Origin of the sequence: Cyanobium gracile PCC 6307 (genome assembly GCF_000316515.1) — a bacterium.
Lineage (GTDB): Bacteria > Cyanobacteriota > Cyanobacteriia > PCC-6307 > Cyanobiaceae > Cyanobium > Cyanobium gracile.
The window spans coordinates 3,235,966-3,290,062 of record NC_019675.1 but is presented as its reverse complement, the minus strand read 5'-3'; the positions used below and the strand labels follow the sequence as shown (position 1 = coordinate 3,290,062).

Here is a 54,097-nt window from a genome sequence, read left to right as displayed (position 1 = left end):
TTCCCATGCCAGCACCCATCCCCCCCATGCCCATGGCTCCACCACCCGTCATGGCGGGAACGTCGCCGCCGAACCACTGCCTGTACCAGGTCCGCATCTGTGTGTTTTCACTCGTCTGACTGGATTTGATGCTCTTGGCCAGCTCTTTGATCTCGGGACGTTTTGCGCGGGTGAGGGCAAGATCGGCCATGGCGATCGCCCCATCGTGGTGAGGAATCATCATCACGATGAAGTGCTGATCCATCGACTGGGTGCCCATCCGCCCCGGACCCATTTGCCCCGCTCCCATCCCGCCTGCAGGGGCCGCCACCTGGGGAGCCTGAGACAGAGCAGGAGCTCCCAGCCATAGGAGGAGCGCCCCAAGCCCTGCTGTCGTCGCGAGTCGGTGCTGGATCATCAGCGTTGCTCCATGCCGTCTGCCTGTCATTAGCATGGGGAGGCAGCAGGACGCTGGACGCCTCTCCGGGTCATTGCTTCACCTGGCGGCCGTCACACATGCAGGTTGGGGCAGATCACGTTGCTGTCCTTGGTGGGATTGCTCTGCCAGCCGGCCAGCAGGTCCTTCAGTTCCTTTCTGAGTTGCCGCAGTTCCTTGATCTGGCCATCGATCCGCTCGATCTGGCGTCCCAGCTGGATCTCGATGTCACCGCAGGGCAGATCACCGGCATCGTGAACCGCCAGGCAGGCCTGGATTTCCTCCAGGCTGAGCCCAAGGGTCTTGAGGCGGCGGATGAACTCCAGACGGCGCAGGCTCTCCTCAGCAAAGAGGCGGTAGCCACCTTCGCTGCGGCCGATCGCCGGCAACAGACCCAGGTCCTCGTAGTAGCGCAGGGTCTTGACCGGCAGGCCACTGCGGCCGGCCAGCGCACCGATCTTCAGCCCAGTCGTGAGGCCGATGGCTGCCATGGGCTTGACTCTCCACTTATGAGGAGACTCTAAACTGACCTCGGCACCTTCCCCCTGGTATTCCGTGAACCGCCTCACTCTGGTTCTTGTGCTCCTGGCAGCTGGCTGCTTGGCCTCTGGCACCGCCCGAGCCCAGGACTACGACATGTTCCCGAGCAAGGCCGCTGCAGAACAGCGTGCCAAGGAGCTGAAGTGCAGCGGTGTCTTTGCGATGGGCAAAGACTGGATGCCCTGTCAGAACTTTGAGGCCTATCAAAAGGCGGTCTCCAAGGAGAAGTGACTCCATCACTCCGCTCTACTTCTTTGACCTTCGACCCACGCCGCCACCACCCGATGAACCAGCCCCACACCACCCGCCTGCTGCCCTACCAACGCTGGGCCCTGCTGGCTGCCCTGGCAGCGGCAGCCATCTCCCCACTTCTCACCACGGCACCGGCTGAGGCCCATATGAAGGGCATGTTCAAGACCAAGCAGGAAGCCGAAAAGCGTGCTGACGAGCTCAAGTGCAAGGGTGTTTTCCCTATGGGCTCCCTGTGGATGCCCTGCGCCAATGAACAGCAGTTGCACAAGGCGCTACAGAACGAATGAACCGACCACACCAGTTGCGACGGCTCCACCGCACCCTGGTGCCGATGGCCGCCTTACCACTCCTGGTGACGGCCCTGTCCGGTTCGCTCTATGGCGCTCTTTCGGCCCGGGACATTGAAGCCTTCTGGTTAATCAAGCTGCATACGGGCAACTTCGGGGTCATCAACCTTCAGCCCTATTACTCCACTGTCCTCGGCGTGCTCACCCTGTTCATTGCCGGCTCAGGGATTGGTTTGTTGTTGGGCAGTCGAAGTGGACGGAAGCCGGCACCACCGTCATCTTGATCAAGCGGCCCGGAAGCGACGCAGCAAGGAGGAATTCACGATCACCGAGAGCGAACTCAGGGCCATGGCCGCCCCGGCGATCATCGGATTGAGCCAACCAAAGGCGGCAATCGGGATGCCGATCATGTTGTAGAAGAACGCCCAGAACAGGTTCTGGCGGATTTTGCGCATGGTGGCCCGCGACAGGCCGATGGCGGTCACAACCAGCCGGACGTCGTTGCCCATCAAGATGATGTCGCCGGCCTCCTTGGCCACATCCGAACCGGAGCCGATGGCGATGCCGATGTTGGCGGTGGCCAGGGCCGGGGCGTCATTGACGCCATCACCCACCATGGCCACGTTCTGCCCATCCAACTGCAGGGACTTGATCGTTCCGGCCTTGTCAGCTGGCCGCACCTCGGCGATCACCTCGGTGATCCCCACCTGGGCGGCAATCGCTTCTGCGGTGGTGCGGTTGTCGCCGCTGAGCATGATCACCCGCACGCCACGGCGCAGCAGCAGGGCCACGGCCTGCTCGGCCTCGGGTCTGACCGTATCGGCAACGCCGATCACCCCAAGGATCTGATCGGCGCGCCCCAGCAGCATGGCCGTTTTACCCTGGGCCTCAAGCTGAGCAAGCAGCCCCTCCACAGGCTCGGGAAGCCGAGGCAGGAAGCGGCTCGCCAGGGAACGGTTGCCGAACCAGACGACGTCCCCGCCCACTTTGGCGGTGATGCCCTCACCCACCTGGGCCGCAAACTGCTCCTCCGGCAACAGCTCCAGATGGCGCTCTGCAACGGCCTCGGCAATCGCCGCCGCCAGGGGATGTTCTGAGCCATGCTCCAGGGAACCTGCGAGCTGAAGCACTTCCTGCTCCGAATGGCTTGCCAGGGGCTCCAGATCGGTGAGCACCGGCTTGCCCAAGGTGAGCGTGCCGGTCTTGTCGAAGACCACGGTGGTGAGCTTCTCGGCCCGCTCCAGCACCTCGCCGCTGCGGATCAGGATGCCCTGCTCGGCGCCCTTGCCCACCCCCACCATCAGGGCCGCGGGGGTGGCGATGCCCAAGGCACAGGGGCAGGAGATCACCAGCACGGCAATGAAGGCCAGCAGACCACTGCTGAACTGGCCCGCCAGGGTCCAGAGGGCGAAGGCCGCGAAGGCGATCAACACCACGGCCGGCACGAACCAGCCGGTTACCTGATCGGCCAGGCGTTGCACGCTGGCGGTGCTGGCCTGGGCCTCTTCCACGATCCGCACGATCTGGGCCAGCGCCGTGTCGGATCCCACCCGGCTGGCCTGGAAGCGCAACAGGCCCATTCCATTCAGAGTGCCGCCGATCAGTTCGGCGCCGGCCTGTTTGGCCACCGGGAGAGATTCACCGGTGAGCAAGGATTCGTCCACCGAGGAGATGCCATCCAGCACCACCCCATCGGCGGGGATCTTCTCGCCCGGCCGCACCAGCACCGTCTCGCCTGTGTCGATGGCATCGGCGGGCACGGTCATCTCCACCCCTTCGCGGATCACCGTGGCCGTGGCGGGCTGGAGGTCGAGCAGCTTCCTCACGGCGGCTGAGGAGCGTTTCTTGATGATCTCCTCCATGTACTTGCCCATCAGCACGAAGGCGATCACCACCGCCGAGACTTCGAAGTACACGTCCCGTTCACTGACGCCGACCGGCAGCCAGGTCGGCGCGAACACCACCACCACGCTGTAGAAGTAGGCGACGGAGGTGCCCAGGGCGATCAGCACGTCCATGTTGAGGGCGCGGCGCTTCAGGGCAGCCCAGGCGCCGGTATAGAACGACCAGCCACCGATGAACTGCACGGGGGTGGCAAGCACGAACAGCCACTTCCCCCAGCTCATCCAGGGCAGGAAGGACACAGGAGCCCAGGACACCAGACTCACCCCAGCGGCCAGGGCGATGAAGGCCCCGGCCCGCAACAGCGCCAGAGCCAGCACCCCGCCGATCACGAAGCCCACCCGCCGGAGCATCACGCGCAATTCGCGGTCCGGATTCTGGAAGGTCTGCAGGCAGGTCTGGCTGCAGAAGTAGTAGTCGCGGCCGCCGCGCTGGGTGGTGAGGGCTGTGGCCCTGGGAACCACCATGCCGCAGATGGGATCCTTGGCCATGCCTTTGCCGCCGCCAGTGGGCGGCGGGCCGTGGCTTCCGGGCTTCCCGTAGGAATGGGTAGGGTTCTGGGTGACTGTCGTCGTGTTCATCCTGGCTGCTCCTGATCGGTGGGGCTACTTAGAAAGGATCTACCCAGGTTTTCGCTCAAAGACGAAAAAGAGCGTCGTATTTGCTGTACTCAGGCTTGCGCAGGCCCTCCACCGCCAGCATCCGGCGCAGTTCGATGATTTCGGCGCGCTGGGCCACGATCACCCCCCTGGCGAAGCGGCGGATCGTGGGGTTGGTGCTCTTGGCCAGGGCGTCGTGGGCCATCATCAGCGCCCCGCCGTGGTGGTTGATCATCCCTTCGAGGAACCACACCACACGGTTGTCCCGGGTGGGAAGTGGGCCCATCATGCGCATGCCATCGATTTGGGCCTGGCTCATGCGGGTGAGGCCGCTGAGGCTGTTCGGATCACCGCCTTTCGCCAAGGCCACGGGATAGACGGGCGCCTGGGGATACCAGGCCTTGCGCCAGAGGCCCATGGCCCGGATCTCGTTGGCTTGATCGCGCCAGATCGTCTTGCCGAGGGCGCCCACACCAGGTTGGCCGATGTTGAAGACGAATTCACTCATCCGCAGGGCGCCGGTGTGGTGCTGCACCATCCCATCGATGAAGCGCAGGTCGTAGGTGGCACCGGCCGGGCCCACGTCGTGGGCGTGGGCGGCATGTGCTGGGGCGGATCCGGCCGGAGCAGACATCCCAGGCATGTTCATCATCCCTGGCATGCCGTGGTGCCCTTCGTGATTCATTCCACCGGGCATCTGGGCCAGGGCAGGCGCCGCAACGGTGAGGGCAGAGGCCAGACCGATCAAGGTGGCGGTGAAGCGGGATGGGCGCATGGAGACAGGGTCAGACCCACTCACCGTATGGTCTCCCCTTGACAGGAGAGTCAAGGGTTGGGTGCAACGCCATGACGGCAGGTAGCGCCGCGAACGCAGCGACTTGACTCTCCACTCAAGTGGAGTCTCTACGGTTGAGGCATCCCCGCATCAGAGGCCATGAACTTGTCACCCTTCCGCAGTCGTTCGCGGATCCTGAACCTGCTGCTTACAAGTTTACTTTTCACGCCTGGCTGGCAACCAATGGAAGCTTCGGTGCTCTCTCTAGGAAGAGCCAATACCACCTTGTCTGGACAAGAAGTTGAGAGCATAGTTAACGAAAGCCTGAGGCAAGGAATGCTTCAGGAGGAAGGTAGAGTTCGCGACAGCGTAGAGGAGGAGGTTGCGCGTTCATTTGGATCTACAATGAAATTGATTCAGTTCTTGTTGGGAGTTCTAGCCATTCTCCCGGTTCTCCTTGGTGTAGCAGTTTTCGTGCTTCGAAGCAGCATTATACGGCAGATAGTTGACGAAGCAACGCGCATTGCTAATGCTGAAGTCTCAAGCAGAATATCTGAAGTACTAGCAGACTTTCAAGATAGTCTGCAGCAAAAGGCTGATGCTGCACTAGCTGGTTTTCATGGTGACTTAGAGCAGAAGGCTGAATCCTATGACGCAGATCATAAGTCTTTAATTGAAAAGTATGATATTGGACTCAACTCCTTAATGGAGAAGGTGCGTGGTCAATTGCAGCCGACTATTAATTCGCAACTGCAAGCGGAAGATTCTTCATCTGTGCTTTGTGCTGATTCATCCTCCTCGGAGAGCATGCCTTACAACAGCGAGCATAAAAAAGCTTGGCTGTGCTCAAGACAGGGTGTTTGCGCCATGCGTGATATGAACTATGGAAGCGCAATAGCCGACTTCGATAATGCAATTAGATTAAATGCTAGCGAGTATGCATTCTACCTAATGAAAGCCAGCGCACTGTACGAAATGAGGCGCCATGAGGAGGCCCTTGCAGTTGCGGAAGATGCCCTGTGCGTGAACAGTCAGGCTGCTGTCATCTGGCAAATGAAGGCAATCTTGCTGATGCGGTTAGGAAGGTTCAAGGAAGCTCTTGTTGCATGTGAAAAGGCAACCGCGATTGATGATATGGATTTCAGGTCTTGGGATATGAAGGCATGGATCTACAATAATCTGGACATGCGAGTTGAAGCACGAAAAGCTGCAGAGAAGTCGAAAGAAATTGAGAATCTGTAAGTAGCTTTCTGCCTCTCATTCCCCTCTGTCAGGGCAGGAAAGCTGAAGTCCATCCATTTCGGATGGTTAAACCACAGTGTGACTGTTTGGCTGAGCAGGCTGATGCCACTGGTTCTTCAGTGTAGCCGGCACCCCATCGCCCGATGTTGGGGTGACCCCCGGCGATAATGTTCCGATCAATGATGGCACTTGTGGGAGCTGGCAGTGCCGAGCATGAAATGACCCGCTCATATTTCAGCACGATGAGCGACTCTCAGGCCTTTGCCGATCGCTGGCGCTAGCCGTACAACTCTCTAAAGCCGCATTCGGCCCTCCAGGGGTGTACCCACCTGGAGGGCGCTCAAGCAGCTGGCGCATGACCCCACTCTTATTCGGTCTGGACCAAAGAAGAGCAACTTGACAAAGACCCTGATCGGATGACGGCAGCGCACCGGACTCAGTTTCCGCTCAGCATCAGCAGACCCATCGCCACCATGGCCACGTTCTCCAGAACGCTGACAAGACCGAGCGGTGTTCGACTGTTGCCACCCACGCAGGCGCAGTTCAGATCGAGCTTGTCGATGTAGACCGCCTGGATCACCGATATCGCGCCTTCCAACCCCATCAACGTTGCCATCACTCCGATCGGAGGGATGGCCTGGCCAGCCAGGACGGCGAGCCCCACCAGCAGTTCCAGATAGGGATAAAGGCCGGCATAGGGTCGCCACCTCTGGCTGAGCCTGGCGTATTTCCGGAACGACGTTGCGAAGGCGGATGGATCCATCAGCTTGAGGCAGGCGAGCAGGGCCAGTGCCACGCCCATGAAGCCCTGAAGCCCGATGCCGAGCGCCAGGGCGATCAGGCCTGCGGTGGTGAACACAGCGATCACAGGCCGGTAGGTGCGTCCGCCAGGCTTGCGGGGTCTTACCCCCAGCCGCCGGGCCAGATCGGTGTAGCCACCGACCCGCTCGCCGGCAGCGAACAGCTGCGGCGTGGTGACCACGCCATGGGTCGCCTTGAAGCGCTCCACCTCGTCCTGGCTGGTGAGGAGATGGTCTTCAAAGGGAATCCCTTGCTGCTTCAGCAGGTCCTCGGCGAGTTGGCCGTAGGGGCAGAGATGATCCGGCGTGGCGATGCGATGCAGGCTGACGGGCTGCTTGAGCAAGGTCCTGGACATGGTCGATTTGGCAACAGACCTCACCGTATGGTCTCCAGTTCACTGGAGAGTCAAGGCCTGGATGATCCGGCTTGAAGGCCCGTCTGCAGACTGGTTTCGTCCGGTGGGCCGTGGCGGATGGCCCCGGTTGGGGAGCCTCAGATGTCCTCCCAGCAAACGCTCCACTTCATCTGAGCTGATCACTGCTTGAGGGTTGCCAGGTCCTGGTCGAGTCATGCTCAGAGTCTGAAAAGTGAGTCATAACGGCTGTACTCAGGCTTGCTCAGGCCCTCAAGCGCCAGCATCCGCCGCAGTTCGATGATTTCGGCGCGCTGGGCCACGATCACCCCCCTGGCGAAGCGGCGGATCGTGGGGTTGGTGCTCTTGGCCAGGCCGTCATGGGCCATCATCAGCGCCACGCCGTGGTGATCGAGCATCCCTTCGAGGATCCAGATAACGCGGTTGTTCCTGGTGGGGCCGGAGCGTCGTCCATCATGCGAATACCTCCGATCTGGGCCTGGCTCATGTGGGTGAGGCCGTTGAGCCTGTTGGGATCCCCATAGCTCGCCAGCGCCACCGGGTAGACGGGCGCCTGGGGATACCAGGCCTTGCGCCAGAGGCCCATGGCCCGGATCTCGTTGGCTTGATCGCGCCAGATCGTCTTGCCGAGGGCTCCCACACCAGGCTGGCCGATGCCGAAGACGAATTCGCTTATTCGCGGGGCGCCGTTGTGGTGCTGCACCTTGCCGGCGATGAAGCACAGGTCGTAGGTGGCGGCGGGGCCCACGTCATGGGCATCCCGTGGTAACTGCCGTGATCCATGCCGCCGGGCATCTGAGCCAGGGCAGGAGTCGCCACCCTGAGGGCAGAGGCGAGCCCGATCAAGGCGGTGGTGAAGCGGCATGGGCTCATGGCGGCAGGGTCAACCCACCGCCCCGCATGGACCCCTTGGCAGGAGAGTCATGGTCCAAGGCCGCAGCAAATCTGCGCCTACCGCAACCGGTCATCCCAGGCTTGACTCTCCACTTAAGTGGAGGCTCTACGGTTGAGACATCCACGCATCAGAGGCCATGAACTCGACACCCTTTCGCGAACATGCGCGGTTCCTGGGCCTGCTGGCGGGAGTCGGCGCTGTTGCTGCCGTTGTCTCAGCGGGCGGGTCGCTCCCGGCACGCGCCAACGCTCCAGCCCTGATGCCGGTCACCTCCTACCGATCTGCGAGCTGCGGCTGCTGCAAGGGCTGGGTGCAGCACATGCGCGCCAATGGCTTTGCCGTTCGCGATGTCGTGGTGGCGGATGTCGCCGTGATCAAGCGACGCCTGGGGGTCCCCGCCCGCCTGGCCTCCTGCCACACCGCCGAAGTCGCTGGTTTTGCCCTTGAGGGTCACGTCCCTGCTGTCGATGTGAAACGGCTGCTGCAGAAACGGCCTCCCGTGGCGGGCCTCGCCCTTCCGGGGATGCCCCTGGGTTCCCCAGGAATGGAATCGGCCTACGGCAAAGAGGCGTTCACGGTGATGGCCTTCACGCGGACCGGAGCCATCAGCAGCTTCTCCCAGCACGCCAAGTAAGGACCCAACCATGACCACTCCCCTTCGGCGACGGCAGGTGCTCGGCCTGGGGCTCGCCGGCCTCGGCACGGCCGTGGTCGGGCCGGTTCTTTGGGACCGGGTGCAGCGCTCCGCCGTCCGGGCCCAGCCGGCCGGTGCGGCGCGGCTGGCCTCCCGTGGCGGCGTCGCTGATCTGGAGCTAGTGGCCCAGGCCACGCGGGGGACCCTTCCCGGTAGCCCCCCCGAGCTGCTCACCTACAACGGCCGCTCCCCCGGTCCGCTGCTGGAGGTGAACGCCGGCGATCGGGTGCGCCTGCGCCTGCGCAATGAACTCAAGCAACCCACCAATCTCCACTTCCACGGGCTCCATATCCCCCCCACCGGCACGGCCGACAACGTCTTCCTGAGCGTGCCGCCCGGTGGCTCCTTCTCCTATGCGTTCACGCTCGCCAAGGACCACCCGGCCGGCCTCTTCTACGTCCACCCCCACCAGCACGGACTCTCGGCCGATGAGGTGTTCGGCGGCCTCAGAAGCGCCCTGGTGGTGCGCGGTGATCTCGACCGAATTCCTGAAGTGGCGGCCGCCAGCGAAACCGTGCTGGTGCTCAAGGATTTCGCCAGCGCTTCCGGCCAGGGCGAGGCTGGCCAGGGCATGGGGCGCATGCTCGGCCGGGAGGGCCCCCTGCTGACGGTGAATGGCGAGCTCAACCCTGACCTGTCGATCCCCAGCGGCGGCCTGCTGCGGCTGCGCCTGCTCAATGCCTCCAATGCCCGCATCTACCGCCTGGCCCTGGAGGGGCACTCACTGGTGCTGATAGCCACCGATGGCGGTGCCATCGCGACCCCGCAGGCCCTGGACGAACTGCTGCTGGCCCCCGGCGAGCGGGCCGATGTGCTGGTGCAGGGCAACCAGGCACCCGGCAGCTACCGGTTGCTCAACCTGCCCTATCAGCGCAGTGGTCACATGGGGATGGGCCAGGTGGCGGACGCTCCTCAAACCCTGGCCACCCTCAACTACGCCGGATCAGTGGCGACGCTGCCACTCCCCAAAACCCTGATTCCCGTGGCGGCCCTGCCGCAGCCGGAGCTCACGCGCCGCTTCTCCCTGGCCCATGCCATGGGGATGGGGATGGGGATGGGGATGGGCGGGATGCAACACGGCATGGGGGGCATGGGCGCCGGTGGCATGGGCGGGGGCGGCATGGGCTTCGTGATCAATGCCCAGCCCTTCGACCCCGACCGCATCGACACCCGTGTCGCCCTTGGAAGCACGGAAGACTGGCTGATCGTCAACGACGACGTGATGGATCACCCCTTCCACTTGCACGTCAATCCCTTCCAGGTGATCAGCCGCGCCGGCCGCCCCGAAGCCCAGCGCCGCTGGAAGGACACCGTGCTGGTGAAGGCGGGCGAGGAGGTGCGGATCCGGGTGACGTTCCGGGATTTTCCAGGGCGCACGGTGTATCACTGCCACAACCTTGACCACGAGGATCTGGGGATGATGGGGGTACTGCAGATTAAGTAGTTGATGGTCTGTCTCTGCTCAGGATGATCACGCCCAAGCCGCCAAAGACACATGACTCGAATTGATCCGTCAATGCCCCACGTCCTGACCCTTTTGCTGAGCTGTTGGTGGCTGGCAGCCCCAGTGATGGCGGCTGAATTGGAGGCGTGTCGTAACCTGCTGGATCAACGCAACGCTCTGGCCGAGCAGGCCATGAAGGCCGAAATCGCCCTGGTCCGAACCATCCGCGAACGAATCTGCCCGCTCCTCAGCAAGCAGGCCGATGGGGCCAATGCCAACGACCGCAACGAGCTGACCATCGACTACCAGGCCCTGATCGACTGCCGCCACAAAGCGGAAGAACACCTGCTGCGCAGCCAGCGGGTTCTCTACGTCAACCGCCAGCAGTTCAGGTTCTACACGGCAGCTGGAGCCAAGCTGGCCCGGCAAGCCGATGGGCTGGATCAGGAGTTGCCGGATCGGGAGTGTTCCCAGCTGCGTTGATCAACAGCCCGCAGCCCCACGGTGCCGCCCAGATCCTTGACCCTGAAGTGACTACAGGCTGTTTGCTGGGGTCTGGATGACAGGACCATGGCGGAACATTGCTGCAGCAGCGGAACCAGCGGGCAGACGGCCGGAGGCACCCCGGAGCTCCAGCCGCAGCCGGCAAGTGCCAGAGAAGCACTGTTTCGGATCAGCGCGATGGATTGCGCCACGGAGGAAGGCGAGATCCGCCATGCCCTCGCAGGTGTCGACGGCATCCGTGGCCTGAGGTTCCTGCTGGCCGAGCGCGTTCTGGCGATCGATGCCGAAGCGGCCGCGCTAAGCTCCGCCCTTGCTGCGATTCGCCGGCTGGGGTTCAACCCGGAGACGATCAGCCCCGATCACCGGCCGTCCGCCGCCCAGACCCGGGCCGAACGGCTCCGTGAACGGCTTCGCCTGGCGGGCTCCCTGGCGTTGGCGGTCACGGCGGAGCTGCTGCATCTGGTCGTTCCCCCCTTCCCTGGCCACGAGCTGCTGGAGATCGGAATCGCCATCGCCGCGATCGCCCTGGCGGGCTTCTCCGTGTTTCGCAAGGGCCTGGCCGCGTTGCGCCAGGGCCGTCTCAACATCAATGCGCTGATGAGCGTGGCGGTCACGGGCTCCTTCCTGATCGGCCGCTTCCCGGAAGCCGCCATGGTGATGGCGCTCTATGCCGTGGCCGAGGCGATTGAGGCGCGGGCGGTGGAGCGGGCCCGCCAGGCGATCACCAGCCTGATGGCCCTGGCCCCTGACGAGGCGGAGATCCGTCAGAGCGATGGCCGCTGGCAGCGCGTGTCCGCCAGCGCTGTGGCCATCGGCGATGTGGCGCGTGTCCGCCCGGGCGAGCGGCTGCCGCTCGATGGCACGGTGCTTTCTGGCGTGAGCGCGATCGATCAGGCCCCGATCACCGGCGAAAGCCTGCCGGTGGACAAAGGCCCGGGGGACGCGGTGTTCGCCGGCACGATCAACCAGGGCGGCGCCCTGGAAATCCAGGTGACGGCGCCCGCCTCACTCAGCACCCTGGCGCGGATCATCCAGGCCGTGGAGGAGGCCCAGGCTTCCCGCGCCCCGATCCAGCGCTTCGTCGATCGCTTCGCGGCCCATTACACCCCGGCGGTGTTCGTGGTCGCCCTGGCCGTTGCCCTGCTGGCGCCACCTCTTCTGGGATTCACTCCGCCCCAGGCGATCTACAAGGCCCTGGTGCTGCTGGTGATCGCCTGCCCCTGCGCCCTGGTGATCGCCACCCCGGTCACGGTGGTGAGCGGCCTGGCCACCGCCGCCCGTCGCGGCATCATCATCAAGGGCGGCCTCTACATCGAAGAGGCCCGCAAGATCAAGGTTCTGGCGCTCGACAAGACCGGCACGATCACCCTGGGCAAGCCCAAGCTGGTGGCGTTCTCTCCACAGCAAGAAGGCTCAGACGCTGACGCGCTCAAGCAGTGGGCCAGCAGCTTGGCGGGGCGCTCCGACCATCCGGTCTCGCAGGCGGTGGCCACAGGCCTTGATGGCGAGCGGCTGGCCGTGGAGGCCTTCGAGGCCCTGCCGGGGCGCGGTGTGCGCGGCGTGATCGCGGGACGGCGGCTGATGCTGGCCAACCACCGCTGGATCGATGAGCTGGGGCTCTGCTCCAGCACACTGGAGGCGTCGATGCAGGTCCATGAGCGCCAGGGCCGCTCCCTGAGCCTGCTCGCGGATGTCAGCGGCGTGCTCGCCCTGATCGCCGTCGCCGACACCGTGCGGCCCAGCTCCGCGGCCGCCATGGAGGCTCTGCGGGCCCTCGGCGTCACCCCGGTGATGCTCACGGGCGACAACGCAGCCACCGCCGAAGCAATTGCGGCCATAGCTGGCATCGAGCAGGTGAAGAGCAACATGCTGCCCCAGGACAAGCTCGAGGCGGTGGCCGATCTGCAGGCCCGCTATGGATTCACGGCCATGGCCGGCGATGGCATCAACGATGCACCGGCCCTGGCCCAGGCGGACATCGGCTTTGCGATGGGGGCCGCGGGCACCCATATCGCCATCGAAGCCGCCGACGTGGTGATCATGAATGACGATCTGATGCGCGTTCCGGAAACGATCGCTCTCTCTCGCCGCACCTTTCGAATCCTGCGCCAGAACATCGCGCTGGCGCTGGGAATCAAGGCCCTCTTTCTGGTACTCACCGTGGCCGGAAATGCCACGATGTGGATGGCGGTCTTCGCGGACATGGGCACCAGCCTGATCGTGATCGCCAATGGCCTTCGTCTGATCCGCATGCCCAATGTCCTTGCTCTTCGCGGCTAAGCAGCCCTGCATCTCCCCAGGCTTGACTCTCCCCTCTAGTGGAGGGTGTATGGTGATGTTGTCTTACGATGACTGTGTGATGAAAATCACTCCTCTGGCTTTATTGCTTTTGACTGGGATTGCCTTTGGCTCCATGGTCGCTCCTGCCCAGGCGAACGAATCATCCACGCCAACCAGTACCGAGCGGAATCGAGATTCCAATGCAGTTCTCGCGGCGGTCCCACAACAACCGGTAGGTGGCACACCTTCCACGGGTGGATGTTGCTGCTGCAAGTAATCCAATCCCGTCATGAAATGACATCGCCAGGCTTGTAAGTTCTGCCAGTCTTCTGATCAACCACTGCGAGTTTTTCAGACGACTGGCTTTCTGCTTTCAGTACAGCGATTCAGCTCGACGAGAATACCGCAGATCTCCCCCTGATCCGGCTGCTGGCAGAGCCCTCTGAGCTGCCGCAGCTGATCCTGGAGTTTGTGCAATTCATCCACGCGGGCATCGACCTCAGCGATCTTCTCGTCCAGCAGGGCATTCACCGTCAGGCAGCTTCCGGACGGTGTGTCGAGGGCCCCTATCAAGATGCGGACCTCGTCAAGGCTCATGTCAATGCTGCGGCAGAAGCGGATGAAGCGCAATCGCTCCGCATGCCGCGGCGAATAGAGGCGGTAGTTTCCCTTCGTGCGCTGCGGCAGCGGCAGCAAGTGCTCGCGTTCGTAATAGCGGATGGTTTCGACCTTCAATCCTGTAGACCGTGCCAGCTCGCCGATCTGCATGGATTGATCGCCTTTGGTTGACAAGTCGATCCCTCAAACTTTCACGGCGCAAGCCTAGGCCCTTGACCCTGTAGCTACTTCAGACTTTTTAATGGTCCCATCTTCAGCCTCCTCCCAACCTGTGAACAGCGAGTCGTTAGCCGAATCACTCTCCAGCCGACGGGCTGGCCAGGAACCAGGTCGGCCCTGGATCCGGCTCAGCATGGCTGTGCTCGCCACGATCGGCCTGGTCGATACGGGCTCGATCACCGCCAAACGCTGGGGATGGATCGGCAGCCTGTCCTGTCCTGGCGGTAGCGATGGATGCGACAAAGTGCTCGGCAGCGCCTGGGGCACCCTGCTTGGCCAGCCGCTGTCTCTGTTTGGATTCCTGGCCTACGGCACGGTGCTCGTTCTGGCTCTGATCCCGCTGCTGCGAGGAGGTCGGCGGGCCCCTGCCTCCGAGGGCAACTGGTGGGCTCTGTTCCTCGTCAGCTGCGGCATGGCCGTCTTCAGCTTGGTGCTGATGGGCCTCATGATCTTCGAGATCCAGGCCTTCTGCACCTTCTGTGTGGTGTCAGCCGCTCTCAGCCTTGCGCTGTTCCTGTTGAGCCTTGTGGGAAGTCGCTGGATCGACCTTGGCCAGCTGATCTTTCGCGGAGTGATGACGGCCTTGCTCGTCGGTCTAGTGGGGCTGGGCTGGGCGGCCTCGGCGGACCAGCCTGTCGCTCCAAGCGGACGGGTAGCTCCAGCTGTCGTCAGCGCCAGTACCCCGGCCAAGATAGCCCTGGCAGAGCACCTGACCAGCAGTGGTGCCCGGGTGTTCACCGCGTACTGGTGCCCCCACTGCCATGACCAGAAGGAAGCCTTCGGGAAAGAGGCCGCCGCCAAGCTCCAGGTGATCGAATGCGCTGAAGACGGTGCCAACACCCAGGCGCAGCTGTGCAAGCAGCAGGGGGTTCAGGGCTACCCCAGCTGGCAAATCAAGGGCGTTATGGATTCGGGCGTCAAGCCGCTGAACACCCTCGCCGATCTCAGTGGCTACACGGGTCCTCGCGACTTCTGAGCAGGCAATCACCCTGCCAGGCCAGCCATTCCCCGATAAGGGACCAACGCCACCATCGCCCTAACCTCCAGCTCCGCTGGCATCGCTTCATGCCTGATGCACCGCTCGGCACCGCCGCCCGCATCGACACGGAGGCCGTGGAGGTGCCTGCCGGCCTGGGCACGCTGCGCACGTTCCTACGGGTGCTCGGACCCGGGTACCTGGTGGCCGTCGGCTACATGGATCCGGGCAACTGGGCCACCGATCTGGCGGCCGGTTCCCAGTTCGGCTATCGCCTGCTGTGGGTGATCGGACTCTCCAGCCTGATGGCGATGGTGCTCCAGTCGCTCTGCTGCCGGCTGGGCATCGCCACGCGGCTGGATCTGGCCCAGGCCTGCAGCCAGCTCCTGCCGCGGTTTTGCCGGATTCCCCTTTGGCTGCTGGCCGAGGTGGCGATCATTGCCTGTGACCTGGCCGAGCTGGTGGGCAGCGCCATTGCCCTTCAACTCCTGTTCGGTCTTCCCTTGCTCTGGGGGGTGGGGCTGACCGCCGCCGACACCCTGCTGCTGCTGGCCCTGCAGCGCTTTGGAATCCGGCGCCTCGAGGCGCTGGTGATCGCCCTGGTCGCCCTGGTGGGCGGCTGCTTCGCGGTGGAGATGCTGCTTCTCCAACCCGACTGGGGCCAGGTGGGCCAGGGCTTCATCCCCCAGGCCGCCAGCCTCAGGGACGGTCAGCAGCTGTTTCTGGCCGCCGGGATTCTGGGGGCCACGGTGATGCCCCACAACCTTTACCTGCATTCCTCGCTGGTGCAAACCCGCCTCTGGGCCGGTGGCCAGGGGACGCAGCGCAGGGCCCTGTCTTTCAGCACCTGGGACACGCTGATTGCCCTCAGCCTGGCCTTTCTGATCAATGTCTCGATCCTGGTGCTGGCCGCCGGCAGCTTCTACGGACGGCTGCCGCAGCCGGTCACGGACCTGAGCGAGGCCTACCGGCTGCTGACGCCGATGCTGGGCACCTCGCTGGCCAGCGTGCTGTTCGGCGTGGCCCTGCTGGCGGCGGGCCAGAGCTCGACGCTCACCGCCACCATGGCCGGCCAGATCGTGATGGAGGGGTTCCTGCAGATCCGTCTTCCGGACTGGAAGCGGCGGCTGCTCACCCGCGCTCTCGCCCTGATCCCGGCGATGGCCACGGTGATCCTGTTCGGGGAACGGGCCACCACGAATCTGCTGGTGCTGAGCCAGGTGGTGCTGTCGCTGCAGTTGCCCTTCGCCGTGATCCCTCTGGTGTGGTTCTGCGGACGGCGCGGTCTGATGGGCGAGCTCAGAACGCCGCTCTGGCTTCAGGCGGCGGGCTGGCTGTGCGCCAGTGTGATTGTGATGATCAACCTCTCGTTGCTCAGCAGCGTGCTGCGGGGCGGCTGAACTGTTGACAGCAGACTCTGTGTGGACCCATGACGAGCAAAAACCACTGGGAGACGATCTACGCCACCAAGGCCCCTGAGTCGTTGAGCTGGTATCAAGCCCATGCCGATGACTCACTCCGGCTGCTTCAGGCAGCCGGCCTGTCACTGGATGCGGCGATCATCGATGTGGGCGGTGGTGCCTCCATGCTCGTGGATGACCTCCTGAACCTTGGCTATCTACGGATCACGGTTCTGGACCTTTCAGGTACGGCACTAGCGGTGAGCCGAGAGCGACTTGGCGCTCATGCGGCTGTGGTGCAGTGGCTGGAGGCCGACATCCTTACGGCCACCCTGCCCGCCCATGCCTATGACGTCTGGCATGACCGGGCGGTGTTTCATTTCCTCACCAGCCCCGCCGATCAGCAGGCCTATGTACGGGCCGTGCTGCAGGCGCTCAAGCCTGGTGGCACTCTTCTCCTGGCAACCTTTGCACAAGATGGCCCCACCACATGCAGTGGCTTGCCTGTGGTGCGGTACAGCCCTGAGAGGCTGCAGGAAACCTTGGGGACTGCATTTTTGTTGCTCGGCCATGTGCAGTTCAGCCATCGCACACCAGGCGGCGCGGAGCAACACTTTCTGTCCTGTCGGTTCCAGCGGACTTCCCCATAGTTTCGTAATGGAGCCCGTCCGGTTGCGGTGGTGATCCTGATGACCTCCCAGACGCGAGAACAGCGCCGCGGCTGGTGGGTGGGGCCTGCTGGCCGCCGGCCTGTCCACTCCAGGGGCTGGTTCGATTGTGTTGCATCGCCACAGGTATCGCTCGCAGTCCTCCACATCGCCAATAGTGCTAAGACCGCATCCGCTTCGTTTCTCACACTGGTGTTTATCTTTGGGCATTATGTACTTGACAAACACGCCTTAAACGCCTAGCTTTGCAGGTAGGAGAAAAACCATGTCCTTTCTTTCCGCCCCTTATTTCCACGACGAAGCGGCTGCCTTTGCAGAGCTTGAGCGCATTCTATGGCCAGATGGCCCTGTCTGCCCTCGCTGCAATGGCAAGGAACGAATTACGTCCGTTAAGGGTGGAAGGAAGGGCCTTCGGCGCTGTGGGCCTTGCAAGCGTCAGTTCACGGTGAAGGTGGGTACGCTGCTTGAAAGCAGCCATGTCCCCCTAAATCTCTGGGTTCAAGCAATCTATTTAATGTGCTGCAGCAAGAAGGGAATCAGCAGCCATCAACTCATGCGAGTACTTGGAGTTCAGTACAAAACAGCGTGGTTCATGACCCACCGCATTCGGGAAGCAATGAAAGGTGGTGCCCTGCCTCCCATTGGCGGAAATGGGGCTGTTGTGGAAATAGACGAAACTTTTATTGGTCGCAAGCCAGGGCATAAGCCAAAGCGTGGATACTCTCACAAGAATGCAGTGCTAACCCTTGTTCAGCGCGGTGGGTCCGCTCGCTCCTTCCACGTTGAGGGGACCAAGGCGGCGGACCTGCTACCCATCATCCAAGCGAACGTGCACCCGAGCACTGAGGTCATGACCGACGAAGCCGGACAGTACAAGGGCCATGGCAAGCACTTTGCCAGCCATGGTTACGTTAGTCACAGTCAGTTCGAGTGGGGCCGTGGCAAGGTGCACACCAACACCGTCGAAGGCTTCTACAGTGTGTTCAAGCGGGGCATGAAAGGCGTCTATCAGCACTGCGCCGAGAAGCATTTGCATCGGTATGTTGCAGAATTTGACTTTAGATACAATCAACGCGCTAAGTTTGGCATAACAGAACAAGACAGGACCCAAACAGCGTTACGCGGCATGGCTGGCAAGCGCCTAACATATAAATCAGTTGACAGGAGCAAGTCTTGAAATGCAACGCGAAGGTACCTTCACCCTAAGCATTTGGGGCCTCGAAGGTGACAACATGAATGTGCGAGCTGATGTTATGTGTAAAAAGCTGCCCGCTCTGCATAGTGCACTAGAACAGTCTGACCATTATGTAAATGGGAAAAAGAATTATGAATACATGTATTCCGCCAAGGATGATGGCAAGACCGCTGTAGTGGCTTTTAGGGAAAGGCTGCTCAAGAGGGCAGGGAGAGGCGACCCAACCCCTAAGTCTTCTACAACTGCTCTTGGTGAAACAATGGAGCGGATTAGGAAGGGCGACAGAGGAATTGCGCAGCTACCCGCCACTCTTGTAAACCAGATAAAAAAACTGTCTGATGACGCAGAGGTCAAATTTTCTCATGCTGAGGGGGCTTACTCTGTAGACAGGATCATTCGCATTGACACTTTTTTAGGTAGTCAGGCAGAAAGGCTATTGCGTCAGCTTAACGACAATCACTCCAGCAGTGTGGATAAGTTCTTTTCTGGAGCGGCATTTGCCGAGCTTACCGGAAGCCTTGTAGTCGTAGACGGACGAGGCAATCTTTTAAAAGGTAAACTGACTCTGGATCACAGTGGCAAGGAAATTGACTGCGAGATAAAGAAAGAACAGCAAGAAGAGGTACTGAAATACTTTAATACGAAAGTCCGCACACGCGGGATTTGCATTTACACAAAAGATAGTCCTGTCCCGGCCAGATTTGAGTTAATTGGCTTACGCGAAGCGCCTATGACAGGGGATCTAATTAGGTGGCGAGGCACGCTCAACAAGGAGCGGCCAGATAGCTGGGATCTGAATGACTGAATATCTGTTCTGGGATTCTTGTGTATTTATAGCCTTTCTAAAAGACCAGCGCAGCTTCTACGATGTTGTAAGCATAGAGCGTTATCTCAAAGACGCGCAGGAAAGGAGGGTTGTGATATTTGCATCTTCTTTGGTATTTGCTGAGATCCTTCCAAGTTTTACTGCAGGAGACGCCCGTCCGTACCATGGAGATGTCGAAGCGTTTATGGACGACTTCAGTGGATGTATAAGGCTTATCGATCCAGACCCTAACATCATGAGAATTGCCGGAAGGCTTAGGGACCTGCCATATAAGAAAGGACGCTCAGAGGATAGAAGGTTGAGCACGGCTGACGCGGTTATGCTGGCGTCGGCACTTGTATTGGTGGAATACTATAATCAGGATTTAACATATTTCCATACTTACGATAAAGGGGGCAAGCGCGATGAAGAGGGCGGGAGAGCAATCCCACTCATAGGTTATGAAGAATGGTGCGAGGGATTTGACGAAATCGGTTATGATCGAACTCACTACGCATACAGGGCAATTGCCCTGAACAGATGCGAGCCAAGCCATCCAACACCTCAGATAGAACTTGACTTACGATCACCCCAGTAAGAACCCACAGCAATTGTCTCGTTTTAAGGACGCAGCCAAGTCCTTGGACATTGACATAACCGAGGAAGAGTTTAGAGCAGTGCTCTCGAAATTTGGGGATCGTGACGCGCAAGCTCAAAAGCCAAACGAAACTGATTTAAGCAAAGAAGATACCCAGTAAGGCTGACGTGGTCTGCCTTTTATTAGCTGTGTTTGTCAAGTACATAATGCCCTTATCTTTAGCCCTAAGACCGAGCCCAGCTTCTGAGTATTGCCGACATAGAACCTGAGGCTTCCCGGTAATGAGTTTTACAGATTCCCTCTTGAGTCCGCTGATTTCCTTGCATCCGATGGCGTCCGATCATGTCGCACGATAGTGCCCACCAGTTGACATTGGCCAGGCCACGATGCTGGTAGTTTCAGGCGTAACAAAAACCCTCAAAGTCCCTGACGATGACCATGGCGGTGATGAACATCACTGACGTGGGCGTGCTCGTGCTCAATCGGTGCGTGCTGATGCTCATGGGCATGCCAATAGGCCTGCGGGGGGTCGCTTGAGAGCTGCTCATCCCCGGGGTGGTCGTGGTTGTGGTGGGGGTCGCCGCCGGTCGGATCGTGCCTGTGACGATGCGCATGGTGGAACGCGTCATGGCGATGCCAGTGGGCATGGTCTTCCTTGAGCAGAACGGCAACGCCGAGCAGCATCAGGGCTGAGGCCATGGCCATACCGCCGGTGAAGGCTTCCCGCAGCACCACTACGGAGAACAGAACGCCCACGAACGGCGCCGTTGAAAACACCACGGATTCGCGCGCCGCACCCAAGTGGCGAAGAGCGAGCAAATCCAGCCAGATCGAGAGGCCATACCCAACGGCGCCAATCGACAGCAACGCCAGCAGAACGGGCCAGGTTGGAAGAGTCTGGCCGGCACCGAGAGCCAGGATCAGCATCGGAACCGAGGCCCCGATCGCCTTCAGCAGCGCGATCTGAATTGGATTGCGCAAACTGAGTCGTTGGCTGAGGTTGTTGTCGATTCCCCAGGCCAGGCAGGCGCCACCGATCAACAGCGTGCCCAGCAGGCTGGCCCCGCTCAAGGAGCCTTCCGTGAGCAGAACGGCACCGGCAAGGATCAGCACGGCCGCGAGCAGCCCCTTGCGGCTGAGGTGTTCACGGCCGATCAGCACCGCGATCAGCAACGTGAACACCGCTTCCAGGTTCAGCAGCAGCGAGGCTGAGCCCGCCGAGAGCAGGGTGAGCCCCTGTACCAGGCAAATGGGACCGACCATCCCACCCAGAACGGTGAGCCCCAGGAGCGGTGGAAGGTCACGGCGCTGAACCGGTGACTCCTCCTGCTGATGGCCAATGATCCCCCGCACCATCAGCAGCGCGAAGGCAGCTCCGGCGTAGAGCAGCGCCGCGATCATCAGCGGCGAACCTTCTTGGCTGACGAGGCTGATCAAGGGCGCGCTGAGGCCGAAGAAGACCGCGGCCAGCAGACCGGCGATCAGGCCCCAGCGCTGGGGGTTACGCCTGCCCGTCGTGGAATGCCCTCTGCCCATGCCCTCAAGCCTCGCGCACAGGCGTCCGAAGGCGGGGCAGCAACCAGCCTCCGAAGCGGGCATACAGGGCCGGGAGCACCAGCAGGGTTAGGGCCGTTGAAGTGATCAGCCCACCCAGCACCACAATCGCCAGGGGTTGGAGGATCTCGTTGCCTGCCCCGAAAGCAAGGGCCAACGGCAACATGCCCAGAGCCGAGGTCAGTGCCGTCATCAGGATCGCGTTGAGCCGATCGAGACTGCCGGCACGGATCACCTCCCGGAGCTCCATCCCCTCGGCATGCCTGCGGTTGTAGTTGTCCACCAGCAGCAGGCCATTGCGCACCGCCACCCCGAACAGGGTGATGAAGCCGATCAGGGAGGCCACCGAGAGCACACCACCGCTGAGCACGATGGCGACCAGGCCTCCCACCAGAGCCAGGGGGAGGTTGATCAGGATGGCGATCGTGGCCGGGAGTGATTTCACCGAGGCGAACATCAGCACCCCGATCACCACAAAGGCCAGGAGGCTGTAGAGCACCAGGTTGGCGGTGGCGCGTTCCTCGGATTCGAACTGCCCCCCGTAGCGGATCAGGTAGCCGCTGGGGAGTTTGACCTTGGCGTCGATCATCTTCTTGATGTCGCCGACGACGGTTCCCAGCGGCCGGCCGCTGACATTGGCGGACACCACAATCAAGCGGGAAACATCCTCCCGGTTGACCACGTTGGCGCCCAGGCCGTAGTCGATGCGGGCAAGGGTTCCCAGCGGCAGCATGGTGCCGGCGGGGGTGGCGATCGGGATGGCCCGCAGGGCATCAAGACTGTTGCGGGATTCCTCCGGCAGCATCACCACCACATCGGTGCGATCGGTGCTGTTGTGCACCACCTGGCCCACGGTCTTGCCGTTGAGGGCAATCTCCACCGCTTCGGCGAGCTGTTGCATGCTCAGGCCATTGGCGGTGGCCGCCGGGCGATCGAAATCGATCTGAACCTGCTGGATCGGCAGCTGGGGTTCGAGCTGCAGATCCACCACCCCCTGGATCGGCTCGATGGCGTCACGAACCAGCTCGCCGATCCGGCGCAGTTCGCCCAGATCAGGCCCGTAGATCTTGATGGCGATCGCACTGCGCACCCCTGAAAGCACCTCATCCATGCGGTGGGAGATGAAGCCGCCGATGTTCGGGGCCACCCCGGGCAGCTTCAGGAAGGCTTCTCGTAGCTGGGCGATGGCGGCAGGCCGATCCTGCATCGCCTGATCACTCAACTCCACATCCACGTGGGCCAGGTTCACCCCTGCTCCATCGGCATCCCCGGGAGCCCGCCCGGCGCGTACCTGCACCCACTCAAACAGGGGGTTGGCCATCAGGCTCTTGGAGAGGGCCATGCCGGCGCGGTTGGTCATCTCCAGGGACACCCCGGGGTAAAGCACCATGGAATTGACCAGCGATTTCTCGCGGAACTCCGGCAGGAACACCCGCCCCAGGCTCGGCAGGATGGCGCCGGCCACCACCACGCACGCCAGTGCGGCGGCCAGCACCCGCTTGGGGGCGTTCAGCGAGACCTCCAGCATCGGCCGGTAGGCCCGCTCCGCCCATGTGGCGATCCAGGTGTTCTCCGCAGGAAGCCGGGTGTTGGCCAGCAAAATCGCGCAGAGGGCTGGGGAGAGGGTGAGCGCCACAAGGGTGGAGGCCGCGATCGACAGCAGGTAGGCCAGGCCCATCGGGGCGAAGATCCGCCCCTCCACCCCCGTGAGGCTGAAGATCGGCGCGAACACCACGACGATGATCACGGTGGAGAGGATCACCGGCTGGCGCACCTCCACGGAGGTGTCGAACACCACCTGCAGGGGATTCTTGGGCTTGGCGGCCACCTGATTACGCCGCAGGCCGCTGTAGCAGTTCTCCATATCGACGATGGAATCGTCGACCACCGAACCGATCGCCACCACCAGGCCACCCAGCGTCATGGTGTTGATCTCCAGCCCGAAGGCACGCATCAGCATCAGGCCGATCAACAGCGACAGGGGGATGGCACTGAGGGTGATGACGGCGGTGCGCCAATTCATCAGGAACAGCAGCATCACCACCGAGACGATCGCGATGCCTTCGATCAGGGAACTGCTGACGTTTCTGATCGCTGTGTCAATGAAACTGGCCTGGCGGAAGGTGCGCTTCACCTGAATGTCGCCCGGCAGGGTCCTGCTGAGGGCGGCGATGCGCTCCTCCACCGCTCGGGTGACCTGGGGAGTGTCGATGTCGGGCTGTTTGTTGATCATCAGCACCACCGCCGGCTTGCCGTTGAAGCTGCCGTCACCGCGCTTGAGGGCACTGTGCAGTCGCACCTCAGCGACATCACCGATCCGCAGCGGTTGCCCTTTGCTGTCTGTCACCACGGAATCGGCGAGATCCTCGCTGCTGCCGGCCTGGCCGCTGGCGCGGATCAGCTTCTCCTGCCCGCCCGCGATCAGAAAACCACCCGGGGCGTTGACGCTGGCAGCCGCCGCTGCTTCGGCCACGGCCTGCAACGACACGTTGCGGGCCAGAAGCTGTTGGGGATCGATCAGGATCTGCTGCTGGCCCTCCTCGCCGCCATAGAGCGTCACCTGGGAAACCCCTGGCACCGCCAGGATCTGATGGCTGAAGGTGGTGGCCACGATCCGCCGAAGCTCCATCGGCGTGGTGGGGCCGCCACCCTTCAAGGTGAAGGCGTACTGCAGGATCGTCCCGAGGGGCGAGACCAGCGGCGAGATCGCTGGGGCGCTGGCATTGGCGGGCAACTCCGCCTCGATCTGCTGCAGGCGCTCCGCCACCGATTGACGGGCCCGGTTGATGTCGGCGTTCTGATCAAAGACCACCTGCACCATCGAAAGCCCCACCTTCGAGGAGGAGCGCACCGTTTCCACTCCTGGTAGTCCGTTCACAGCCGATTCGATCGGCACGGTGATGCGTCGCTCCACCTCTTCGGGTGCCAGGCCATCGGCGGTGGTCTGCACATCCACCTGGGGTGGGGCGAACTGGGGAAAAACATCGAGGGGCATCCGGCTGAGGATGGACAGGCCCCAGAGGGTGATCAGGATGGCGGCAACAACAACCAGCCAGCGCTTGGCGATCGAGGTCCGCAGCGTCTGGTTGAGCAGGGGATTGAGCATGGGATGGGATGAAGTGGGCGGAGAAAACGACGGGCTCGGGGAATCAGTTCTTCTTTCCCAGGCGTGAGGCCACGACCACACCGCCCACCACCAGCACCGCAGCGCCGGCACCGATCACCAGTGGGTTGAGACCTTCTGGGGCTGTCGAGGCGGTGGCTGAGGCGGAGTCCGCTGGGGTTGCCGAAGTTGTCGGTGTGGATCCTTCCCCGGTGGGTGCGGCGGCGCTCTGGCTCTTCTTCGATTCGGCGTAGAGCGAAAGAGCTCCCTGGGTCACCACGTTGTCTCCGGGCGAGATGCTGCCGTCGGTGATTTCGATCTGATCGCCCTGGCTGGTGCCGGTCTGGAGGAAGACCGGGTCGTAGGTGGCGCCGCTTTTGACGAACGCCAGGGGCTTGCCATCCGCATCCACCACCGCCGCCACCGGAATGGTGACCACACCACCGGCTTCGGCGGCGGGGGCGGTGGTGATGCCCAGCAGGGAATCGATCTCCGCGCTGGCCTTCACCTGGCGCACGTCACCCTGCTGCTGAAACTCATCACCGTGGCCCACGTGGGCCATCGATGGATTGAGGCCGCCGAGGGCCAGGGTTCCGAGGCTGAGGCTGCCGGCCAGAAGAAAAGCGCGCATGCTGCTGCTGCCTCATGGGCAGGACAAGGACCCGCAGAGGATGCCGCAATGGGGATGAAAAACAGGTGAAACCGCCTGCGCTGCCTAGGATCAGCCGAGTTCGCCCCCAATCCCGGGCCTATGCCACTGCGCATCCTGCTGGTGGAGGACGAAGCCGAGCTGGCGAGTGCGATCCAGGCCGTGCTCCGGGCGGATCAGCATGTGGTGGATCATGTGGCCGAGGGCCTGGGGGGATGGAGCCTGCTCCGAAGCGATCTGGCCACCTACAACCTGGCGATCGTGGATTGGATGCTGCCGGGTCTGTCCGGGGTGGAGCTCTGCCGGCGGCTGCGGGGGGCTGGCCTCACCCTGCCGGTGCTGATGCTCACGGCCCTGGCTGATACCAGCCACCGGGTGCAGGGCCTTGATGCCGGCGCCGACGACTACCTGAGCAAGCCCTTCGCGATGGAGGAACTGCTGGCCAGGATCCGGGCGCTGCAGCGCCGCCAGCCCAGCTACCGCGAGCCGCTCCTGAGGGTCGGTTCCTTTGAGCTGGATCCCGCCGAAGGCTGCCTCACCGTTCAGCAGTCAAAGGCAACCACCAGGATCAGCCTGTCCGCGAAGGAACTTCAACTGATGGCCTACTTCATGGAGCATCCGAAGGAGATCATTCCGGGATCGCGGCTGCGAACCCAGCTCTGGTCGCTGGATGAGGACCCGATCAGCAATGTGGTCGCGGCCCAGGTGCGTCTGCTGAGGCGCAAGATCGCCAGCCACGGGCTGGCTTCTCCGATCGAGACCGTGCCCTCAAAGGGCTATCGCTTTGATCCGGAGACTGCGGCAGAGCCATAGGAACAACTGCTATGGCCAGGCCTGGTCCCATTTCCCGCAGCCGCCTGCGACTGGCGGCTGTCTACCTGGCGGTGATCGGGGTGATCCTCTATGGCGCTGGCCTTGGGATGTTTGGCCTGTTGATGCGCTCCAACTGGTCGGCCCTAGAGCGCGAGGTGGAAACCTTGGCCGGCACCTTGCATGACAGCCTCAAGCCGTTGTTGCCGGCGGAAGCCAGGCCCTCTGCCCAGCTGGCCGCGGTTCTTCCCGGTCTTTGCCTGGCAGGAGATCCTTGCCCGTCGCCCCCCTCGCTGATCTCGCGTCATGCCGTGAGCGTCACCGACCCGGAGCGGTTCTACCTGCGCCTTCTGGATCCTCGTGGCGTACTGATCGCCCATTCCCCGGGATCGCCAAGCCAGTCGCCACGAGCCCAGGCCGAACACCTCGGCCCCGCCTGGTCGGTGGTGGTGGGACCAGGAGGCGAGCGCTCTATGCAGTATTCGATCCACCTGCACCGATCTCATACACCAGTGCATTCAGGTGCGAAGGCGAGGGAGCTGGATTGGGGCTATCTGCAGATCGGGCGCAGCTTGCGCGGACTGGACGCGGAACGACAACGCCTCTGGTGGGCGATTCAGACGATTGTTGTGCTTGCCCTGCTGGTCGCGGGACTGGCCAGTTGGTGGTTGTCAGGTCTGGCGATGCGGCCACTGCTGGTGGCGTACCGGCAGCAGGAGCAGTTCACTGCCGATGCGGCCCACGAACTGCGCGCCCCTCTGGCCAACCTTCTGGGAGTGGTGGAAGCCCACAGGAGGCAGCCGCCTGATGACGCCGTCGCCAGGGACCAGATGCTTGCCGCGGTCCACCGGCAGGGACAACGGCTGAGCCGCTTGATCAGTGACCTGCTGCTGTTGGCCCGCCTCGATGGTCCCCAGTCCGCAGCGGCAGTGCAGCCCTGCTCTTTGACTCAGATCGCGCGCGATCTGCTGGAGGAGACCAGCGAGGCGGCGGCGGAGGCCGGGCTGACACTGAAACTGTTGGATGTCGAGGAAGAGGCCGAAATCATGGGCGTGGAATCTGAGTTGTATCGGCTCGTGTCCAACCTGCTGCTGAATGCGATTCAATACACACCAAGAGGAGGGGAGGTGGTGCTTCGCTTGGGGCGCGAGAGAAGCCAGGTGGTGCTGCAGGTGCAGGACACTGGTATTGGCATCGCACCGTCCGATCAGCAGCGGATTTTTGATCGTTTCTACCGCAGTGATCCAGGGCGTTCCCGTCGCCAGGGCGGCACCGGTCTTGGGCTCTCCATAGTGGCCGCGATCGTCCACCGCCATCGCGGCCAGATTTCCGTGGCTTCCAATCACGGATTCGGGAGTGTCTTCACCGTGAAACTGCCGATGGTTGGTGGTCGAATCCTCGAGGACTTGCGTGTTGCTGGCAATACCTAGAGATTTTCTCAACGAAACACCTGGGGAATGCCTGTTACAAGTAGTGCGCTCTTGCTCTGGGTGAGCCGGGTCTCGGAGATGGAATGCTCTGGGGGGCTTGCCGTTGATAGGCCGCAGGGGCATGCAGTGATGGTGGAGTTCAAGGGCCCAAAGGTTCGTGCTCGGGGGGTGTGGGTTGAGCTGACGTGGCTGAGTAGGGGGTGTGGGAGGGGGTGGCTGGGCCGAGCTCCATGATTAACCAGCGGTGAAAGCCCCCCCTGCGGCCAGCGCGGCCAGCCGGCGGGGTCGAAGTACCAGAGGTAGCGGGGCAACGTGGTGGAGTGAATACCTACAGGGTTCCCAGTCACGGACAGTGGCAATGAGAATGGAAAACCCTCTGCCCCACAGATGCGACTCCATGCTCTGATTGCCTCAGTGGTCCTCGGGGTGACTCTGGCTCCTCAGCCAGGGAAGACCACCACGGTGATTTCAGTGGGTGATGGAGACACCGTGCGGGTCAATGACGACGGGAGAAAGGTCACGAACAGGCTGGCCTGCATCGACGCCCCGAATATGGCTCAGGCTCCCTACTGACAGCGAGCCAGGCAAGCGCTCCAGGATCTAGTGCCGGTCGACTCCACGGTGACGCTGAAGGCCCAGACCAAGGACCGCAATGGCCGGACGGTTGCGGAGGTGTTCGCCCAGGACGGTACCAATGCCGGCCTCTCCCTGGTACAGCAGGGCCATGCCTTCGCGTATCGCCAGTACATGAACCAGTGTGAGGAGTGGGCCTATATGAATCGGGAGAAGCTGGCCAAGCGATACCACGTTGGGGTGTGGAGGTTCGACGACGGGATCGAGCACCCTTGGGAGTGGAGAGCCACCAACAGAGCCGCCCCGCACTAGCCCAAGCAGCGCCCTGTCACGCTGACCATCATCAACGACCACATGCCGGCCACCTCCACCCTGGAAGGCTCTGGAGATGCCGGGAGGTTGGATCCTAGAAGCGGGCCCAGGAGCTGCTGCTGGATGGGCACATCTACCTCGACGGCGACAGTGACGGAGAAGCCTGCGATGCGCTGAGATGAACGCAACAGCCGGATACAGCGCTTCTCACGGGGGGCAGTCTGAGGTAACTGAATAGCTTGCAGGGAGCTCACCCAAGGGCGCCCACAGCCCCACCACCTTCTCCCCGGCTTTTTCCCGCTCAGCAAGTTCAAGATTCATGCCCAGGAGCTCCTGGAACATCAGGAGATGACCACCACCATGATTGACACCCATGTGCTGAACCAATGGCCGCCCGGAGCCTGAAGTCCAGCAGAAGTGATGTAGCGATAGCTACATGTGGGTCACGGGCCCGAGATAAGGGGCCAATATCTTGGCTTTTCAGATAAGATCGGCAAGGAGGAAAGGGATTTCGCCCCATGGTCTTGGTTAAATCCACTGTGGTTCACGGAATGGAGCTGAAGAAGGGTTGTGGTTCCCGGAACTGCCTAATAAAGCGTTAGGCATTGCAAACCTCAGCGAGCACCATGTCAGATACCGTCTTCATTCTCGGCGCTGGTTTCTCATGGAATGCCGGCATCCCACTACTTGGCGGTTTTGTAGAAAAAATGTGGGAGTTAGCTGTACGCGGCAAGTCCGACAAGCCTTTAGACCCAGAGGATCACCAAGCGTTGAAGGATGCGATGGTGATCCGTGCTGAGCTGGATTCATATCATGGGAGGGCACAGTTCGATGACAGGAATATTGAAGATATTCTTTCAATTCTTTCTTTCAACGTTCTAGCCGGCCACAGGAAGGACACACAGAAGTTCACTTCAATGACCAATGCAATAGCCAGGACTATTGAGATCTGTTGTGGTGTAAAGCATCCGGGACTGGACCCACGCAGCGGCAGGGTAGTAAAGGAAGGGCCAGAGCTATACCGTGCCTTCTGGAAGTCATTGTTTTCCGCAGTTGACAAGGGGCATCGTTTGCCTACCATACTGACATTTAATTACGATCTCGTGCTTGAACGTTCACTGCTTCAAGTGCTCGTTGGGACAGAGTATGGGTCCAAGGTTCACCTACCTTTCGAGAAAATCGCTGTGAACTATCACTATGAGCCCATCAAGCCGCAACGTTACTGCGTGAAGTACGTTAAGTACGACATGTGGTCGGCACAACCTCCAACATCAACTTTAGGAACTGTACTTGAGGAGATTCCATATGACTCTGAAGGGACTTTCAGCGTCATTGATCTGATCAAGTTACATGGATCCCTGAACTTTCCATTTCCAACAAAGCGGAAGACCACACTCGCAATGCACTGGAACATGGCAGCGGCACTAGCCGAGCCGTTCATCCTCCCTCCAGTGTTCAACAAATTGTCAACCGATGCCGCTTCGTCAATGTGGTCGGCAGCCCTCTCGCGTCTTCGCGCTGCCAAAAATGTCGTTGTTGTCGGCTACAGCCTTCCGCAAACAGATATCTACATGCAGTACTTCCTCAAAGCTGCATTAGGCCCCAATCTTAATCTGAACAAGCTAGTCGTGTTCGATCCAGTACTGCATACGAAGTCTGAAAGTTGTGATCAGATGAAGCATCGGTACGAAAGCTGCTTCTCCCCCCAGCTACGAGGCCGTATAGAGTTCTCACCCTCTACGAATCCACCATCGCTGCTTCAAGGAAGCGCTGAAGCTTTCGTGCGTACACTTGAGACCAATCCCGAAACGCTTCTCTTCTAATCCGCCGGAGACGCCTAGCATCAAGATCCAGCGGACAGGAGCAATGATGCTTTCTCACTCACACGGAACTTCAGCTCTTCGCTGATCTTGAGTGTTATACCTACACCCAGGGAGCATGATCACATGACGCCAGTTTTGCTTCAGCTACAACAAGAATCGCTAGATCGTTCGGATTCTGTGACCGACCTATTGCGGAAAAGTTTGGTCATCTCGCGAAAGCGTATATTCAGCGAATTCGAATCATGGATCAATTCAGAGCTTAATGGGTACGGCCCTCACGAAAAAGTGCCTGAGTACCGAAAGGCTAAGGGTTCGGTGAAGTTCTGGAATCCATACCGTGGGTGGTCTCCAATCATCTTCCAAGACCCATCAGAAGGCGAGATGTACTCCTTCAGGAACATTGGTCAGTCGATCGCAGAACTTGAGAGCATTGCACACGAAAAGGAGGCTACTTCTGAATACATTCCATTCCCTCAAGATATTGAACGTCAGCTTTGCAAGAGTTTAGACGCCGGTTTCGAGACAAAGATTTCACTGGCTTGTCCAAATACGGAAATTATCAAGATTATTGAGCAGGTTCGCAATGTGATCCTGAACTGTACACTAAAGCTTGAAGAGGAAGGGATTGTTGGTGAGGGAATGACATTCACAGCGCAGGAGGCTCAGTCGGCCCAAGGTACCTCACAGGCAGTGAATAACTTTTATGGACCTGTCCATAACCCGCAGATCCAGCAATCGAATACCGCTGCTATTCAAGTACATTCACGGCATCAGATAGACAGGGAAGCAATTTCGACTTTCGTAGAACTACTTGCAAGCAAGATTCAAGATCTTCAACTCACGGCCGATCAAGAATCTGAACTCAGGGCTGAGCTTGAAACGATTTCGAGCCAATTGACCTCTCCAAAGCCCAAGACAACAATTCTTCGTGAATGCGGGAGATCAATTCGATCAATCTTGGAGAAAGCTGGAGGCACTGTGGTGGCATCTCTCTTTTCTGATCAGCTATCGAAGCTGCCATTTTGATACCACTCGCTTCATGTTCATGTCTTCTGTGCCCAGCAGGGGAAGCGTACTTATACTTATTGCAGATGTGGACGTTCCCACAAGTCCGATCCAAACAGCGCTAGAGAGAGCCAGTCACGGAAGCCGGGGGGGGGGTCAGGCGATCTACGCCTTGTGTAAGACCGTCGTCGAGCCCGTTTTTGGCCAGATCAAGGGTGCACGAGGACTGGATCGCTTCCGATTGCGAGGACTGGAGGAGGTGAACGGGAAGTGGGCGCTGATGCCCACCACCCACAACCTGCTGAAGCTGTTCAGGGCATCGCTCGCAACAGGCTGAGGGCCTGGTTGATGTCGGAACAGTTGAAATCCGGCAGTCCGGAATCACCGCAGCTCACGCACGGTGTTCGGGTCTCGGCGCAACGTGCGACACGCTCCTAGGGAATACCCCCATCTCTGGTCGGGAAGGTGGTCGCAATACCCGGGGGGGATGCAGGCCATAGGAGCCGTCTGCTGAACCTATGCGCCTCTGTCCGACCATGACAGCCTTTGCCGTCATCGCATGTCCCCCTCCTCTTGCTCCGGGAGGGTCATCGAGTTCTCGGGGGGCAGCATTGGCACCTGGCTTGCCTCAAGGTGCTTCCTTGTTGACTGCGACTCGAATCCGGCTCGTTCAATCGCTGCAGCCGTCTCACTGATCGAATCGAGCAAAGCGCCACTGACCGGAGCCAGCTCACGACAGAAGGTGGCGATGGTGTTCCAGAAGTTGGGATTGTAGGAGGTCATTGGAGGGATGGGCACCATGCAAGTGCGGTTGGTGTTGGAAATGGACGGAAGGGGATGGACTCATCGGATTGAACTCGCTGAACCGGGCTCGGGGGGGGGGCCAGGCGTGCAAGCCAGCAAGCCTCAGGTGGTTTCCCAAGCCATGGGGGTGGAGCATTCGTTCTCGGGGGGAAGGCGGGACACCATTGGAACCAGCGCCAGGGCTTCCTGGACGCCACCGCCGAGACCACCCCCCGCTGGCAGGAGCCCTCTGCAGGTCCCATCGCCAGAAGTCATGGCAGCATCTGGAGGCATCAGTGCTCGTCACAGCCCGCTGGTGTGGACAAGCCGGGCAAGGAGGTCAGAGCCCTTGCCCATTTCCTCTTCCGGCTTCGCCCTCCTCCTGGCCGTAGGCCCCCTGTTGGCCGAAGTCCGGCCTCAGCTGCGGGTCGCCGCCAGAGCCAGCTCATGCGCCTGAGTGAGGGTGGCGGCGGCTTTGCCGAACCACAGCCCCTCCAGCCGCTGGCGGGCCGCCTCGATCGGATCCCTTGAGCGCCCAGCGTCATGGCTCAGATGCTCCGTCACCGCCTGGTAGGCGCCCCACATCGAGCCCTGCACGCCAGGGATGTCGCTGCCGATGGCCTGGCCTTCGAACTTGGCAGCAAGGCCCTCCCAGGCCGGGAGATCCTCCAGACGACGCGGCCGGCTTGTGCTGGCATCCCCCCGGCGGTCATTGATGGCCCCCCGCAGCTGATCAGAGAAGAGAGTCTCCACGTACTGCCTGAACTGGGTAGCCGTGCACGGCGCAGCGGCCATGGCGCGGAGCTCAGCCAGGCCACCGGTGAACTGCTGCCGCTGGAGGTCGATGAGCTCGGGGAGCCTGTTGATCAAGGCATTCGCGTTCCTCGTATGGCGGATGCGGCAGCCCTGCTGGCGGCGGCTCCTGGCGGTTGCCAGCCCCAGGGCAGCCGAGAGGGTGTTCTGGCACACGACCCGGATCGGCGAGAAGAAGACCGAGAAGGCGATGGTTCCGTCATGGCTGGTGCAGCCGACCAGGTACTGGTTCACCGGATCACCGGGGAGGACCTCCCCTTCTGATTGGCGCACTCGGGCCGTGAAGGTCACCTTCTTGCCGCCGGCCAGGACGCAGACCGCGTCCATCACCGCATCGCTGTGGAGGGCTTCCGCCACGCGAATGAGCTGCTCGTTCTGGACGATCTCGTAGGTGCTGTTCATCACCGAGAGGGCGGCGCCGGTGTCGGTACGGCAGATCGCCTGGTACCCGTCGATCGGACGCATGTCGGCGTCGTAGATGGGGCGGCTGGCGAGATGGAAGTCGGCGCCACCGAGGCGGAACGCCTCACGGGCCGGCAGGGTGCCATCCAGGACCAGGCCTAGGCGGTGCCAGGCGGGCTGGCTGTGCAGGAACACGCCAGAGCTGAATTGATGGGACATGGGAAATCGCAGCGGCAGGTATGACGCCGCCAGAGAGGACAAAAAAGCCGGCCTCACAGGGAGACCGGCAACTGCTGGGGCGGGGCTCACACCCGCCCGCCCGTTTGAACGGATCAGCTCTCAGGTGGTTTGAGCGGCAAGTGGATCCGATCGGCCACCAGGCGGATGCCGCAGTGGTTGCCACAGAGGCGCCCCGAGGCCGCCAGACGCATGCCGGGGGTGGCGTTGTCGCTGAGCTCCTGGGCCTGCTTCCCCCAGACCTCAACGAGCAGGGAGAAGCCGCCGGCGGACTCCTCCTCCCAGCGGGGGGAGACGGCGGAGACCAGCAGGAGAACTTCCGCGCGGATGGCTCCGCAGCCGAAGAAGGTGAGCTGCACCGGCAGAGGGACAGTCCCTGTCAGCACGGTGACATTCATGGCTTGTGGGCGCTGTTGGGGCAGCAGGCGGGGGAATCGAGGAAGGAGAAGACCTCTTCCAGGTCCTCGGTGCTGGCGGCTGCGCCGCTGATGGCCCTGTCGATGACGGCTGCGCTGCTGACGGTCTCGGGGGGAGCGGTGACCTGGAGCTGGAGGCCGCTGAGCTCTCCGTTGCGATGCCACGCCATTTGGCGGCCCATGCTCTGGAGGAACAGGAGCCCGGAGAGGACGTCGTCGTCTTCGTGGAGGAGGCCGATCGGAGGGAAGAGGGATCCATCGGGCAGGCGGATCGTGACCTGGCTGTTGAAGTGCATGAAAAAAGCCTGCGTTGCAGGCAGTAAGGGGGGCGTGGTGGAGGCAGTTGGTTAACCAGCCGAAGGCCATGGCCCGTTCTCGGGGAAGCAGAAGCGCAGGGCCTCGGCCGCCTCATCGAACGGCGGGGAGACATCCAGCCAGGGGGAACGGATGCGGGCAAAGGCACCGGCCGGGAAGTAGCGGGAGAGGCTGGAGTAGGAGGCGCCTCGGAGGCGGTCAGCCGGTAGGACCAGGCCGGCGGTGGCGACGCCGCTGCTGGCACAGCGGAAGCGGACTTTGCAGTAGCCGCTCATGGCTGCGCCGGCGGCGCCGGAGCCCCAACGGGGAGAGCCACAGCCTGCGAAGCCGTCAGCAGGAAGCGGTAGATCGTGCAGTCGGTTGCCAGGCAGTAGCCGGCAGCGTCGTGGTGCCTGGCGTAGCCGTACTCCTCATCGGCATCGACGCAGCTGGCGGAACGGGAGGAGAAGGTCTCCGCCCACCAGGCATCTGCGGCAGCGATCTCGTCGTCTTCCAGACCGGAGGGGTCGTCGTTGATGAAGTAGCAGGCCCAGTGGGTGGGCAGCAGGTAGCTCACCAGGGAGGGATGGCGGGCATCCCGCTCGCTCTTGCTCAGGAAGACGGGCTCGGGGGGACACAGGGGGGGATCTGGCAGGTAGCAGCTGGGGGAAGGCATGAAAGTCACAGCGTCAGAGGGACACAAAGAAGCCCCGCTCTGCGGCGGGGCGAACCAATCCAGGCGGACTTGAACCGCCTAACAGCGAAGCGCCCCCTGGTAGGGACACAGGGGGGCGCTCGCTGCGCCTTGCCTGCTACGCAGAGACCTCCAAGAGGTCTGGACTGCATGCAGGTGGATTGGGGAGGTGGATGGATTTCGTCGGGTGTTTTTGCCCTTCATTTCAGTCCCATCCGGAGACTGGAAGCCGGTTTTGCACCGCATCCCTGGTTAACCATCCTTGGGAAGATGGGGAGAGGAATGGAGATCGTGCTCGATCTCGCTGCGACGACTACACCGGGCCCCAATGGGCATAGGAAGGGCGTAGCGCGTCAGGGCCGCAAGGCCCCGCAGGAGGAAGTCTTAGCGACTATTGATACTGTCCTGCGCATCTATGGGCGCCTGTTGAGTGTTGGCGCTACGCTGGGGAGACTTAGTCACGGGAAGCCTGTTGACCCGCACAAAGGTGCGCACCGGCTCGATCCGTCCTCGGGCTATAGCTGCCCTCGTCCTCCCGCTAAACCCCTCCGTCGTTTGGCCGAACGAGTGTCTCTACTGGGCCGCATGCCCTGCGCTGAGCGGACTGGATACCGTCAGGCGACTCGTCTGCACCTACCGGTTGACGTCACAGCAGCCGGTGAAGACTGCGGATCCGTACAACATTGGGGGAGCGTTTCTATGTCATGGCGCAGCCGGGTCGGCCGCTAGCAATGCTGCATAAGCGTGGGGCGCATGTTGCGCTGATGTAGTGAAGAGGGATTAGGCTATTCGGCTCTCAGCATCAGGGCTGTAAGCCTGACCGGTGAGGGTGAGCGACTGCGGCGCAGTCCTGTCTCATCGGTTGAAAACAACATAGGGGGTAAGTGGCGGATAAGTCAAGTGATTGAGGAGGGCTAGGTGACTGTGAACTGCGCGTAGGTTGAGCTGCTGAATGATGACTGGAACGTAGCGCTAGACATACATCAATTAGAAAATGTATGTCGAGTGTTAGTCGTTATGCCAAGCGCGATCAGAGCACTCATTATCGAGTGGGCGTGGTGTTGCACGCCGCGGCCTCGATCGCTCCGGCTTCTCCTCACATGAACAGCGATCGATGAAAGGACACAGGGCTCGCGGCAGAAGCATGTGCCCAGCCATCCCGTGGCGACGTGCAGACAACGAGCGACCTATCTTGAAACGTATGTGGATGACCCAACAAGCAGCACTGGGAGCGGTTTTCTAGGGCCGCTTGGGAGTGCTACTCGCTTCTATCGATCCTTGGGCTGGGTCGACGTCATGCGCCGAGGGCATGAACTCAATCATGGCCAGCCGCTTCTCCATGGTCTCCATCTGCTCTGACATCTCTGCCCACCGGGCAGCAGATTCACGTCGCTCAACAACATGATTCATGGTATTGAGAATCAGCTTTGCGGCGCCTAGAGCAATCGATTCAGACTGAGAGGACAGCAGTTCTCTAGCCTTCTTGACCGCATCGCCATACCCCTGCTGCAACTCCTTGGTTGCCTCTGACTCCAGTTGCTGCAGCGCTTCATTCACCGCGCTGACATACGCAGGGTTCCGCCCCCATGAGAGCAGCGTCGTGTAGCCAATGTTCAGCTCCTGCGCGATTTGGCGGAGCTGCATACCCTCTGCCGTCATCAACACGGCCTTCCTTTGCCTGGGTTTCAGGGTGGATGAGGTCACAGCAGCTTCAATTCAAGTTGGATTTCATCAGGTTTGGCGGGCCTTCCAACGGCGGTAACATCCCGCAGCGCCATCTCGTTCAACCTGCTTCGGCTCACCGCTTCAGCCCACTGGTCGACCAGGGTGATGAGTGGGTGGGAGAGCCGATTGCTGAGGACATGCTTGGCTCCAGCCGCTTACTGACTAAGTATAAACTCCGAATCTGACACTAACAGTCTACCCCATAATGGCCTGCCACAGAAGTCCACGCCCGATCGAGTCTGATAGTCGGCCTGCGCCTCTTCGGGCGCTGATAATGCCAAATCCCCCCTTACATCACCGGCGGCAACTCAGCCACGTTTTCCTCTACTAGCGGGTGCAGGAAGCCAGGAGCCAGCACTGCATGCAGTGTGTTGCCACAGGATCGGCGCTCGAAGGACTCGAACCGATGTGGTAGATCGAGGCCATTAGGCATTACAGACCAGGTGTGATCCTCTCCGCACCATGGGCATCGCAGGGACGTCGTTCGGGAGGAGGCGCAACGCTACCAATGCAGACCGGTGCGGCAGCAGCCACGTCCACCCATGGCCAGGGCACACGGCACCGCCTCTTGCAGCCATCGCTAGGGGGAAGCCGTACCGTGAGCCTTTGCCGGGGCGATAGGGGATTCGCTCCTTTACTCACCGGCGGCATTCAGACAGGGGCAGGGCGGGCCAAGGGCTTGACGCCGAAACGCTCGACAGGGGGGCAGGGCGACCAGGCACCTTCACGCGCGCCGGCACCCCCCTCACACCAGCGCGGGGGGCGTAGCCCGTGATGCATCGTTTGGATGGTGACGGGCGCGTGACGGATCGGTGACGTCAAGAATCCAGTATTACCATGGGGTGTGATGGATGTGATGCTTTTCTTCTATTGAGATTTTTCCCTGGAAGGAAAGATACAGAGAAAGGGGTAAGCAAGGAGTAAGCCCCCCTCTGTGGATGGAGCGAATCGAGTTGGCAAAATCCGTAACATGCACCACACCCACTGGTACAACTGGGTTCTTGACATCACGGATCTGTCACCTGCCTGTCACGCCTTGCCGAGATCCGTCACAACCCACGGCACGACTGCCCCCCTGCACTCAACGCCTTCGGCCGCCGTCACGATGCCAACGAACGGCCACCGAGGTTCCGCTGAAGTGCAAATCGGATCAATCCAGGGATCTCAGTGTCCGCACTTCTGATCCGCATCCTTAGCATCGGGATCCGCGCCCCATCCCGAGTCCTGTACGGGGGCTGGGTCATCAGACCCGCTGGCAGCGGCAGCCCCAATTGATCGCGCAACAACCCCACCAGCGAGGATTTGAACCGTCTCAGCGACAGCTCGTTCCCCTTCAAGCCGTTAGCCGCCATCCAGTCGCGGTAGGAGGGGTAAGCGAACTTATAAAGCTTGAATTTTTCTGCATCGAGCTCGTATTCCTCACCTGGGGACATGGTGCCGATCTTGAGCTGATGGTACTTGCTGTCCTCATCAAGGGTGTCATCGAAAATCAGATGCTGCTCCGCCCACTCCGCAAGCGGGTTTGTCAACTGCGCATCGAGGAGGTCATCGAGATGGGCCAACCCTCCGGTTTCCTCCATGGCCTCCTTGGCCTCCTGAGGATCCATGGCCAATATCCAGGCCACGAATGCTCCCAGTTCGTCCGCCAGTTCGCCTTCCCAGTGATCAACCCGCCAGGAGAGCATGTCCCTCCGCTCTGCTAAAGGCACGGCCTGATCGAGGTGGATACTCCTCCGTCGGTTGAACACCGCCGACGAGTCGTCCTTCGCCTTGACCGCTGAGTTCCCCACCAGCATGACCAAGCCGCGGAAGGTGAAGTCAAACCGCTCGGTCGAGTTCTTGCGTTCAGCAACGATGGTGTCTCCACCGGTGAAGGCTTTAAGCCGCTCCAGCGGGCCTGCATAGTCCTGGCACTCCGCAAACAGCAGCAGCGCCGCCCCACGCGCTTTGAGAGTTTCGAATCGCTGGTTCTTGTCTTCCATTAGATGGAGCTGACTGCTGGCCGTACATTCCTTACCAACCAGTGCTTCCACCAGCCTCGCCAACGCCGACTTACCGGAGTCACCAACACCGGTCAACTCCACGAAGCCCTTGGCCCCCAGACGCCGTAGCGCGTTTGCGCAAGCCGCCCGAAACAACCGCTGATGATGCGGCTTTGGAAGCAACCGGTTGATACAAGCGAGAGTCTTCACGGGCAACTCATCCGGCCTGAACTCGTATGGCAGCACCCAGGTGTTGCCGTATTTCCGGTCATGGGGCAGCAGCTCCCCATCCGACAACCGGACAACCCCATTCCGCATGGGCAGCACGCCGTGCTGAACCACTGGATCAAGGGACAGTGCCCGCCGCCTCGGGTGATCGCGCAACTCGGCGATCAGGGCCGGGATCGCCTTGCTGCCAAGGCTCAGCTCGGAGCGCCATTGCATCGCCGCAACCCAACGCTGGAGAGGCTGCTCGATCGCCGTGCTCGCTTTCCCAGGCAACGGCAGCCAGCGGGTTCCCTCCCATTCATAGAGGCGCTCCTCAGCTCCCTCAACGACGTAATGCTCCTTAAACACGGACCACGCGATGATGGCCTGAATAGTTGCCACCTGCTTGTCGTGTGACCATTCCCACGACCACTTCTTTGCCTCCTGATCCCATTTGCAGCACTTCTTTGCTCGATCCGCTAGCAGCACTAGCGCTTCGCGCCCATGTCGCTGAAGAAAAGTGAGTAGAGTGTTCGCGCTAATTTCGGGGTCCAACCCACCCCGCGCTTGCGGTACCTCACAGGGAAGGTGGATCAGCCGGGGGTTCCCACCAACCCGAGCAATCTTCAACGCCAAATCTTTCAGTACCTTTGGCACCTTCACCATTGCCCGACTGCTCCAGCACAGGAACACCGTCCGGCCCTTGATGTCCTTGCCCTCCATCCTTTCAGCGATGGCGAACCCTTCGGCCATCAGGGCAGCCCGCTCCTCTTCGCTCTCTGCCCAGAACACCGCCGTCTCCCAGTCAATGTAAGGGTTGCCGGTGACCACCAGAGCGGGAGCCTCCACTTGAGTGGGTGCCTCCTCTGGAGGGGAAGCCACGGCCCCAGCATCCTGTTGCGGCCGTGGTGAAGCCAGTGCCTCGGTCAGAGCCTGCTGCTCCTGCTTGGCATTGTGCAGCGCCACCTCCGGCCCCACCTGCTTAAACTTCGCTGCCGGACGCCCAAAACTCCCCATGGCTGATTCCCCCGTGTACGCCCATCGAGTCGAAGGATCCACCTTCCCTTCGATCACATCGCCCAAGGTCAGATCCGTCGGCGGGCTGAAGCTTTTCCCGCGATAACACACCACCACCACCACCCCATCGGTGTTGTCGAAGATCGTGCAATCGGCGTCGGAATCCCGCCCACAGATCGGGCAGGGATCTTCCTCGCCTGAGTGCGACACGTCACCTTCAGCGGCGCGTACCCGGCCCACCGCCTCGGACTCGACCTTGGTGAGCTTCGGCAGAACCGCCTCAAGCTCCTCAATCGAGTAACGACGCTTCTCGTCCGCTCCATCCAGAATCTGGGCATAGCCAATGGCCTTGCCAGCCAGCGGGTTAACCGGCTCCCCCTTCTTCGCAGGCTTGGCGATGTAGAGCGATCCAGCCAACCGCATCGGCTGCGACCTGCCAACCACCGCTGGGTCCGAAGGGAAGCCTTTATCGCACGCCAGTTTCAACACCCGGCGAGCCGCCAGCTCCCCGCGGATCGGCTCCACCCCTTCTCTGAGCACCCAGTAGCTGTGGACGCTCTTCCCACCGGTGGCTACTTGAAAAGTGGGCTCTGGCAGGCCCAGCACCTCCCAAGCCCTGATCTGCCACTCAATCGGCTGGTCGTCCCACTCAGCCCTGATTGATCTGACCTCGGTGATATCGGCCTTCTTGTTGCCGCCGGGATTCGGCAATACAAAGGCAGCAGCCCCCAATAGCACGCGTGGCACCAACGCTAGTTTGATGGTGTCCCCCACATCTCGTTCGCCCTCCTTACCTTTGAAGCTGCGGCACAAGTAGACGTCTTTTGGGTTTACAGGCACCGTTCGGAACCGGACCTCGTCATGTCTCAGACCCAGTAACTTGATGTGGCGCAACGCTTCCTCGGTGCGGATGTAAAGCTCCGTGCTGAGACGCTCTTTCATTTTTAGTTTCGCTCGGGCGGCAGCTCCCAACGGCACATCCAAGACAGCGGGCACCACTGCGGCAGGCTGCATTTCCTTGCCCACCTGCTGGGAGGCAACGCCTTTCGGGAGATCGATCCGGTCGTTGCAGTCAGCCGGTTTGCGCCTCTTCGCTTTCTTTGCCGGCTCATCTGCCCGCACGGCCACCGCGATGTCTTTCCAGCCCTGGACAAAGCTCTTGGCCTTGTTGTCTCTTACACCGTTCTGGCCATTGCCATTCCCTTTGTGCTTCTTTGAGCTAGTACAGGGTCGCCCCGTGGAGGTGTCCGGTCCAGCCACGTTGATTTGGATGAGGTCGTTCATCAGCGGACACCTGCGGTAGCGGAACCTTCAGCGCCCTTGATGAATGGTGTCGGTCCAACCGGCGGTCGCGACCGGCTCCACCTAGGCGCCAGTGATATGACATGCCGATAACGCATTGGATCAAAGCCATTATCGCCAGCGCAGTCTGAGTCGCTGATCCAGCAATCCACCAATCCGTAGGGGGCAGCGCCGTGCTTCGCCCACCTGATGTAAGTGATGAGACCGCCTGCGGCACCTGTTAGCAACAGTGTCACCGCTACGCAGATAATGGCCTGGACTCCAGACTTGGCTGCAACCAAGATCCCAGCTGCCGCACACTTCAATCGATAGTCGGTGGCCTTCATGCCACCTTTCCCCGTCAGGTAGCACCTTGCTGTAAGCAGTTCATGTGCATGAAGGAGCTCTCGCTTTGACATGATCGGATGCAACAAGGTGGTTGGGAGTGGGGCCAGGCGCGTTGCACTTTGGCGTCCTCATTTGAACCGGGACTGAGCCAAGATGTGCACCCTTAAACCGTGCAAACCGTGCATTCCTTCTGAACCTGCACGGTTTGCACGGTTTGATTGCCTCCATTCGTTAATCCAATGGTCTCAAATATGTCTGTGCCATCTCATCTGCCATGCGTTCTTCTCCGACAGCCACAGACGACACCAAGCAGCTGTTCGATCTGATCAGTGCACAGCTGAATCTGATTCAGGCGCGTCTGGAGCTCAAGCCCAGACTCAGCAGCAGCCCCTGGCTCCCCCTGGCAGAGGCCGCAAGGGCCCTGCACTTCCCCAGCTCCCGTGCCTTGCGCGCGGCTATCGACCGTGGTCGCATCCCGCCCCAGTTCGTGAGCGCCACCACCGGCGACACCGGCAAGCGCAGGACGCTTTACGTGGACGTGGAGGGCTTCGCCTCACATCTGCGCAACAAGTGACGCCATCGAGGCGCTGTCGAACCACCGCTGATACAGAGATGTGTGCACCATCAGGGAATGACCGAGGCTCTTGGCCGCCAGTGACGGGCTGATCTGGGGGTTGTGAATCGCCCGCACCGCCCAGGCATGCCGCAGGTCGTACGCCTTGAACGGAGCCCCGAAGCGGCGCAACGCGACACCGAGCTGTGCTCCTACCGTCCGGTGGTCCCGATCGAGGCTGATGCCGGGGAGGCGCCTGCAGTCAAGCGACCAGCGATCGATCCATGCCTTCGGGAGTGGCAGCCCCTGGCGGGCTCCGGTCTTTCCCCCCACGATCGCTACGAGGCCATTGGATAGCACTTGGGACTTCATCAGCGCTTCATGGGGGCGGGTTCCATATGTGGCGCAGATGCCGGCAACCCACTGCCAGTCGGCCGGCAACGCATCGATCACCTCAACAATCACCACTTCAGAGGGCAGCTCACGCGGGGCGGCATCCTTCTGGGGGGTGTACCCCTTGCCGAGATCCTTCAGCTTCAGAACCGCGTCCGGCCCCAACTCGATCGCACGGGCCACCGCCACGGCAGCGATCGAAGCCCGACGCCGGTTGCGGCTCCCCACTGCCTTGCTCTCGACCAGAGCCGTCAGGACTGTCAGGTCAATCTTTTCCAAAGACAGGAGTGGCTTGAGGGGAGAGGCGTAGTCGGTGGCCCAGGAAACCGGGGCACTAACCCCCCGCCGGCGCTGCTGGTTCCACCATTGCTCGGTGCGGCGGATCGCCTCCACCCCGCTGATCGCGTCCCCGGCATCCCCAGCGCTCTTGTGGGGGCCAGCGAACCACCGATCGAAGGGGAAGGGATCCAGCCCCATCCGATGGAGCTCGATATCGCGGCCGAGCTCCTCGGCGAGCTTGCGGGCCTGCTCCACCCCTGAGGGATAGGCGATCGGGGTGCTGATGCGGTGCTGTTTCCAGGAGCCGTCGGGGAAGGGAAGCGTGCTCCTGAGGCGCATCCGCTTGCCTGAAGGTGTGACCTCAATCGCCACCGCGCAGCCCAGGTCCCTGAGAGCCCGGTTGACACGGGTCAGATACGGGTCCCTTGAGGGCATGGCGACCGTGCCTAAAACCGTGCCTAGTTTGGCCCCTTTTGTGCCCAAACGTGCCTAAGCCATGCCTAACTGGAAATCGGGTCCCGGCTCTTAGGACTGTTCAGGATCATTGTGCCGCAAGGCTTTTCAGCGATGGGGGCAGGGGGACTTGAACCCCCACAGCCTTGCGGCCTGCGGATTTTAAGTCCGCTGCGTCTACCAGTTTCGCCATGCCCCCGTGGGGAGATCCTAGATTCGCCCCACTTCGCGACATCCCCGGTGGCCCTGAGCAGCCTGCCGCTCGACACCCTCCTGGTGATCGGTGCCTACCTGGCCCTGGCCGGCGCCTACCTGCTGGTGGTGCCCCTGGCCCTCTACTGGTGGATGCACAAGCGCTGGTACGTGATGGGCAAGATCGAGCGCACTGCCATCTACGGGCTGGTGTTCCTGTTCTTTCCCGGGCTGATCCTGTTCGCCCCCTTCCTCAACCTGCGCATGGCGGGCCAGGGCGAGGCCTGAGCCGTGACCCGCGCACAGGCAATCCTGCTGGGCCTGGTGGTCTTCGCCATCGGCGGCGGTGGTTACTGGGTGTTCCGCTCCAGCGGCCTGGAGGGCTTCTCCCCCGGCATCGCCGCCTCGGCGCTGCTCATGCTGGTGGTGCTGGGCTGGACCGCCAGCTACCTGCTGCGGGTGGTGGGCGGCAAGATGACCTACATGGAGCAGCGGCGCCGTTACCGGGCCGCCTACGACGCCGTGACCGACGAGGAGCTCCAGCGCAAGTTCGACGCCATGAGCCCCGAGGAGCAGGCGAAGCTGCTGGCCGAGGTGGGGCAGCTCCAGGCCGATGCCGAGATGTGAGCCCCCCAGCGGCCCACGGACGACCCCATAGGCTCAGGAGCACCGTCCTGCCCTCCGGCCCGATGAGCGTCGCCGCCACCGCCGGCCCCAGCACCGCCCCCACCCTGATCCAGGAACGCTTCACCGCCCTGCGGGCCCAGGGGCGCTGCGCCCTGATGCCCTTCCTGATGGCGGGCGATCCCGATCTCTCGGTCACGGCCGCGAGCCTGCTGGCCCTGCAGGCCGCCGGCGCCGACCTGATCGAGCTGGGCATCCCCTACAGCGATCCCCTTGCCGACGGCCCGGTGATCCAGGCCGCCGCCAGCCGCGCCCTGGCGGCCGGCACCACGCCCGGCCGGGTGCTGGAGATGCTGGCCTCCCTGCGGGGCCGGCTCACCGTGCCGGTGGTGCTGTTCACCTACAGCAACCCCCTGCTCAACCGGGGCATGGACACCTTCTGCCGCGAGGCGGCCGCCGCTGGGGCCGCCGGGCTGGTGGTGCCCGATCTGCCCCTGGAGGAGGCCCAGAAGCTCTCCGCCATCGCCGCCGGCCACGACCTGGACCTGGTGCTGCTGGTGGCGCCCAACACCCCGGCCGAGCGCATGGCCCGCATCCATGCCGCCAGCCGCGGCTTCACCTACCTCGTGAGCGTCACCGGGGTGACGGGGGTGCGCACCAGCCTGGAAAACCGGGTGGGCCCCCTGGTGGGGCGGCTGCGAGAGCTGGGACCCACACCGGTGGCAGTGGGCTTCGGCATCGCCACCGGCGAGCAGGCCTTCCAGGTGCGCCGCTGGGGCGCCGATGGCGCCATCGTGGGCAGCGCCCTGGTCCGGCGCATGGCCGAGGCCCACCGGAGCGGCGCCGATGTGGCCGCCGATGCCGGCGCCTTCGTCGCCGAGCTGCGCACGGCCCTCGACCAGCCGCTCTGAGCCGCCCTCAGAGAGCAGGAGCGCAGGCGCCCAGGGCCAGCACCAGCAGCAGGACGGCGATCAGCGACGGGACAGGCATGGCCATGGGGCATCTCCCCCCATGATGGGCCGATGGAAGCCGATGCCCTGCCGTTCTCGCCCGCCTGCCTGCGCAACAAGGAGCCGATCCTGACGCTGCTGCGCCGCTGGCTGGCCCCCGGCGCCCGGGTGCTGGAGGTGGGCTCGGGCAGCGGCCAGCACGCCATCCACATGGCCCGCCATCTGCCGGGGGTCCGCTGGCAGCCAAGCGAGCGCCAGGAGGCCCTGGCCGGCCTGGCGGCACGCATCCGCCTGGAGGGCGGGGAGGGCCTGGCCGCGGGGGCGCAGGTGGCGCCACCGCTGGTGCTGGATGTGACCCAGCCCCACTGGCCCGCGGGCCCCTTCGAGGCGGTGTTCACGGCCAACACGCTGCACATCATGCCGGCGGCGGCGGTGCCCCAGCTGCTGGGCGGCAGCGCCCGGGTGCTGGCCGCTGACGGCCTGCTGCTGATCTACGGGCCGTTCCGCTATGGCGAGCGCCACACCGCCGCCAGCAACGAGGCCTTCAACGCCCACCTGCGCGATCTGGATCCGGCCATGGGGGTGCGCGACGCCGAGGCGATCCAGCGTGAGGCCGCCGCCCTGGGGCTGCAGCTAGAGGCCGATGCGGCGATGCCGGCCAACAACCGGCTGCTGGTGTTTCAGAAGAACGGCGAAGGGCGCGGGAGATGAAAGGCTGAGGGGCGTTCACTCCCGACCCGGCGGCCGCCGCCGTTCGCCCATGAAATTCGTCCTCTGGGGCACCTACTGCGCCGATGTGCTCGAGCGCCGCACCCCTTTCCGGGAGGAGCATCTGGCCGGACTGAAGCGTCAGAAGGAGGAGGGCGTGCTGCTCACCCTGGGGCCCACGGCCGACACCCGCTTCGTGTTCGGCCTCTACGAGGCCGACGACCGGGAGACGGTGGAGAGCCTCGTCAAGGGTGACATCTACTGGCGACAAGACATCTGGACCGCCGTGGAGGTCCACCCGTGGATCCAGGCCTTCTGAGCCTGCGGGGGATCAGGCCCGGGGCCAGCCGTCCAGGGCCTGCTGCCACACCCAGGCCGCCACCGCCTCCGGCCCGCCCTCGCCCAGGGACTGGGCATAGCCACCCATCTGGCCGGTACCACCGGCGGCGATGGCGGCGATGGCGTCCGGGGAGGCGACGCCGTTGCGCTCCAGGGCCCCCAGTTTGAGGGTCTTGCCACGGCGGATGATGTTGCCCCCCTGGAGATGGCAGCCTGCGCAATGGGCCTGAAACAGGGAGCCGCCCGCCTCGAGAACGCTCACCTGAAGGACGCTGCCGCCGATGGCCTCCGACTCAGGAGGGGGGGATGCGGACAGGGGCGGTGACACAGCGAAGGCCGCCCTGGGAAAACCGAGGGCGGCCGAAGGCATGAACAGGCCCAACAGCAACAGGGCCACCAGAAACGACACCAGACGACCCCAGATGATCAATCCTCGTCGTCGGCGCTGCCGGCGGGGATCAGGCGGATCTGCTTGCGGCCCAACTTGATCTCGAACTCATCGCCTGGCTTGAGATCCAGCATGGCGGTGTAGGCCTTGCCGATGAGCAGGTTGCCGTTGCCCTGCACCGTGGCCACGTAGCTGAGCTTGCGCCCGCCCTTGCCCACCTTGCCGGCCGCACCGAACTCGACACCCTTGGCTTCGAGCAGGGCCTCGTAGAAGGCGGTGAAGTTCAGGCGCTCAGCGCCATCCTTCTTGGTGGAAACATAGCCACAGGCCCGAACGATCTCGGACTTGCCGACATCGCCGAGCTCCTTGACCTTGGCCAGCAATTCCGATCCAGTCAGCATGGGATGTAGGTGGAGGCTGTTGTGAGGTTAGATGTAAAACATACACCAGCGCGATCTGCCTTCCGCCGATAGCGGCCTCCGTCAATGCACAACCACCGCCTCGATGCTGCCGATCCGTCCGCTCCGTCCCGATGATTGCCAGCAGCTGATCGCCGTATATCACGAAGCGGTCATCAGCCAGGCCGGGAACCTCTACAGCCCGTCACAGATCGAGGCCTGGTCGCAACAGGCCGGTCGCAATGATGCCTTCCGGTCGTCATTGCTGCGCGGCCATGGGTTGGTGAGCACCACCCTCAATGACGACACGATCATCGAGGCGTTTGCCCTTCTCGATCCCGTCGACCGGCTCGCCCTGCTCTATTGCCGGGGCCGCTCGAGTCGCCAGGGCAGGGCCAGCGCCCTGCTGGAGGCCCTGGAACGGCACGCCCGCTCCCGGGGGGTGGCTCGCCTGCGCACCGAGGCCAGCCAGCTCTCCCGGCCGCTGCTGGAGCGGCGGGGCTGGGTGGTGGACGCCGAGGAGATGGTGACGCTCGGCGGCGTGGCGTTCCTGCGCTGGCGGATGGGCAAGGATCTGCTCTGACACCTGTCCTGCGCCCGATGGCCGAAGCCCAGCTGCAGCAGTTCCTGGACAAAGTGCGCCAGCTCCAGGCCTTCGTGGCCCTGAGCGAGGCCGACCCCGCCCTGCGCCAGGCCCTGCGGGACTGCGGTGACCACCATCAGGTGGTGGCCCTGGCCCGCTCCCGCGGCTTCGAGATCGGCCGCCGCTGGGGGGAGACGCCGCCGGAAGAGGGGCCCGCGGCCGACGTGGCGGATGGCGGGGCCTCCCTGGTGCGGGGCCCCTGCCCCGCCGACGGGGAGGAGCTCACCACCGTCCTGCTGCAGACCCCCCAGCTGCGTCTGGAGCGGATCCACTCCTGCAACGCCCGCAGCCCCGACGGCTTCTGGTACGACCAGAGGGAGCATGAATGGGTGCTGCTGCTGCAGGGGAGTGCCCGGCTGCAGTTCAACGATGAGGCCGAACCCCGTGCCCTCGCCTGCGGTGATGCCCTGCTGATCAGTGCGGGCCGTCGGCACCGACTGCTGGCGAGTGACCCGCCGCCTGGAACGATCTGGCTGGCCCTGTTCTGGCCAGCTCTTCCCGTTCCCTGACCTCCCGCTCATTCGCCTCCCGCTCATTGATCTGGCGCACCATCCAGAAGGCGGCCGCCAGGCACAGCACCGCCACCCCCAGGCCCACCACCAGCATCGGCTTGTTCTCGGCATTCGGAGGAAGCACGATCACCTTCCGTGCCACGGCGGTGATCGCCGTGAGCAGCACCAACTCGATCTGCACCACATGGCGGCGCAGGTAGGAGGTGATGTTCTGCAGGACCTCGATGGCGATCAGCAGGTTGAGCAGATCACCCAGCACGGCGATGAGCCCCTCCCCCTCCCAGCGCACGGCGGGATCGACCAGCTGGAAGAGCAGTTCAACGGAGAACTTGAGGGCGGCCACCACCAGGACCAGGAACAGCATCACGGCCAGGAGCTTGGCCACTAGGCGCTCACCCCGGTCGATCAGGTGGAGGAAGGGCCTGTCCTGGAAAATCCGCTGCAGACGTCGCATCAGTTCTTGAAGGGCTGGAAGTTCGGCTGGGCCGGTGTGTCACTGGGGGGATTCTCGATCACCGTGTCGCAGGTGATGGAGCCGTCCGGCCCGGTGACGCAGTTGGTGGGCTTGATCTGGGTTTCCGGGCCCACATTGCCACCGCGCTTGAGCATGAAGGACTCCACCTGGGCCTGGGCCGCGGGGGAGAAACAGAGACCACTGACCAGGGCGGCGGCGGCCCCCATGGACCAGGGAAGGACGCGGAGGGAGACGGCGGAGGCGTTCATGGCGGTGGGCGTCGGCAGGGGCCGCAGGATCGTTCAGCCCCCACTCTGGAGGCTGGTCGCCTGGCCCGCCAGCACGGATCGCCAGGCCGTTCAGGCCCCGCCGTCCGCCCGGATCTCCTGCAGCAGCAGGTCGAGCTGTCCCATCGAATCCTGGAGCAGGCCATCGTCTCCAGCGGGGTCCGCAGCGCCGCCGGGCTCCTCGCAGAGCCAACCGGCCTCGATGGCACAGAGCCGTTCCGCCAGACCGGCCGCCCCCTCGCGGCAGTAGGTGCGATGCAGTTCGTCGATCAGCACCGGCATGCGGATCGAACCGGCCCGCAGGGCCCGCCGCAGGTCGGACTGGGTGCGGCCACTGAGGCGCAGCCAGTCCTTGAGGAGGCTCTGCAGCTCGTCGAGCTGCTCCGGGCTGAGGGTGGGGGCGGAGGCGGGCATCGCCGGACCCTACCCCTGCCGGCGGGGCAGGGGAAACCAGCGGTCGAGCCGGCTCTGGGCCCGGGCGCGGATCGCCGGGGTGCGATGGGTGCCGCACAGCCCCAGAAGGGCGGTGAGAGCCACCATGTCGTCACTGAAGCCGGCCGCCGGGATGAAATCGGGGATCACATCCAGGGGCAGCAGCAGGTAGGTGAGGGCCGCCAGGACGGTCAGCCGCACCTGGGGCGGCGTGGCGCCATCGAGCAGCAGCTCCAGGCACTCGAAGGCGGGGCGGGCGATGGTGCGGCCGGCGCGGCGCAGCAGCCGCACCAGCAGGGCCTCGTCGACCACCGAACTCTCGAGCACCTCGGCGTCGACGGGGTCGTGGCCGGCGCCCCTCTGGTGAGGGGTGTCCTGGTCAGCGAAGGCAGTGGCCGAAGGGGCACCAGCCATGGCGATCTGCTCGGGAGGAGGGACACGCCACAGGAAGGGCGTGACGTCATTCTGCGGGCGCTGGAGGTGGGTGGACGAGGGGCGGATCCCCCACCCCTCACTCCTCGACCAGGCCGCTCTCGATGCCGGTCTTGCGGAGCTTGCGCAGGGCCCGCTGCACCACCTGGCGGCAGTACTCGCGGCTGCACTCCAGCTGGCGCGCCACCTCGGCCAGGGTGCGCCACTCGTGGCTGCCGTCGAGACCGAAGCGCAGCATCACCACCGTGCGTTCCTTGGGGGTGAGGTTGGACTTCTCCAGGAGCGTCCAGACCGAGGCGGTGCGCTCGGCCTGCTCGGCCCGCTCCATCGGCGCCGGTTCGTTGCTGGGCAGCACGTCGACCAGCTCGGAGGGATCGGCCTTGGAGCGCACGGCCCCCTGCAGGCTCACGGTGACGCTGCGCAGCTCGCAGCCCAGCAGGTCCTCCACTTCGGCCACGGGCAACCCCATGGCGGTGGCCAGCTCGGCGGCGTTGGGGGAGGAGCCGTGGGACTGGAGGTGCCGCGCCTTGGCGGCCCGCAGGCGGGTGAGTTTCTCGTTGACGTTGACGGGGATCCGGATCGTGCGGCTCTGGGTGGAGAGGGCCCGGTTGAGGCCCTGGCGGATCCACCAGTAGGCATAAGTGCTGAATCGGTGACCGCGGGTGGGGTCGAACTTCTCGACCGCGCGGGTCAGACCGATCGTTCCTTCCTGGATGAGGTCAAGCAGATCGAGGCCCTTGCCTTGATAACGCTTGGCGAGGTTGACGACGAGCCGCAGATTGGCTGTCACCATTTGCTGTTTTGCACGCTCCCCGTTGCGCAGGGTGCGCTTCTCGAGATCATCGAATTCGCAGGCCGGGCCGCTGCCGCCGGCCTGGGCGCAACGCTCGTTGAGGCTCACCATCGCCTGCACTTTTCGCCCGAGGGTGAGCTCCTGCTCAGGGGTAAGCAGCTGGTGACGGCCGATCTCGCCGAGAAAGGCACTGAGGGAACTCGCCATGGAGCATCCGAATCGCTCTGTCGAACCTAGGGTTGTTTCTGGATGTTCCTGAAACGAACAGAAAGCCTTCAGTGTTCCGTTGCGGCTTCCACATACGACACCCTGCATCGCCCGTTGTTTCCATAATTTGTTCTGATTTCCTCTTTCCAGAGCCGCCCAGGGTTCCCGGCGACCGGGAGCCAGCCGCTACCGTCCGGGGCGATCACCTGACACCAGCCGATGGCCGGGCTTTTCTCCATCCCCTCCGAGGTGCTCTCCAGCGCCGGAGTGGCCTACATCCACTACCTGAGCTTCATGGTCTGCTTCGGCGCCCTGGTACTGGAGCGGCGCCTGATCCGGCCCGACCCTGACCGCAAGGACGCGGTCCTGATGGTGATCACGGACGTGACCTACGGCCTGGCCGCCCTGGGGGTGCTGCTCAGCGGCATCCTGCGGGTGCTGTACTTCGGCCAGGGCTCGAGCTTTTACACCGAGAACCCCCTGTTCTGGTGGAAGGTGGGCACCTATCTGGCGGTGGGCGCCCTTTCCCTGTACCCCACCATCACCTACATCCTCTGGGCGATCCCCCTGCGCAAGGGGGAGCTGCCCAAAGTCAGCGAGGCCCTGGCCAACCGCCTGCGCTGGGTGCTGAACATCGAGCTGGCGGGCTTTGCCGCCATTCCCCTGATGGCGGCCCTGATGGCCCGCGGCGTCGGACTGGCGGGCTGATGGGCCGGCGCTGGCCGCTCCGGCTGGTGCTAGGGGGCTGCCTGCCCGCCCTGCTGGCGCCCTCCCTGCGGCTGCCGGCGCTGGCGGAGCCCTCCGCGGCCGCCGGCCCCACCTGTGCCCCCGGCCGGGCCAGCCGGCCCATGGAACTCAGCCGCCCTGCAGCCACACCGCGAATCGCCTCCACGGCGCCCCCCGCTGCTGCCCCGGCCGGAGCCACGGACTACCGCCAGTGGCTGCGGCCGACCCCCTTCGGCTGGGCCCGCCTCGATCACTGGTGCGTCTGGGTGGAGCCCGCGGGCACTGACGGGCCGGCCCAGATGTGGGACGAGCGCTGGCTTGCCGCAGTGGAGCGGGCCCTGGGCACCTGGCGGCAAGAGCTGGCGATCACCCGGGTGGCGGATCCGGCGGCGGCCCAGGTGCGGGTCCTGCGGCGCCGACCGCCCCTGCGCCGGGAGGCCTCGGGCCGTACCCGGGCCAGCCATGGCCGGGCCGAGCTGGAGGTGCTGGCGGTGGAACGACAGGGGGGCTGGATCCTGGAGCCCCAGGTGCGGGTGCTGATCAGCCCGGGGCAGCGGCCCGAGGCCACCGAAGCCACGGCGCTGCACGAGCTGGGCCATGCCTTCGGGCTGTGGGGCCACAGCGACGATCCGGCCGATGCGATGGCGGCGGTGCCGGGGCCCCGGCCGGTGCTGGCGCTCAGCCCGCGGGATCGGGCCACGCTGCGCTGGCTCTACCGCCAGCCCACCGACTTCGGCCGGCCCCTGCCAGCGGCAGCGGTGCCCGCTCAGCCTGGCGGGGCGTCTTCCGGGGGCGCGGGCCGCTGAGCAGGGTGCCGGTGGTGGTAGGGAACGAAGCCGAAGCCGTAGATCTGCTCGAGCCGGGAGGGGCTGAGGGCGTGGTCGGGGGTGCCGTGGCAGCGCAGGCTGCGGTTGAGGCAGAGCACGCCGTCGCAGGTGCGGCGCACCATCTCCAGGTCATGGGAGACCTGCAGGATCGTCCAGCCCTCGCTGCGGCGCAGTTGGTAGAGGAGGGTGTGGAACTGTTCGGCGGCGCGGGCGTCGAGGCCGGCCTGGGCCTCATCAAGCACCAGCAGGCGGCGGGGGCGCACCACGCAGGAGGCCAGCAGGACGCGTTTGAGCTGGCCGCCGGAGAGTTCGGAGAGCAGGCGATCGGCCAGGTCGGCGCAGAGGGTCTTGCGCAGGGCGGCGCGGACGGCGCTGCGGCGGGCCTCGCGGCCCAGCCAGGGCAGGGCCAGGCCCGGCGCATCCCAGCCCAGGCCAACGAACTCGGCCACCGTGAGCGGGAAGCGGCCTCGGGGGATGAGGGTCTGGGGCAGGTAGGCGAGCCGGGCGCGCAGCTCGCGCGGCAGCTGGCCGCGGCTGCCGAGGCTGCAGCCGAGGAAGCGCACCTCACCGGCCTGGCGGGGCAGGATTCCGAGGATGGCCTGCACCAGGGTGCTCTTGCCGGCGCCGTTGGGGCCGACAAGGGCCGTGTCGGACTCGGCCAGCAACTGGAAGCTGACGTCATCGACGGCCGTGACTCCCTCGCGCCGCACGCTGAGGTGGCTGACTTCGAGAACCATTTCGGCCATTGCTCCAGCCTACCCAGAAGCCCCACGGCCGGCCGCCGCCGCCGAGAATGGGGCCTCAACGCTGCGCCCTTCCCCCCGCCATGACCTGCCTCGCCGTGACCGGAGCTTCAGGCAAGACGGGCTGGCGGGTGGTGCAGGAGGCCCTGGCCCGGGGCTGGCGGGTGAAGGCGATCCTGCGGCCGAGCTCCGAGGTGCCGCCGGGGCTGGAGGGGGCGGAGCTGGTGCGGCTGGAGCTGGGGGATACGGAGGCCCTCGGGGCGGCGCTGGAGGGGTGCGACGCCCTGGTGATCGCCACCGGGGCGCGGCCGTCGGTGGATCTGGCCGGGCCGCTGAAGGTGGATGCCCTGGCGATGCGCCCCCAGATCGCCGCTTGCAAAGCCGCCGGTGTGACGCGGGTGGTGCTGGTGAGTTCGCTGTGCAGCGGCCGCTGGCTGCATCCGCTGAACCTGTTCGGGCTGATCCTGGTGTGGAAGGGGGTGGGGGAACGCTGGCTGGCGGCCAGCGGCCTGGAGTGGACGGTGGTGCGACCCGGCGGACTGAAGGAAACCGAGGAGGGGATCGAGGCCGAGGGCATCCGCTTCAGCGGGCCCGACCAGCAGGAGAGCGACAGCATTCCCCGGCGGCTGGTGGCGCGGGTGTGCCTGGATGCGGTGGAGAGCCCGGCGGCGATCGGCCGCATCATCGAGATCACCAGCAGCCCGCAGCAGCCGGCGGTGGGGCTGGGGGAGTGGCTGGCGAGCAGCGCCACCTGAGGGCGGCTGTAGGGTCGCCGCGGCGGTGGCGGCTGGATGCGCAAACCCACTCTCCTGCTGGTGTTGACGGTGCTGATCACCGCCGCGGCGAGCTTCGCGGCGGCCAACCTGCTGCTCCGCCACGCCACCCCTGCCAGCCCCCGCGTGGCGGCCGCCTTGCCTCCCCTGCCGGGGGGTGTGGCCCTGGGGGATGCCACGCCGAAGTTCGTGGGGGAAACGCGGGTGCTGGCGATGGAGGCGATCGATGCCACCGCCTGGGCGCCGATGAACCAGGCACTGGTGCAACTGGCGCGCCGCTTCCTTGACTATCCCTTCAAGGGGTTCTCCCTCGACGGCGGCCCGAAGGAGCGGCTGCAGCTGGATCTCACCAACTTCGACTGCTTTCTGTTCGTGGAGCAGCTGCTGGCGCTGAGCAACAGCCGCAAGGTGGACACCCTGGACGAAGGGATGGAGCGCTTCACCCAGCATGTGCGGCGGCTGCGCTACGTGGATGGCGAGGTGGACTACTGCCGCCGGCAGCATTACTTCAGCCGCTGGGCCGACGCGGCCGAGCGCAACGGCTACGTGGTGAACCTCACCCCGTTCCTGCCGGGGGCCAGCAAGCGCTCGGTGACGCTCAATTTCATGAGCAGCCACGTGAGCAGCTACAAGCCGATGCAGCTGCCCCGCAACAAGCAGTGCATCACCGAGCTGGAGAAGGACCTGGTGCTGAACCAGCCCTACATCCCGCTGGCGGCCCTGCCGGGGGTGCTGCCGTCGCTGCGCAACGGCGACATCTTCGCGCTGGTGACGAAGGTGCCGGGGCTGGATGTGACCCACGTGGGCTTCCTGGAGAAGCGCGACGGGGTGGTGAACGCGATCCACGCGGCGGAGGGGGCGGGGGTGATCCGCAGCGAGAACTTCGCGGCCTACGCGGGGAGGGTGAAGGATGTGATCGGGGTGGCGATTTATCGGCCGAGGCCGAATGATGGGGTTGAGGAGAGGAAGCCTGAAGGCATATCCAATTAGCTTGTCTTGGGTCTAAGCGCTGACGAGGCCTCAACGCTCCTCGCTCGTCGACAAAAGTCTG

59 protein-coding genes, 1 tRNA gene and 1 pseudogene (1 of these 61 cut by a window edge) are annotated in these 54,097 nt (G+C 63.2%); 32 read left to right on the top strand and 29 right to left on the bottom strand.

All coding sequences use genetic code 11. The features are described from left to right. Positions 1-259 carry the 5' end (the start) of a DUF305 domain-containing protein gene (locus tag CYAGR_RS15955; protein ID WP_245552557.1) on the bottom strand. 281 nt of this gene lie to the left of the window's left edge, so 259 of the gene's 540 nt are visible here — the first part of the coding sequence; the start codon lies at positions 257-259; the stop codon falls past the left edge of the window. Between the two features lie 230 nt (positions 260-489). Then, positions 490-906 carry a heavy metal-responsive transcriptional regulator gene (locus tag CYAGR_RS15950; protein WP_015110886.1) on the bottom strand — a complete coding sequence of 139 codons (417 nt, stop codon included), beginning with the start codon at positions 904-906 and terminating at the stop codon, positions 490-492. 109 nt (positions 907-1,015) lie between these two features. Between CYAGR_RS15950 and CYAGR_RS15945 the strand changes: the two genes are divergently transcribed. The 3 genes from CYAGR_RS15945 to CYAGR_RS17475 are packed head-to-tail and all read left to right on the top strand — an operon-like array spanning position 1,016 to position 1,778. Beyond that, positions 1,016-1,186, top strand: coding sequence for a DUF3721 domain-containing protein (locus CYAGR_RS15945; RefSeq protein ID WP_245552556.1), 171 nt, complete (start codon positions 1,016-1,018; stop codon positions 1,184-1,186). Positions 1,187-1,239: 53 nt separating this feature from the next. Further along, positions 1,240-1,494, top strand: a complete 255-nt coding sequence (locus tag CYAGR_RS15940; protein ID WP_015110884.1) for a DUF3721 domain-containing protein — start codon at positions 1,240-1,242, stop codon at positions 1,492-1,494. Between the two features lie 14 nt (positions 1,495-1,508). Next, positions 1,509-1,778 carry a hypothetical protein gene (locus CYAGR_RS17475; protein ID WP_342662067.1) on the top strand — a complete coding sequence of 90 codons (270 nt, stop codon included), beginning with the start codon at positions 1,509-1,511 and terminating at the stop codon, positions 1,776-1,778. Here the strand turns inward: CYAGR_RS17475 and CYAGR_RS15935 are convergent, their stop codons facing one another. Together CYAGR_RS15935 and CYAGR_RS15930 are read right to left on the bottom strand one after the other, a co-directional pair. Then, positions 1,779-3,887: a heavy metal translocating P-type ATPase gene (locus tag CYAGR_RS15935; RefSeq protein WP_216593355.1), complete on the bottom strand. Its 2,109-nt coding sequence runs from the start codon at positions 3,885-3,887 to the stop codon at positions 1,779-1,781. Between the two features lie 145 nt (positions 3,888-4,032). Beyond that, a complete protein-coding gene (locus CYAGR_RS15930; protein WP_015110881.1) occupies positions 4,033-4,770 on the bottom strand; it encodes a DUF305 domain-containing protein in 738 nt (245 codons plus the stop codon). 159 nt (positions 4,771-4,929) lie between these two features. Here CYAGR_RS15930 and CYAGR_RS18640 point away from each other — a divergent pair, with 159 nt between their 5' ends. Further along, a complete protein-coding gene (locus CYAGR_RS18640; protein ID WP_015110880.1) occupies positions 4,930-6,012 on the top strand; it encodes a tetratricopeptide repeat protein in 1,083 nt (360 codons plus the stop codon). 436 nt (positions 6,013-6,448) lie between these two features. Here CYAGR_RS18640 and CYAGR_RS15925 read toward each other — a convergent pair whose 3' ends face one another. The 3 genes from CYAGR_RS15925 to CYAGR_RS19520 all read right to left on the bottom strand — a co-directional run bounded on the left by CYAGR_RS15925 (position 6,449) and on the right by CYAGR_RS19520 (position 7,934). Next, entirely contained in the window at positions 6,449-7,168 is a 720-nt protein-coding gene (locus CYAGR_RS15925; RefSeq protein ID WP_015110879.1) for a MauE/DoxX family redox-associated membrane protein, read from the bottom strand. 218 nt (positions 7,169-7,386) lie between these two features. Next, a complete protein-coding gene (locus CYAGR_RS19525) occupies positions 7,387-7,584 on the bottom strand; it encodes a DUF305 domain-containing protein (RefSeq protein WP_051017159.1) in 198 nt (65 codons plus the stop codon). Further along, on the bottom strand, positions 7,557-7,934 hold the full coding sequence (locus CYAGR_RS19520; protein ID WP_051017158.1) for a DUF305 domain-containing protein: 378 nt from the start codon (positions 7,932-7,934) through the stop codon (positions 7,557-7,559). The genes CYAGR_RS19525 and CYAGR_RS19520 overlap by 28 nt, the downstream gene beginning before the upstream one ends. Positions 7,935-8,340: 406 nt before the next feature. Between CYAGR_RS19520 and CYAGR_RS15915 the strand changes: the two genes are divergently transcribed. The 4 genes from CYAGR_RS15915 to CYAGR_RS15900 all read left to right on the top strand — a co-directional run bounded on the left by CYAGR_RS15915 (position 8,341) and on the right by CYAGR_RS15900 (position 13,003). After that, the gene (locus tag CYAGR_RS15915; protein ID WP_015110878.1) at positions 8,341-8,715 is read left to right on the top strand and encodes a DUF411 domain-containing protein; all 375 of its coding nucleotides are present in this window, start codon (positions 8,341-8,343) and stop codon (positions 8,713-8,715) included. Between the two features lie 10 nt (positions 8,716-8,725). Continuing rightward, entirely contained in the window at positions 8,726-10,219 is a 1,494-nt protein-coding gene (locus CYAGR_RS15910) for a multicopper oxidase family protein (protein WP_015110877.1), read from the top strand. Between the two features lie 126 nt (positions 10,220-10,345). Further along, positions 10,346-10,702: a hypothetical protein gene (locus CYAGR_RS15905; protein WP_015110876.1), complete on the top strand. Its 357-nt coding sequence runs from the start codon at positions 10,346-10,348 to the stop codon at positions 10,700-10,702. A 198-nt stretch (positions 10,703-10,900) separates the two neighbouring features. Beyond that, positions 10,901-13,003, top strand: coding sequence for a heavy metal translocating P-type ATPase (locus CYAGR_RS15900; RefSeq protein WP_015110875.1), 2,103 nt, complete (start codon positions 10,901-10,903; stop codon positions 13,001-13,003). A gap of 351 nt (positions 13,004-13,354) precedes the next feature. Here CYAGR_RS15900 and cadR read toward each other — a convergent pair whose 3' ends face one another. After that, positions 13,355-13,771, bottom strand: coding sequence for a Cd(II)/Pb(II)-responsive transcriptional regulator (gene cadR / locus CYAGR_RS15895; protein WP_015110874.1), 417 nt, complete (start codon positions 13,769-13,771; stop codon positions 13,355-13,357). A gap of 121 nt (positions 13,772-13,892) precedes the next feature. Here cadR and CYAGR_RS15890 point away from each other — a divergent pair, with 121 nt between their 5' ends. The 6 genes from CYAGR_RS15890 to CYAGR_RS18630 all read left to right on the top strand — a co-directional run bounded on the left by CYAGR_RS15890 (position 13,893) and on the right by CYAGR_RS18630 (position 19,482). Then, positions 13,893-14,816: a vitamin K epoxide reductase family protein gene (locus CYAGR_RS15890; protein ID WP_015110873.1), complete on the top strand. Its 924-nt coding sequence runs from the start codon at positions 13,893-13,895 to the stop codon at positions 14,814-14,816. Positions 14,817-14,905: 89 nt separating this feature from the next. After that, a complete protein-coding gene (locus tag CYAGR_RS15885; RefSeq protein WP_015110872.1) occupies positions 14,906-16,216 on the top strand; it encodes an Nramp family divalent metal transporter in 1,311 nt (436 codons plus the stop codon). Between the two features lie 29 nt (positions 16,217-16,245). Beyond that, the gene (locus tag CYAGR_RS15880) at positions 16,246-16,866 is read left to right on the top strand and encodes a class I SAM-dependent methyltransferase (protein WP_015110871.1); all 621 of its coding nucleotides are present in this window, start codon (positions 16,246-16,248) and stop codon (positions 16,864-16,866) included. 283 nt (positions 16,867-17,149) lie between these two features. Further along, positions 17,150-18,061 carry an IS1595 family transposase gene (locus tag CYAGR_RS17465; protein ID WP_015110870.1) on the top strand — a complete coding sequence of 304 codons (912 nt, stop codon included), beginning with the start codon at positions 17,150-17,152 and terminating at the stop codon, positions 18,059-18,061. 1 nt (position 18,062) lies between these two features. Further along, on the top strand, positions 18,063-18,884 hold the full coding sequence (locus CYAGR_RS18635; RefSeq protein ID WP_015110869.1) for a hypothetical protein: 822 nt from the start codon (positions 18,063-18,065) through the stop codon (positions 18,882-18,884). After that, positions 18,877-19,482 carry a type II toxin-antitoxin system VapC family toxin gene (locus tag CYAGR_RS18630; protein WP_015110868.1) on the top strand — a complete coding sequence of 202 codons (606 nt, stop codon included), beginning with the start codon at positions 18,877-18,879 and terminating at the stop codon, positions 19,480-19,482. Before CYAGR_RS18635 ends, CYAGR_RS18630 begins: the two co-directional genes overlap by 8 nt. A 417-nt stretch (positions 19,483-19,899) precedes the next feature. Here the strand turns inward: CYAGR_RS18630 and CYAGR_RS15875 are convergent, their stop codons facing one another. The 3 genes from CYAGR_RS15875 to CYAGR_RS15865 all read right to left on the bottom strand — a co-directional run bounded on the left by CYAGR_RS15875 (position 19,900) and on the right by CYAGR_RS15865 (position 24,770). Then, positions 19,900-20,919, bottom strand: a complete 1,020-nt coding sequence (locus CYAGR_RS15875) for a DMT family transporter (protein ID WP_245552554.1) — start codon at positions 20,917-20,919, stop codon at positions 19,900-19,902. Between the two features lie 103 nt (positions 20,920-21,022). Beyond that, on the bottom strand, positions 21,023-24,142 hold the full coding sequence (locus tag CYAGR_RS15870) for an efflux RND transporter permease subunit (protein WP_015110866.1): 3,120 nt from the start codon (positions 24,140-24,142) through the stop codon (positions 21,023-21,025). Between the two features lie 43 nt (positions 24,143-24,185). Further along, entirely contained in the window at positions 24,186-24,770 is a 585-nt protein-coding gene (locus CYAGR_RS15865) for an efflux RND transporter periplasmic adaptor subunit (RefSeq protein ID WP_015110865.1), read from the bottom strand. A gap of 120 nt (positions 24,771-24,890) precedes the next feature. Here CYAGR_RS15865 and rppA point away from each other — a divergent pair, with 120 nt between their 5' ends. The 6 genes and pseudogenes from rppA to CYAGR_RS19660 all read left to right on the top strand — a co-directional run. Beyond that, positions 24,891-25,601, top strand: coding sequence for a two-component system response regulator RppA (gene rppA / locus CYAGR_RS15860; protein WP_015110864.1), 711 nt, complete (start codon positions 24,891-24,893; stop codon positions 25,599-25,601). A 71-nt stretch (positions 25,602-25,672) separates the two neighbouring features. Continuing rightward, positions 25,673-27,028, top strand: a complete 1,356-nt coding sequence (rppB, locus tag CYAGR_RS15855; RefSeq protein ID WP_172637186.1) for a two-component system sensor histidine kinase RppB — start codon at positions 25,673-25,675, stop codon at positions 27,026-27,028. 603 nt (positions 27,029-27,631) lie between these two features. Further along, positions 27,632-27,913, top strand: a complete 282-nt coding sequence (locus CYAGR_RS19325) for a thermonuclease family protein (protein WP_245552553.1) — start codon at positions 27,632-27,634, stop codon at positions 27,911-27,913. A gap of 626 nt (positions 27,914-28,539) precedes the next feature. Continuing rightward, a complete protein-coding gene (locus CYAGR_RS18625) occupies positions 28,540-29,736 on the top strand; it encodes a hypothetical protein (RefSeq protein ID WP_015110862.1) in 1,197 nt (398 codons plus the stop codon). 123 nt (positions 29,737-29,859) lie between these two features. Further along, positions 29,860-30,762, top strand: a complete 903-nt coding sequence (locus tag CYAGR_RS18620; RefSeq protein ID WP_015110861.1) for an AbiTii domain-containing protein — start codon at positions 29,860-29,862, stop codon at positions 30,760-30,762. A 145-nt stretch (positions 30,763-30,907) separates the two neighbouring features. After that, a pseudogene (locus CYAGR_RS19660) lies at positions 30,908-31,078 on the top strand (transposase); the annotation flags it as partial. Between the two features lie 215 nt (positions 31,079-31,293). Here CYAGR_RS19660 and CYAGR_RS15845 read toward each other — a convergent pair. The 8 genes from CYAGR_RS15845 to CYAGR_RS15810 all read right to left on the bottom strand — a co-directional run bounded on the left by CYAGR_RS15845 (position 31,294) and on the right by CYAGR_RS15810 (position 40,595). Then, positions 31,294-31,524 (bottom strand): hypothetical protein, encoded by a 231-nt coding sequence (locus CYAGR_RS15845; RefSeq protein WP_015110860.1) that lies wholly within the window; start codon positions 31,522-31,524, stop codon positions 31,294-31,296. A 417-nt stretch (positions 31,525-31,941) separates the two neighbouring features. Next, complete coding sequence (locus CYAGR_RS16660; RefSeq protein WP_015110859.1) at positions 31,942-32,958, bottom strand: DUF932 domain-containing protein; 1,017 nt, start codon at positions 32,956-32,958, stop codon at positions 31,942-31,944. Between the two features lie 113 nt (positions 32,959-33,071). Then, the gene (locus CYAGR_RS15835; RefSeq protein WP_015110858.1) at positions 33,072-33,374 is read right to left on the bottom strand and encodes a single stranded DNA-binding domain-containing protein; all 303 of its coding nucleotides are present in this window, start codon (positions 33,372-33,374) and stop codon (positions 33,072-33,074) included. After that, positions 33,371-33,688, bottom strand: coding sequence for a hypothetical protein (locus tag CYAGR_RS15830; protein WP_015110857.1), 318 nt, complete (start codon positions 33,686-33,688; stop codon positions 33,371-33,373). Before CYAGR_RS15830 ends, CYAGR_RS15835 begins: the two co-directional genes overlap by 4 nt. A 51-nt stretch (positions 33,689-33,739) precedes the next feature. Beyond that, complete coding sequence (locus CYAGR_RS15825; RefSeq protein WP_015110856.1) at positions 33,740-33,982, bottom strand: hypothetical protein; 243 nt, start codon at positions 33,980-33,982, stop codon at positions 33,740-33,742. After that, positions 33,979-34,362: a DUF6926 domain-containing protein gene (locus tag CYAGR_RS15820; protein WP_015110855.1), complete on the bottom strand. Its 384-nt coding sequence runs from the start codon at positions 34,360-34,362 to the stop codon at positions 33,979-33,981. Before CYAGR_RS15820 ends, CYAGR_RS15825 begins: the two co-directional genes overlap by 4 nt. Before the next feature lie 1,257 nt (positions 34,363-35,619). Continuing rightward, positions 35,620-36,084 carry an RNA polymerase subunit sigma-70 gene (locus tag CYAGR_RS15815; protein ID WP_156818498.1) on the bottom strand — a complete coding sequence of 155 codons (465 nt, stop codon included), beginning with the start codon at positions 36,082-36,084 and terminating at the stop codon, positions 35,620-35,622. 1,121 nt (positions 36,085-37,205) lie between these two features. After that, positions 37,206-40,595 (bottom strand): DNA primase family protein, encoded by a 3,390-nt coding sequence (locus CYAGR_RS15810; RefSeq protein WP_015110853.1) that lies wholly within the window; start codon positions 40,593-40,595, stop codon positions 37,206-37,208. A 619-nt stretch (positions 40,596-41,214) separates the two neighbouring features. On the opposite strand from CYAGR_RS15810, the gene CYAGR_RS15800 reads away from it, so the two are divergent. Continuing rightward, on the top strand, positions 41,215-41,514 hold the full coding sequence (locus tag CYAGR_RS15800; RefSeq protein WP_015110852.1) for a hypothetical protein: 300 nt from the start codon (positions 41,215-41,217) through the stop codon (positions 41,512-41,514). Here CYAGR_RS15800 and CYAGR_RS15795 read toward each other — a convergent pair. Together CYAGR_RS15795 and CYAGR_RS15790 are read right to left on the bottom strand one after the other, a co-directional pair. Then, positions 41,494-42,648 (bottom strand): site-specific integrase, encoded by a 1,155-nt coding sequence (locus CYAGR_RS15795; RefSeq protein ID WP_245552552.1) that lies wholly within the window; start codon positions 42,646-42,648, stop codon positions 41,494-41,496. The two genes, CYAGR_RS15800 and CYAGR_RS15795, sit on opposite strands and share 21 nt — an antisense overlap. A gap of 85 nt (positions 42,649-42,733) precedes the next feature. Continuing rightward, a tRNA-Leu gene (locus CYAGR_RS15790) sits at positions 42,734-42,817 on the bottom strand. Positions 42,818-42,858: 41 nt separating this feature from the next. Here CYAGR_RS15790 and CYAGR_RS15785 point away from each other — a divergent pair. The 5 genes from CYAGR_RS15785 to CYAGR_RS15765 all read left to right on the top strand — a co-directional run bounded on the left by CYAGR_RS15785 (position 42,859) and on the right by CYAGR_RS15765 (position 45,411). Beyond that, positions 42,859-43,098 (top strand): NAD(P)H-quinone oxidoreductase subunit L, encoded by a 240-nt coding sequence (locus CYAGR_RS15785; protein ID WP_015110850.1) that lies wholly within the window; start codon positions 42,859-42,861, stop codon positions 43,096-43,098. Positions 43,099-43,101: 3 nt separating this feature from the next. Continuing rightward, on the top strand, positions 43,102-43,437 hold the full coding sequence (locus tag CYAGR_RS15780; RefSeq protein ID WP_015110849.1) for a DUF3007 family protein: 336 nt from the start codon (positions 43,102-43,104) through the stop codon (positions 43,435-43,437). A 62-nt stretch (positions 43,438-43,499) separates the two neighbouring features. Beyond that, a complete protein-coding gene (gene trpA, locus CYAGR_RS15775; RefSeq protein ID WP_015110848.1) occupies positions 43,500-44,345 on the top strand; it encodes a tryptophan synthase subunit alpha in 846 nt (281 codons plus the stop codon). 111 nt (positions 44,346-44,456) lie between these two features. Beyond that, a complete protein-coding gene (locus CYAGR_RS15770) occupies positions 44,457-45,095 on the top strand; it encodes a DUF938 domain-containing protein (protein WP_015110847.1) in 639 nt (212 codons plus the stop codon). A 49-nt stretch (positions 45,096-45,144) separates the two neighbouring features. Next, the gene (locus CYAGR_RS15765) at positions 45,145-45,411 is read left to right on the top strand and encodes a YciI family protein (RefSeq protein ID WP_015110846.1); all 267 of its coding nucleotides are present in this window, start codon (positions 45,145-45,147) and stop codon (positions 45,409-45,411) included. A 12-nt stretch (positions 45,412-45,423) separates the two neighbouring features. On the opposite strand, the gene CYAGR_RS15760 is transcribed toward CYAGR_RS15765, so the two are convergent. After that, the gene (locus CYAGR_RS15760; protein ID WP_245552551.1) at positions 45,424-45,840 is read right to left on the bottom strand and encodes a c-type cytochrome; all 417 of its coding nucleotides are present in this window, start codon (positions 45,838-45,840) and stop codon (positions 45,424-45,426) included. Positions 45,841-45,857: 17 nt separating this feature from the next. After that, positions 45,858-46,220, bottom strand: a complete 363-nt coding sequence (locus CYAGR_RS15755; RefSeq protein ID WP_015110844.1) for an AbrB family transcriptional regulator — start codon at positions 46,218-46,220, stop codon at positions 45,858-45,860. A gap of 103 nt (positions 46,221-46,323) precedes the next feature. On the opposite strand from CYAGR_RS15755, the gene CYAGR_RS15750 reads away from it, so the two are divergent. Both CYAGR_RS15750 and CYAGR_RS15745 read left to right on the top strand, forming a co-directional pair. Next, entirely contained in the window at positions 46,324-46,800 is a 477-nt protein-coding gene (locus tag CYAGR_RS15750) for a GNAT family N-acetyltransferase (protein WP_015110843.1), read from the top strand. 17 nt (positions 46,801-46,817) lie between these two features. Then, complete coding sequence (locus CYAGR_RS15745) at positions 46,818-47,369, top strand: Nif11 domain/cupin domain-containing protein (RefSeq protein WP_015110842.1); 552 nt, start codon at positions 46,818-46,820, stop codon at positions 47,367-47,369. Here the strand turns inward: CYAGR_RS15745 and CYAGR_RS15740 are convergent. From CYAGR_RS15740 to CYAGR_RS15720, 5 genes are all read right to left on the bottom strand, one after another. After that, complete coding sequence (locus tag CYAGR_RS15740; protein ID WP_015110841.1) at positions 47,275-47,826, bottom strand: phosphate-starvation-inducible PsiE family protein; 552 nt, start codon at positions 47,824-47,826, stop codon at positions 47,275-47,277. The two genes, CYAGR_RS15745 and CYAGR_RS15740, sit on opposite strands and share 95 nt — an antisense overlap. Then, positions 47,826-48,095, bottom strand: a complete 270-nt coding sequence (locus tag CYAGR_RS15735; protein WP_015110840.1) for a hypothetical protein — start codon at positions 48,093-48,095, stop codon at positions 47,826-47,828. Before CYAGR_RS15735 ends, CYAGR_RS15740 begins: the two co-directional genes overlap by 1 nt. Before the next feature lie 90 nt (positions 48,096-48,185). After that, on the bottom strand, positions 48,186-48,527 hold the full coding sequence (locus CYAGR_RS15730) for a hypothetical protein (protein WP_015110839.1): 342 nt from the start codon (positions 48,525-48,527) through the stop codon (positions 48,186-48,188). Between the two features lie 9 nt (positions 48,528-48,536). Continuing rightward, positions 48,537-48,959 (bottom strand): YkvA family protein, encoded by a 423-nt coding sequence (locus CYAGR_RS15725; RefSeq protein ID WP_015110838.1) that lies wholly within the window; start codon positions 48,957-48,959, stop codon positions 48,537-48,539. Between the two features lie 97 nt (positions 48,960-49,056). Next, entirely contained in the window at positions 49,057-49,977 is a 921-nt protein-coding gene (locus CYAGR_RS15720; RefSeq protein WP_015110837.1) for a sigma-70 family RNA polymerase sigma factor, read from the bottom strand. Positions 49,978-50,196: 219 nt separating this feature from the next. Here CYAGR_RS15720 and CYAGR_RS15715 point away from each other — a divergent pair, with 219 nt between their 5' ends. After that, the gene (locus tag CYAGR_RS15715) at positions 50,197-50,685 is read left to right on the top strand and encodes a DUF2214 family protein (protein ID WP_015110836.1); all 489 of its coding nucleotides are present in this window, start codon (positions 50,197-50,199) and stop codon (positions 50,683-50,685) included. Continuing rightward, positions 50,685-51,509 (top strand): zinc metalloprotease, encoded by an 825-nt coding sequence (locus tag CYAGR_RS18885; RefSeq protein ID WP_015110835.1) that lies wholly within the window; start codon positions 50,685-50,687, stop codon positions 51,507-51,509. The genes CYAGR_RS15715 and CYAGR_RS18885 overlap by 1 nt, the downstream gene beginning before the upstream one ends. On the opposite strand, the gene CYAGR_RS15705 is transcribed toward CYAGR_RS18885, so the two are convergent. Next, positions 51,470-52,276 carry a metal ABC transporter ATP-binding protein gene (locus tag CYAGR_RS15705; protein ID WP_015110834.1) on the bottom strand — a complete coding sequence of 269 codons (807 nt, stop codon included), beginning with the start codon at positions 52,274-52,276 and terminating at the stop codon, positions 51,470-51,472. The genes CYAGR_RS18885 and CYAGR_RS15705 overlap by 40 nt on opposite strands. A gap of 80 nt (positions 52,277-52,356) precedes the next feature. On the opposite strand from CYAGR_RS15705, the gene CYAGR_RS15700 reads away from it, so the two are divergent. Both CYAGR_RS15700 and CYAGR_RS16655 read left to right on the top strand, forming a co-directional pair. Next, on the top strand, positions 52,357-53,028 hold the full coding sequence (locus CYAGR_RS15700) for an SDR family oxidoreductase (protein WP_015110833.1): 672 nt from the start codon (positions 52,357-52,359) through the stop codon (positions 53,026-53,028). Between the two features lie 36 nt (positions 53,029-53,064). Continuing rightward, complete coding sequence (locus CYAGR_RS16655; RefSeq protein ID WP_015110832.1) at positions 53,065-54,036, top strand: N-acetylmuramoyl-L-alanine amidase-like domain-containing protein; 972 nt, start codon at positions 53,065-53,067, stop codon at positions 54,034-54,036. Positions 54,037-54,097: the final 61 nt, after the last annotated feature.

Excerpts from the sequence above, each read along its gene's own strand:
- CYAGR_RS15950 (WP_015110886.1), bottom strand. The coding sequence starts at position 906 with ATGGCAGCCATCGGCCTCACGACTGGGCTGAAGATCGGTGCGCTGGCC.
- CYAGR_RS15940 (WP_015110884.1), top strand. The coding sequence starts at position 1,240 with ATGAACCAGCCCCACACCACCCGCCTGCTGCCCTACCAACGCTGGGCC.
- CYAGR_RS15935 (WP_216593355.1), bottom strand. The coding sequence starts at position 3,887 with ATGGCCAAGGATCCCATCTGCGGCATGGTGGTTCCCAGGGCCACAGCC.
- CYAGR_RS15930 (WP_015110881.1), bottom strand. The coding sequence starts at position 4,770 with ATGCGCCCATCCCGCTTCACCGCCACCTTGATCGGTCTGGCCTCTGCC.
- CYAGR_RS18640 (WP_015110880.1), top strand. The coding sequence starts at position 4,930 with ATGAACTTGTCACCCTTCCGCAGTCGTTCGCGGATCCTGAACCTGCTG.
- CYAGR_RS15925 (WP_015110879.1), bottom strand. The coding sequence starts at position 7,168 with ATGTCCAGGACCTTGCTCAAGCAGCCCGTCAGCCTGCATCGCATCGCC.
- CYAGR_RS19525 (WP_051017159.1), bottom strand. The coding sequence starts at position 7,584 with ATGCTCGATCACCACGGCGTGGCGCTGATGATGGCCCATGACGGCCTG.
- CYAGR_RS15915 (WP_015110878.1), top strand. The coding sequence starts at position 8,341 with ATGCCGGTCACCTCCTACCGATCTGCGAGCTGCGGCTGCTGCAAGGGC.
- CYAGR_RS15910 (WP_015110877.1), top strand. The coding sequence starts at position 8,726 with ATGACCACTCCCCTTCGGCGACGGCAGGTGCTCGGCCTGGGGCTCGCC.
- CYAGR_RS15905 (WP_015110876.1), top strand. The coding sequence starts at position 10,346 with ATGGCGGCTGAATTGGAGGCGTGTCGTAACCTGCTGGATCAACGCAAC.
- CYAGR_RS15900 (WP_015110875.1), top strand. The coding sequence starts at position 10,901 with ATGGATTGCGCCACGGAGGAAGGCGAGATCCGCCATGCCCTCGCAGGT.
- cadR (WP_015110874.1), bottom strand. The coding sequence starts at position 13,771 with ATGCAGATCGGCGAGCTGGCACGGTCTACAGGATTGAAGGTCGAAACC.
- CYAGR_RS15885 (WP_015110872.1), top strand. The coding sequence starts at position 14,906 with ATGCCTGATGCACCGCTCGGCACCGCCGCCCGCATCGACACGGAGGCC.
- CYAGR_RS15880 (WP_015110871.1), top strand. The coding sequence starts at position 16,246 with ATGACGAGCAAAAACCACTGGGAGACGATCTACGCCACCAAGGCCCCT.
- CYAGR_RS17465 (WP_015110870.1), top strand. The coding sequence starts at position 17,150 with ATGTCCTTTCTTTCCGCCCCTTATTTCCACGACGAAGCGGCTGCCTTT.
- CYAGR_RS18635 (WP_015110869.1), top strand. The coding sequence starts at position 18,063 with ATGCAACGCGAAGGTACCTTCACCCTAAGCATTTGGGGCCTCGAAGGT.
- CYAGR_RS18630 (WP_015110868.1), top strand. The coding sequence starts at position 18,877 with ATGACTGAATATCTGTTCTGGGATTCTTGTGTATTTATAGCCTTTCTA.
- CYAGR_RS15870 (WP_015110866.1), bottom strand. The coding sequence starts at position 24,142 with ATGCTCAATCCCCTGCTCAACCAGACGCTGCGGACCTCGATCGCCAAG.
- CYAGR_RS15865 (WP_015110865.1), bottom strand. The coding sequence starts at position 24,770 with ATGCGCGCTTTTCTTCTGGCCGGCAGCCTCAGCCTCGGAACCCTGGCC.
- rppA (WP_015110864.1), top strand. The coding sequence starts at position 24,891 with ATGCCACTGCGCATCCTGCTGGTGGAGGACGAAGCCGAGCTGGCGAGT.
- CYAGR_RS18625 (WP_015110862.1), top strand. The coding sequence starts at position 28,540 with ATGTCAGATACCGTCTTCATTCTCGGCGCTGGTTTCTCATGGAATGCC.
- CYAGR_RS18620 (WP_015110861.1), top strand. The coding sequence starts at position 29,860 with ATGACGCCAGTTTTGCTTCAGCTACAACAAGAATCGCTAGATCGTTCG.
- CYAGR_RS15845 (WP_015110860.1), bottom strand. The coding sequence starts at position 31,524 with ATGACCTCCTACAATCCCAACTTCTGGAACACCATCGCCACCTTCTGT.
- CYAGR_RS16660 (WP_015110859.1), bottom strand. The coding sequence starts at position 32,958 with ATGTCCCATCAATTCAGCTCTGGCGTGTTCCTGCACAGCCAGCCCGCC.
- CYAGR_RS15835 (WP_015110858.1), bottom strand. The coding sequence starts at position 33,374 with ATGAATGTCACCGTGCTGACAGGGACTGTCCCTCTGCCGGTGCAGCTC.
- CYAGR_RS15830 (WP_015110857.1), bottom strand. The coding sequence starts at position 33,688 with ATGCACTTCAACAGCCAGGTCACGATCCGCCTGCCCGATGGATCCCTC.
- CYAGR_RS15825 (WP_015110856.1), bottom strand. The coding sequence starts at position 33,982 with ATGAGCGGCTACTGCAAAGTCCGCTTCCGCTGTGCCAGCAGCGGCGTC.
- CYAGR_RS15820 (WP_015110855.1), bottom strand. The coding sequence starts at position 34,362 with ATGCCTTCCCCCAGCTGCTACCTGCCAGATCCCCCCCTGTGTCCCCCC.
- CYAGR_RS15810 (WP_015110853.1), bottom strand. The coding sequence starts at position 40,595 with ATGAACGACCTCATCCAAATCAACGTGGCTGGACCGGACACCTCCACG.
- CYAGR_RS15800 (WP_015110852.1), top strand. The coding sequence starts at position 41,215 with ATGCGTTCTTCTCCGACAGCCACAGACGACACCAAGCAGCTGTTCGAT.
- trpA (WP_015110848.1), top strand. The coding sequence starts at position 43,500 with ATGAGCGTCGCCGCCACCGCCGGCCCCAGCACCGCCCCCACCCTGATC.
- CYAGR_RS15770 (WP_015110847.1), top strand. The coding sequence starts at position 44,457 with ATGGAAGCCGATGCCCTGCCGTTCTCGCCCGCCTGCCTGCGCAACAAG.
- CYAGR_RS15765 (WP_015110846.1), top strand. The coding sequence starts at position 45,145 with ATGAAATTCGTCCTCTGGGGCACCTACTGCGCCGATGTGCTCGAGCGC.
- CYAGR_RS15755 (WP_015110844.1), bottom strand. The coding sequence starts at position 46,220 with ATGCTGACTGGATCGGAATTGCTGGCCAAGGTCAAGGAGCTCGGCGAT.
- CYAGR_RS15750 (WP_015110843.1), top strand. The coding sequence starts at position 46,324 with ATGCTGCCGATCCGTCCGCTCCGTCCCGATGATTGCCAGCAGCTGATC.
- CYAGR_RS15745 (WP_015110842.1), top strand. The coding sequence starts at position 46,818 with ATGGCCGAAGCCCAGCTGCAGCAGTTCCTGGACAAAGTGCGCCAGCTC.
- CYAGR_RS15740 (WP_015110841.1), bottom strand. The coding sequence starts at position 47,826 with ATGCGACGTCTGCAGCGGATTTTCCAGGACAGGCCCTTCCTCCACCTG.
- CYAGR_RS15735 (WP_015110840.1), bottom strand. The coding sequence starts at position 48,095 with ATGAACGCCTCCGCCGTCTCCCTCCGCGTCCTTCCCTGGTCCATGGGG.
- CYAGR_RS15730 (WP_015110839.1), bottom strand. The coding sequence starts at position 48,527 with ATGCCCGCCTCCGCCCCCACCCTCAGCCCGGAGCAGCTCGACGAGCTG.
- CYAGR_RS15725 (WP_015110838.1), bottom strand. The coding sequence starts at position 48,959 with ATGGCTGGTGCCCCTTCGGCCACTGCCTTCGCTGACCAGGACACCCCT.
- CYAGR_RS15720 (WP_015110837.1), bottom strand. The coding sequence starts at position 49,977 with ATGGCGAGTTCCCTCAGTGCCTTTCTCGGCGAGATCGGCCGTCACCAG.
- CYAGR_RS15715 (WP_015110836.1), top strand. The coding sequence starts at position 50,197 with ATGGCCGGGCTTTTCTCCATCCCCTCCGAGGTGCTCTCCAGCGCCGGA.
- CYAGR_RS18885 (WP_015110835.1), top strand. The coding sequence starts at position 50,685 with ATGGGCCGGCGCTGGCCGCTCCGGCTGGTGCTAGGGGGCTGCCTGCCC.
- CYAGR_RS15705 (WP_015110834.1), bottom strand. The coding sequence starts at position 52,276 with ATGGCCGAAATGGTTCTCGAAGTCAGCCACCTCAGCGTGCGGCGCGAG.
- CYAGR_RS15700 (WP_015110833.1), top strand. The coding sequence starts at position 52,357 with ATGACCTGCCTCGCCGTGACCGGAGCTTCAGGCAAGACGGGCTGGCGG.
- CYAGR_RS16655 (WP_015110832.1), top strand. The coding sequence starts at position 53,065 with ATGCGCAAACCCACTCTCCTGCTGGTGTTGACGGTGCTGATCACCGCC.